At 61.8% G+C, this 57,671-nt stretch carries 50 protein-coding genes, 1 tRNA gene and 2 pseudogenes (2 of these 53 running past the window's edge); 39 read left to right on the top strand and 14 right to left on the bottom strand.

The window, feature by feature from the left end:
- Window positions 1-540: the 5' portion of an isocitrate lyase gene (gene aceA / locus MJ643_RS05205; RefSeq protein ID WP_013973380.1), read on the bottom strand. It extends 786 nt beyond the left edge of the window; 540 of the gene's 1,326 nt are visible here — the first part of the coding sequence; its start codon is at window positions 538-540; its stop codon lies beyond the left edge, outside the window.
- Window positions 541-1,029: 489 nt separating this feature from the next.
- Window positions 1,030-1,764, bottom strand: coding sequence for a secretin N-terminal domain-containing protein (locus MJ643_RS05200; protein WP_024087406.1), 735 nt, complete (start codon window positions 1,762-1,764; stop codon window positions 1,030-1,032).
- A 164-nt stretch (window positions 1,765-1,928) separates the two neighbouring features.
- Between MJ643_RS05200 and MJ643_RS05195 the strand changes: the two genes are divergently transcribed.
- Window positions 1,929-3,371, top strand: coding sequence for a SulP family inorganic anion transporter (locus tag MJ643_RS05195; RefSeq protein WP_023660663.1), 1,443 nt, complete (start codon window positions 1,929-1,931; stop codon window positions 3,369-3,371).
- 112 nt (window positions 3,372-3,483) lie between these two features.
- Here the strand turns inward: MJ643_RS05195 and fusA are convergent, their stop codons facing one another.
- On the bottom strand, window positions 3,484-5,595 hold the full coding sequence (gene fusA / locus MJ643_RS05190) for an elongation factor G (protein ID WP_013973378.1): 2,112 nt from the start codon (window positions 5,593-5,595) through the stop codon (window positions 3,484-3,486).
- 73 nt (window positions 5,596-5,668) lie between these two features.
- A complete protein-coding gene (locus tag MJ643_RS05185; RefSeq protein ID WP_208209409.1) occupies window positions 5,669-6,094 on the bottom strand; it encodes a hypothetical protein in 426 nt (141 codons plus the stop codon).
- 227 nt (window positions 6,095-6,321) lie between these two features.
- Between MJ643_RS05185 and MJ643_RS05180 the strand changes: the two genes are divergently transcribed.
- Entirely contained in the window at window positions 6,322-6,624 is a 303-nt protein-coding gene (locus MJ643_RS05180) for a hypothetical protein (RefSeq protein WP_013973376.1), read from the top strand.
- A gap of 13 nt (window positions 6,625-6,637) precedes the next feature.
- Here MJ643_RS05180 and MJ643_RS05175 read toward each other — a convergent pair whose 3' ends face one another.
- Window positions 6,638-7,891 carry an aspartate aminotransferase family protein gene (locus tag MJ643_RS05175; protein ID WP_013973375.1) on the bottom strand — a complete coding sequence of 418 codons (1,254 nt, stop codon included), beginning with the start codon at window positions 7,889-7,891 and terminating at the stop codon, window positions 6,638-6,640.
- Between the two features lie 235 nt (window positions 7,892-8,126).
- Complete coding sequence (gcvA, locus tag MJ643_RS05170; RefSeq protein ID WP_013973374.1) at window positions 8,127-9,023, bottom strand: transcriptional regulator GcvA; 897 nt, start codon at window positions 9,021-9,023, stop codon at window positions 8,127-8,129.
- 255 nt (window positions 9,024-9,278) lie between these two features.
- On the opposite strand from gcvA, the gene MJ643_RS05165 reads away from it, so the two are divergent.
- The 3 genes from MJ643_RS05165 (at window position 9,279) to MJ643_RS05155 (ending at window position 11,999) form a co-directional block, all read left to right on the top strand.
- Window positions 9,279-10,658 (top strand): amino acid permease, encoded by a 1,380-nt coding sequence (locus MJ643_RS05165; RefSeq protein ID WP_013973373.1) that lies wholly within the window; start codon window positions 9,279-9,281, stop codon window positions 10,656-10,658.
- Window positions 10,659-10,718: 60 nt separating this feature from the next.
- Window positions 10,719-11,216: a PaaI family thioesterase gene (locus MJ643_RS05160; protein ID WP_013973372.1), complete on the top strand. Its 498-nt coding sequence runs from the start codon at window positions 10,719-10,721 to the stop codon at window positions 11,214-11,216.
- Window positions 11,217-11,303: 87 nt separating this feature from the next.
- Window positions 11,304-11,999 carry a glutathione S-transferase N-terminal domain-containing protein gene (locus MJ643_RS05155; RefSeq protein ID WP_024087405.1) on the top strand — a complete coding sequence of 232 codons (696 nt, stop codon included), beginning with the start codon at window positions 11,304-11,306 and terminating at the stop codon, window positions 11,997-11,999.
- Between the two features lie 132 nt (window positions 12,000-12,131).
- Here MJ643_RS05155 and MJ643_RS05150 read toward each other — a convergent pair whose 3' ends face one another.
- On the bottom strand, window positions 12,132-13,748 hold the full coding sequence (locus tag MJ643_RS05150) for an inorganic phosphate transporter (RefSeq protein WP_013973370.1): 1,617 nt from the start codon (window positions 13,746-13,748) through the stop codon (window positions 12,132-12,134).
- Window positions 13,749-13,876: 128 nt separating this feature from the next.
- On the opposite strand from MJ643_RS05150, the gene MJ643_RS05145 reads away from it, so the two are divergent.
- The 8 genes from MJ643_RS05145 (at window position 13,877) to MJ643_RS05110 (ending at window position 20,589) form a co-directional block, all read left to right on the top strand.
- Entirely contained in the window at window positions 13,877-14,263 is a 387-nt protein-coding gene (locus MJ643_RS05145) for a DUF488 family protein (protein ID WP_013973369.1), read from the top strand.
- Between the two features lie 60 nt (window positions 14,264-14,323).
- The gene (locus tag MJ643_RS05140; protein WP_024087404.1) at window positions 14,324-14,758 is read left to right on the top strand and encodes a GNAT family N-acetyltransferase; all 435 of its coding nucleotides are present in this window, start codon (window positions 14,324-14,326) and stop codon (window positions 14,756-14,758) included.
- A gap of 114 nt (window positions 14,759-14,872) precedes the next feature.
- Entirely contained in the window at window positions 14,873-15,262 is a 390-nt protein-coding gene (locus MJ643_RS05135; protein WP_023661749.1) for a helix-turn-helix domain-containing protein, read from the top strand.
- A 63-nt stretch (window positions 15,263-15,325) separates the two neighbouring features.
- Entirely contained in the window at window positions 15,326-15,964 is a 639-nt protein-coding gene (uvrY, locus tag MJ643_RS05130; RefSeq protein WP_015271036.1) for a UvrY/SirA/GacA family response regulator transcription factor, read from the top strand.
- A gap of 6 nt (window positions 15,965-15,970) precedes the next feature.
- Window positions 15,971-17,794: an excinuclease ABC subunit UvrC gene (gene uvrC, locus MJ643_RS05125; protein WP_013973365.1), complete on the top strand. Its 1,824-nt coding sequence runs from the start codon at window positions 15,971-15,973 to the stop codon at window positions 17,792-17,794.
- A gap of 32 nt (window positions 17,795-17,826) precedes the next feature.
- Window positions 17,827-18,387 carry a CDP-diacylglycerol--glycerol-3-phosphate 3-phosphatidyltransferase gene (pgsA, locus tag MJ643_RS05120; protein ID WP_013973364.1) on the top strand — a complete coding sequence of 187 codons (561 nt, stop codon included), beginning with the start codon at window positions 17,827-17,829 and terminating at the stop codon, window positions 18,385-18,387.
- Window positions 18,388-18,451: 64 nt separating this feature from the next.
- A tRNA-Gly gene (locus MJ643_RS05115) sits at window positions 18,452-18,527 on the top strand.
- 226 nt (window positions 18,528-18,753) lie between these two features.
- A complete protein-coding gene (locus MJ643_RS05110) occupies window positions 18,754-20,589 on the top strand; it encodes an integrase arm-type DNA-binding domain-containing protein (protein ID WP_247726702.1) in 1,836 nt (611 codons plus the stop codon).
- Window positions 20,590-20,778: 189 nt separating this feature from the next.
- Here MJ643_RS05110 and MJ643_RS05105 read toward each other — a convergent pair whose 3' ends face one another.
- Window positions 20,779-21,015 (bottom strand): hypothetical protein, encoded by a 237-nt coding sequence (locus tag MJ643_RS05105; RefSeq protein ID WP_247726701.1) that lies wholly within the window; start codon window positions 21,013-21,015, stop codon window positions 20,779-20,781.
- A 509-nt stretch (window positions 21,016-21,524) separates the two neighbouring features.
- Here MJ643_RS05105 and fnr point away from each other — a divergent pair.
- From fnr to MJ643_RS05080, 5 genes are all read left to right on the top strand, one after another.
- Window positions 21,525-22,277 carry a fumarate/nitrate reduction transcriptional regulator Fnr gene (gene fnr / locus MJ643_RS05100; RefSeq protein ID WP_247726700.1) on the top strand — a complete coding sequence of 251 codons (753 nt, stop codon included), beginning with the start codon at window positions 21,525-21,527 and terminating at the stop codon, window positions 22,275-22,277.
- 401 nt (window positions 22,278-22,678) lie between these two features.
- A complete protein-coding gene (locus tag MJ643_RS05095; RefSeq protein WP_247726699.1) occupies window positions 22,679-23,143 on the top strand; it encodes a CBS domain-containing protein in 465 nt (154 codons plus the stop codon).
- 46 nt (window positions 23,144-23,189) lie between these two features.
- Entirely contained in the window at window positions 23,190-23,492 is a 303-nt protein-coding gene (locus MJ643_RS05090; RefSeq protein ID WP_247726698.1) for a helix-hairpin-helix domain-containing protein, read from the top strand.
- Window positions 23,493-24,096: 604 nt separating this feature from the next.
- On the top strand, window positions 24,097-24,465 hold the full coding sequence (locus MJ643_RS05085; protein WP_247726697.1) for a PHP domain-containing protein: 369 nt from the start codon (window positions 24,097-24,099) through the stop codon (window positions 24,463-24,465).
- 389 nt (window positions 24,466-24,854) lie between these two features.
- Complete coding sequence (locus tag MJ643_RS05080; protein ID WP_247726696.1) at window positions 24,855-25,049, top strand: hypothetical protein; 195 nt, start codon at window positions 24,855-24,857, stop codon at window positions 25,047-25,049.
- Between the two features lie 467 nt (window positions 25,050-25,516).
- Here MJ643_RS05080 and MJ643_RS05075 read toward each other — a convergent pair whose 3' ends face one another.
- The 4 genes and pseudogenes from MJ643_RS05075 to MJ643_RS05060 form a co-directional block, all read right to left on the bottom strand.
- Window positions 25,517-26,104 carry a hypothetical protein gene (locus MJ643_RS05075; RefSeq protein WP_247726695.1) on the bottom strand — a complete coding sequence of 196 codons (588 nt, stop codon included), beginning with the start codon at window positions 26,102-26,104 and terminating at the stop codon, window positions 25,517-25,519.
- 529 nt (window positions 26,105-26,633) lie between these two features.
- Window positions 26,634-28,793: a methyl-accepting chemotaxis protein gene (locus MJ643_RS05070; protein ID WP_247726694.1), complete on the bottom strand. Its 2,160-nt coding sequence runs from the start codon at window positions 28,791-28,793 to the stop codon at window positions 26,634-26,636.
- A gap of 566 nt (window positions 28,794-29,359) precedes the next feature.
- Window positions 29,360-29,855 (bottom strand): annotated as a pseudogene (locus tag MJ643_RS05065) (DDE-type integrase/transposase/recombinase); the annotation flags it as partial.
- Window positions 29,856-30,042: 187 nt separating this feature from the next.
- Complete coding sequence (locus MJ643_RS05060; RefSeq protein WP_247726693.1) at window positions 30,043-31,665, bottom strand: acyl-CoA synthetase; 1,623 nt, start codon at window positions 31,663-31,665, stop codon at window positions 30,043-30,045.
- A 216-nt stretch (window positions 31,666-31,881) separates the two neighbouring features.
- On the opposite strand from MJ643_RS05060, the gene MJ643_RS05055 reads away from it, so the two are divergent.
- Window positions 31,882-34,134, top strand: coding sequence for a PAS domain S-box protein (locus MJ643_RS05055; RefSeq protein ID WP_247726692.1), 2,253 nt, complete (start codon window positions 31,882-31,884; stop codon window positions 34,132-34,134).
- 24 nt (window positions 34,135-34,158) lie between these two features.
- Window positions 34,159-34,791, top strand: coding sequence for a response regulator (locus MJ643_RS05050; protein WP_247726691.1), 633 nt, complete (start codon window positions 34,159-34,161; stop codon window positions 34,789-34,791).
- On the opposite strand, the pseudogene MJ643_RS05045 reads toward MJ643_RS05050, so the two are convergent.
- A pseudogene (locus MJ643_RS05045) lies at window positions 34,788-35,797 on the bottom strand (IS630 family transposase). The gene MJ643_RS05050 and the pseudogene MJ643_RS05045 overlap by 4 nt on opposite strands.
- Before the next feature lie 124 nt (window positions 35,798-35,921).
- A complete protein-coding gene (locus tag MJ643_RS05040) occupies window positions 35,922-37,205 on the bottom strand; it encodes a TetR/AcrR family transcriptional regulator (protein WP_247726690.1) in 1,284 nt (427 codons plus the stop codon).
- Window positions 37,206-37,422: 217 nt separating this feature from the next.
- Here MJ643_RS05040 and MJ643_RS05035 point away from each other — a divergent pair, with 217 nt between their 5' ends.
- The 19 genes from MJ643_RS05035 to MJ643_RS04945 all read left to right on the top strand — a co-directional run.
- Window positions 37,423-38,361 (top strand): VOC family protein, encoded by a 939-nt coding sequence (locus MJ643_RS05035; protein WP_216857069.1) that lies wholly within the window; start codon window positions 37,423-37,425, stop codon window positions 38,359-38,361.
- Window positions 38,362-38,426: 65 nt separating this feature from the next.
- On the top strand, window positions 38,427-39,800 hold the full coding sequence (locus MJ643_RS05030) for an aromatic ring-hydroxylating dioxygenase subunit alpha (RefSeq protein WP_247726689.1): 1,374 nt from the start codon (window positions 38,427-38,429) through the stop codon (window positions 39,798-39,800).
- A complete protein-coding gene (locus MJ643_RS05025; protein ID WP_247726688.1) occupies window positions 39,797-40,396 on the top strand; it encodes an aromatic-ring-hydroxylating dioxygenase subunit beta in 600 nt (199 codons plus the stop codon). The genes MJ643_RS05030 and MJ643_RS05025 overlap by 4 nt, the downstream gene beginning before the upstream one ends.
- A 22-nt stretch (window positions 40,397-40,418) precedes the next feature.
- Window positions 40,419-40,781, top strand: coding sequence for a bifunctional 3-phenylpropionate/cinnamic acid dioxygenase ferredoxin subunit (locus MJ643_RS05020; protein WP_172441242.1), 363 nt, complete (start codon window positions 40,419-40,421; stop codon window positions 40,779-40,781).
- A gap of 5 nt (window positions 40,782-40,786) precedes the next feature.
- Window positions 40,787-41,614 carry a 3-(cis-5,6-dihydroxycyclohexa-1,3-dien-1-yl)propanoate dehydrogenase gene (gene hcaB, locus MJ643_RS05015; RefSeq protein ID WP_172441241.1) on the top strand — a complete coding sequence of 276 codons (828 nt, stop codon included), beginning with the start codon at window positions 40,787-40,789 and terminating at the stop codon, window positions 41,612-41,614.
- 11 nt (window positions 41,615-41,625) lie between these two features.
- A complete protein-coding gene (locus MJ643_RS05010) occupies window positions 41,626-42,873 on the top strand; it encodes an FAD-dependent oxidoreductase (protein ID WP_247726687.1) in 1,248 nt (415 codons plus the stop codon).
- A 37-nt stretch (window positions 42,874-42,910) separates the two neighbouring features.
- A complete protein-coding gene (locus tag MJ643_RS05005; RefSeq protein WP_172441240.1) occupies window positions 42,911-44,086 on the top strand; it encodes an acyl-CoA dehydrogenase in 1,176 nt (391 codons plus the stop codon).
- A 31-nt stretch (window positions 44,087-44,117) separates the two neighbouring features.
- A complete protein-coding gene (locus MJ643_RS05000; protein WP_172441239.1) occupies window positions 44,118-45,113 on the top strand; it encodes an alpha/beta hydrolase in 996 nt (331 codons plus the stop codon).
- Window positions 45,114-45,134: 21 nt separating this feature from the next.
- Window positions 45,135-45,659, top strand: a complete 525-nt coding sequence (locus MJ643_RS04995) for a flavin reductase (protein ID WP_247726686.1) — start codon at window positions 45,135-45,137, stop codon at window positions 45,657-45,659.
- 310 nt (window positions 45,660-45,969) lie between these two features.
- Complete coding sequence (locus MJ643_RS04990; protein ID WP_247726685.1) at window positions 45,970-47,580, top strand: DUF1302 domain-containing protein; 1,611 nt, start codon at window positions 45,970-45,972, stop codon at window positions 47,578-47,580.
- A gap of 25 nt (window positions 47,581-47,605) precedes the next feature.
- A complete protein-coding gene (locus tag MJ643_RS04985; RefSeq protein ID WP_172441237.1) occupies window positions 47,606-49,000 on the top strand; it encodes a DUF1329 domain-containing protein in 1,395 nt (464 codons plus the stop codon).
- A gap of 8 nt (window positions 49,001-49,008) precedes the next feature.
- Entirely contained in the window at window positions 49,009-50,106 is a 1,098-nt protein-coding gene (locus tag MJ643_RS04980; protein ID WP_247726684.1) for a YCF48-related protein, read from the top strand.
- Between the two features lie 26 nt (window positions 50,107-50,132).
- Window positions 50,133-52,604: an MMPL family transporter gene (locus MJ643_RS04975; RefSeq protein WP_247726683.1), complete on the top strand. Its 2,472-nt coding sequence runs from the start codon at window positions 50,133-50,135 to the stop codon at window positions 52,602-52,604.
- A gap of 13 nt (window positions 52,605-52,617) precedes the next feature.
- On the top strand, window positions 52,618-53,616 hold the full coding sequence (locus MJ643_RS04970) for a universal stress protein (protein ID WP_247726682.1): 999 nt from the start codon (window positions 52,618-52,620) through the stop codon (window positions 53,614-53,616).
- A 34-nt stretch (window positions 53,617-53,650) separates the two neighbouring features.
- On the top strand, window positions 53,651-54,442 hold the full coding sequence (locus MJ643_RS04965) for a fumarylacetoacetate hydrolase family protein (protein WP_247726681.1): 792 nt from the start codon (window positions 53,651-53,653) through the stop codon (window positions 54,440-54,442).
- A 12-nt stretch (window positions 54,443-54,454) separates the two neighbouring features.
- Window positions 54,455-55,387, top strand: a complete 933-nt coding sequence (locus MJ643_RS04960) for an acetaldehyde dehydrogenase (acetylating) (RefSeq protein ID WP_247726680.1) — start codon at window positions 54,455-54,457, stop codon at window positions 55,385-55,387.
- Entirely contained in the window at window positions 55,384-56,391 is a 1,008-nt protein-coding gene (gene mhpE, locus MJ643_RS04955) for a 4-hydroxy-2-oxovalerate aldolase (protein ID WP_247726679.1), read from the top strand. Before MJ643_RS04960 ends, mhpE begins: the two co-directional genes overlap by 4 nt.
- An 87-nt stretch (window positions 56,392-56,478) precedes the next feature.
- Window positions 56,479-57,090: a cysteine hydrolase gene (locus MJ643_RS04950; protein WP_247726678.1), complete on the top strand. Its 612-nt coding sequence runs from the start codon at window positions 56,479-56,481 to the stop codon at window positions 57,088-57,090.
- Window positions 57,091-57,126: 36 nt separating this feature from the next.
- A protein-coding gene (locus MJ643_RS04945) for a thiolase family protein (protein ID WP_247726677.1) crosses the window boundary here: on the top strand, window positions 57,127-57,671 show its 5' portion. 703 nt of this gene lie beyond the right edge of the window; 545 of the gene's 1,248 nt are visible here — the first part of the coding sequence; its start codon is at window positions 57,127-57,129; its stop codon lies off the right edge, out of view.

Below are 57,671 nucleotides of genomic sequence, written 5' to 3'. Positions count from 1 at the left end.
CATCAGCTCGTAGGCGTTCAGTACGCCACCGAAACCGGCTTCGGCGTCGGCCACGATCGGTGCGAAGTAGTCGATGTAGCCATCGTCGCCCGGGTTCTTGCCGGCTTTCCACTGGATCTGGTCGGCGCGGCGGAAGGCGTTGTTGATGCGCTTGACCACGGTCGGTACCGAGTCGACCGGGTACAGCGACTGGTCAGGGTACATGGACTCGGCCGAGTTGTTGTCGGCGGCAACCTGCCAGCCGGACAGGTAGATGGCCTGGATGCCGGCCTTGACCTGCTGCACTGCCTGGCCGCCGGTCAGGGCGCCCATGCAGTTGACGAAATCTTTTTCTGGGCGGAAGGACGGGTGGGCACCTTCGGTGACCAGCTTCCACAGTTTTTCTGCACCCAGGCGGGCCAGGGTGTGCTCCGGCTGCAGGGAGCCACGCAGGCGAACGACATCAGCGGCGGTGTAGGTACGGGTCACGCCTTTCCAGCGCGGGTTCTCGGCCCAGTCTTTCTCGAGGGCTGCAATTTGCTGTTCGCGTGTCAGTGCCATGGAAATAAACCTCGTCGCATCGATCTTGGGGTAATTGTGCTGATGCTCGGAGCAGATCAGGAGCTGGCGGCTGTCCTGTTCGCAGGAGTGCGGCGGCGAACGCGAAGGCTCGAAGGGGAAGGGTGTGCAGGCCAGGCGAAAGGGTGCTCCGGCAGGTCGGCTCGTGGTTGCCTTGCTGCGGTGCTACGCGATTGCCAGTACTGCGGTGATGCGCTTCCGTCCCTCGGGACAACTTCTTCGTTGCAGTCGCAATCCCGTCGAACCGCCTTGTGGGCCGTATAGACACGAGACGCCTCCAGGGGTGGGAGGAACGCGCCTCGAAGGCCCTTGCCAGGGCCCCTGATTAGCGGGAGCGAGGCCATCATGCCCTTGGGAAAAAGACCCTGTCAAATGTTTTGTAGTGGTTTTTTTCACTTACTACATCTTTGGTCTAATGCGACTTGGCAGTCAGTTTCAAGGCCTTTGGTCGAGGCCTTGAATTGCCTGGGATTAGTCGAGAAGGTCGACTTTGACGCGCAAAGTCATGTTTTCACCCCGTTGGGTGCTGTAACTGTGGCTTGAGGCGCTACGGTCGGCTTGGCTCTGCTGGTTGTAGCCGGCCAGGGTGATCCATTCTCCGAGCTTTCCGGTAATTGTCGTGTCGGTGCTTTGCACTTTCACTACATCAGCACGTTCCTGGCTGATACGGTCATTATTCGTGCTTATTTGCAGACGAACCGTATCGCCACTCAAGCTGGGGGTGACGTAGAAACCCTGGGTCACGTTGCGGTATTCGGTATTGCTCTGGATGCGCCCGTAGCCGTCGGTGCTGGTGCTGGTGATCGGGATGCTCTGGCCAATCTGGATCAGCGCCGGCTGGCCTTCGCTGGCCTGAATCTGCTGCATGCCGCCGTCACGGTTGCTGGTGCCATAGTGGATGACGCGCGCGTTGCCACGGTTGTCCTGGAAGTTGCTGTCGTTGTTGTCGACGCTGATCAGCAGGCGCTTGGGTGCGGTATCCAGTTGTTGCAGCAGGGTGCGCAGGTCGTCGATGCGTTCGGGGCTGGCGTTGACGATCAGCTTGTTCTCGAAGGCGCTGACCGTGCCGTCCTTGCCGATGAATGCCTGGGCGGCGGGCAGCAGTTCGGCGCTGCTGCGGTGTTGTAGCGGCAATACCTCGGTGGCGGCCTGGGCGGTGAGGCTGGCGGCCAGCAGCAAGGCGGCGAATAGGGGGCGTAGCGGCATGTCCATGATCTCCGCAGGGGGAATGTTCATGATGGCAAATTTGCCCAGCTTCTGCTGGTTTCACGTTACAGAACCCCTTGAGCGGTGGCCGCTGTCAGACAAATTCCGTAACATCGCGCCCCTTGTTTTTGTACCGTCCGCCCGGATTGCCTCACAGGATGCCCATGAAACCCGCCCGACTTCGCGCCGACGTGCTCGCCGGCCTGACCACCTCGTTCGCCTTGGTGCCCGAGTGCATCGCCTTTGCCCTGGTGGCTCACCTGAACCCGCTGATGGGCCTGTATGGCGCCTTCATCATCTGCACCCTGACGGCGCTTTTCGGTGGTCGACCGGGGATGATTTCCGGTGCCGCCGGCTCGATGGCGGTGGTGATCGTTGCGCTGGTGGTGCAGCACGGTGCGCAGTACCTGCTGGCCACGGTTTTGCTGGGCGGCGTAGTGATGATCCTGTTCGGCTTGCTGCGCCTGGGCAAGCTGGTGCGGTTGGTGCCTTACCCGGTGATGCTCGGCTTCGTCAACGGCCTGGCCATCGTTATCGCCTTGGCCCAACTGGAACACTTCAAGGAGGGCGGGCACTGGCTCAGCGGTACGCCGCTGTACCTGATGATTGGACTGGTGGCGCTGACCATGGCGGTGGTCTACGTGCTGCCGAAGTTGACCCGTACGGTGCCGCCAGCGCTGGTGGCGATCCTTGGCGTTGGTTTGCTGGTGTACCTGCTTGGCCTGCCCACACGCACCCTGGGCGATATGGCGCGCATCGCCGGTGGCCTGCCGCAGCTGGCCCTGCCGGACGTGCCGTGGAACCTCGAGACCCTCAAGATCATCGCCCCCTATGCGGTGCTGATGGCCATGGTCGGCCTGCTTGAGACCCTGCTTACGCTCAACCTGACCGATGAAATCACCGAGAGCCGTGGCTACCCGGACCGCGAGTGCGTGGCGCTGGGCGCGGCCAACATGGTTTCCGGCCTGTGCGGTGGCATGGGTGGTTGCGCGATGATCGGCCAGACCATGATCAACCTCAGCTCCAATGGCCGTGGTCGGCTATCGGGGGTGGTGGCCGGGGTTATGGTCTTGCTGTTCGTGTTGTTCCTGTCGCCGTTGATCGAGCGTATTCCGCTGGCGGCGCTGGTCGGGGTGATGTTCGTGGTGGCGCAGCAGACCTTTGCCTGGGCGTCTTTGCGGGTGCTGCACAAGGTGCCGCTGAGCGATGTGCTGGCGATCATCGCGGTGACCGTGGTCACCGTGTTCACCGATCTGGCCGTGGCGGTGCTGTTCGGCATCGTCATCGCGGCGGTGAACTTTGCCTGGCAGCATGCGCGGGAGCTGTATGCCGACAGCCATGAGGATGCAGAGGAGGGCAAGCATTACCAGGTGCATGGCACGCTGTTCTTTGCCTCGACTACGGTGTTCCTGAACCAGTTCGACCCGGCTAACGACCCGGACAAGGTGACCCTGGATTGCCAGCATTTGAGCTTTGTCGATTATTCGGCGATTGCGGCGTTGAAGACCTTGCGGGAGCGGTATGCGAGGGCGGGCAAGCAGTTGCGGGTGGTGCATTTGTCCGAGCGCTGCAAGAAGCTGCTGAAGCGGGCTGGGGAGCAGCACTGAGAAGGGTTGTTGCCTGTGCTGGCCTCTTCGCGGCTAAAGCCGCTCCCACAGGGAACGCATATCCCCTGTAGGAGCGGCTTTAGCCGCGAAGAGGCCAGCACAGGCGAACGAATCACTCCCCGCGGTTCTTCTTGACGATGGCATCGGCAATGCTCGCCGGTGCCTCGGCATAACGGGTGAACTCCATCGAGAAGCTGGCCCGGCCCTGGGTCATGGAGCGCATCGAGGTGGCGTAGCCGAACATCTCGCCCAGCGGCACCTCGGCACGGATCACCTTGCCGGCCGGCGTTTCGTCACCGTCCTGGATCATCCCGCGGCGCCGGCTCAGGTCGCCGAGGATGTCACCCTGGTACTCCTCCGGGGTCACCACTTCCACCTTCATCACCGGCTCCAGCAACACCGCCCCACCTTTCTGCGACAGCTGCTTGGTGGCCATCGAGGCGGCGATCTTGTAGGCCATTTCGTTCGAGTCGACATCGTGGTACGAGCCGTCGAACACCGCCGCCTTCAGGTTGATCAGCGGGTAGCCGGCCAGCACGCCGTTCTTCATCTGCTCCTCGATGCCTTTCTGGATAGCCGGGATGTATTCGCGTGGGACCACGCCGCCAACGATCTCGTTGATGAACTCCAGGCCTTCCTTGCCCTCGTCGCCGGGGGCGAAGCGGATCCAGCAGTGGCCGTACTGGCCCCGGCCGCCGGACTGGCGGACGAAGCGGCCCTCGATCTCGCAGGTGTTGCGGATTTTCTCTCGGTAGGCCACCTGTGGCTTGCCAATGTTGGCCTCGACGTTGAACTCGCGGCGCATGCGGTCGACGATGATGTCCAGGTGCAACTCGCCCATGCCCGAGATAATGGTCTGGCCGGTCTCCTCGTCGGTGCGCACGCGGAATGACGGGTCTTCCTGGGCCAGCTTGCCCAGGGCGATGCCCATTTTTTCCTGGTCGGCCTTGGTCTTCGGCTCCACCGCCACGGAAATTACCGGGTCGGGGAAGTCCATGCGTTCGAGGATGATCGGCTTGTCCATGTCGCACAGGGTGTCGCCGGTGGTCACGTCCTTCATGCCGATCAGCGCGGCGATGTCGCCGGCGCACACATCCTTGATTTCGGCGCGCTGGTTGGCATGCATCTGCACCATGCGGCCGATGCGTTCCTTCTTGCCCTTTACCGAGTTGAGCACCGCGTTGCCGGAGCTGAGCACGCCGGAGTACACCCGGGCGAAGGTCAGGGTGCCGACGAACGGGTCGGTGGCGATCTTGAATGCCAGGGCCGAGAACGGCTCGCTGTCGTCGGCGTGTCGCTCCAGGTGCTTTTCTTCGTCATCCGGGTCGGTGCCCTTGATGGCCGGAATCTCCGACGGGGCGGGCAGGTAGTCGATGACCGCATCGAGCATCAGTGGCACGCCCTTGTTCTTGAACGACGAGCCGAGGATGGTCGGCACGATTTCGTTGGCGATGGTGCGTTGGCGCAGTGCGGCCTTGATTTCGTCGACGCTCAGTTCCTGACCTTCGAGAAACTTCATGGTGAGCTCGTCATTGGCCTCGGCCGCTGCCTCGACCATGTGCGCGCGCCACTCGTCGGCCAGTGCCTGCAGCTCGGCAGGGATGTCTTCTTCGCGGTAGCTGGTGCCCTGGTCGGCATCGTTCCAGTAGATGGCCTTCATCTTCACCAGGTCGATCTGGCCGATGAAGTTCTCTTCACTGCCGATGGCCAGCTGGATCGGCACCGGGTGGTGGCCCAGGCGCTGGTCGATCTGCTTGACCACGCGCAGGAAGTCGGCGCCCTGGCGGTCCATCTTGTTGATGTAGGCCAGGCGGGGCACGTGGTACTTGTTGGCCTGGCGCCATACGGTCTCGGACTGCGGTTCGACCCCGTCCGCGCCGCTGAACACCACTACCGCGCCATCGAGCACGCGCAGCGAGCGCTCCACCTCGATGGTGAAGTCGACGTGGCCCGGGGTGTCAATGATGTTGAAGCGATACTTGTGGGCGAACTGCTTGGTCGAGCCCTGCCAGAAGGCAGTGGTCGCCGCCGAGGTGATGGTGATGCCGCGCTCCTGCTCCTGGGCCATCCAGTCCATGGTCGCGGCACCATCGTGCACTTCGCCCATCTTGTGGTTGACCCCGGTGTAGAACAGGATCCGCTCGGTGGTCGTGGTCTTGCCGGCGTCCACGTGGGCGACGATACCGATATTGCGATACAGCTCGATGGGCGTTGTACGGGCCATGGCGGACTACCTGCGGATGAGCGGATTCTCCCACGGTAGCAGAACGGGAGAATCCTGCTTTACCGCCGGGCCGTCAGTCGGCCAGGGCTTGCAGCAGCCACTGGCCATCCACTTCGCGGGCCAGGCCGCTGGCAGGCAGCAGGGCCAGCAGGCGCGTGTGCAGGGCCGCTTCGGTGAAGGTCTTGAGGGTGGCCAGGTCCAGTGCGCCGACCAGGTTGAGATCGGCCTTGGTGTACGACAGCCAGGCCTTTTTCAGGGCTTGGGCGACGTCGCTGCCGGAGGTGCTGGCAAAGCGGCGGTGCCATTGGCGGCCGTCGAAGGTGAAGGTGTGGGCGTGGCTGTAGGTGCCTTGTTCGCCCCCTTCGGTGCAGCGATGGCAACGGCACGGGCCTTCGCCGAAGGCGTTGCGCAGGTAGCTGTTGAAGTCCACCACGGGCTTGAGGGACAGGCGTTTGTCGACTTCGAACAGGTCGGCGATCAGGGGTTCTTCGGCGCTCACTCGGGATCCTCGTGTGGTGTGGCGTGCATCGGCGGGCACCCTAACAGATCGGGCCTCTCAGATCACCTTTCGCAGGCCCGGCCTCTTCGCGGATACTGCGCAGGCCTTGGGCAATGTGCGGTCACTGTAGGAGCGGGTTTACCCGCGAAGAGGCCAGTAGAGACAATAGAGATCACCTGCCGTACTCTACGCGCCCATACGCCTATACACCCACAGAGGTAACCCGCTTGAGCACCAAGTACCCGTACATCGCCACCATCACCGTCAGCGCCGAAGACCGTGGCGGCGACGCCGAGGCCTCGGAAAACCCCAATATGCGCGTTGGTCTGGAAGCGGTGACCGAAACGCTGAAGAAGGTGCATTTCGTCGGTACGCTCGCAGCCCCCGAAAAGAACGCCACGCACATCTGCGTGACCCTGGAGAACGGCCTGACCTACTACGGCCCGATCGTCAACGGGCACGCCGAACTCGAAGGCGGCTGGATTGCCTTCGAGTCCGACATGCTCACCCCGCAGGAACTGGGTCTTTAAGCCCCCGTTCCTCTCAGGAGCCCAGCTCCGCCAGGCACTGCTCGAGGATATCCAGGCCCTCCTCGAGCACTTCGGCCTCGATGGTCAGCGGTGCCAGCAGGCGGATGATCTGCCGCGCCTTGCCGCTGGGCATCAGCAACAGGCCCTTGGCCCGCGCCGCTTCCATCACCTTGGCCAGTTGCGCCGGTGCCGGGCTGCCGTCGGCATTGACGAACTCGATCCCGCGCATCGCGCCGACGCCGGTGAGGCGGCCGATGAACGGGCTCAGTCCCGAGGCCTTCCAACGCTCGAAGCGGCGCACGATTGCCTGCTCCTGGCGCTCACCCCAGGTAGCGACGTTCTCGTCGGTCATCTGCGCCAGACTGGCCAGGGCCGCTGCGCAGGCGATCGGGTTGCCTGAGTAGGTGCCACCCAGGCCGCCCTTGGGCAGCGCTGCCATCAACTCCTTGCGCCCGACCACCGCACCCAGCGGCATGCCGCCGGCAATGCTCTTGGCCAACAGCAGCAGGTCGGGCTCGATGCCCAGACGCGGGAAGGCGAAGCGCTGGCCGGTGCGGCCGAAGCCCGACTGGATCTCGTCGATGATGATCAGGATGCCGTGCTCGTCGCAGAAGCGGCGCAGGGCCTGGGCGAAGGCTGGGTCAAGGGCGAGGAAGCCGCCTTCGCCCTGCACCGGCTCGAAGATGAACGCCGCCACGTCCTCCACTGCCAGCTCGACGCTGAACAGGCGGTCCATGGCCTTGAGGGCCTGTTCGCAGGTAACCCCGGTGTCGGCGCTGGGGTAGGGCAGGTGGTACACCGGCCCCGGCAGTTCACCGACCCGCTGCTTGTATGGGGCGACCTTGCCGTTGAGGTTCAGGGTGGCCAGGGTGCGACCGTGGAAGCCGCCGTCGAAGGCGATGATGGCGCGTTTGCCGGTGGCACCACGGGCCACTTTCAGGGCGTTTTCCGCAGCTTCCGCGCCGCTGTTGGTGAGCATGCCGGCCAATGGGTAGCTGACCGGTACGAATTGGCTCAGTTGTTCCATCAGCGCCAGGTATGGGCCGTGGGGGGCTGCGTTGAAGGCGTAGTGGGTCAGGCGAGCGGCCTGGGCCTGGATCGCTTCGACCACGGCCGGGTTGCAGTGGCCCAGGTTGAGTACACCGATACCGCCGACGAAGTCGATGTAGCGTTTGCCGTCGGTGTCCCAGACTTCGGCATTACGGCCATGGGAAAGTGTGATCGGGTGAACGATGGCAATGGATTGGCTGATACTTTCCTGGTTCATGGGCACGCGGACCTTTGTTCGAATTTCTTATTATCCAAGCGTGTTGGCAGGTTATTCCGCAAACGAATTATTCGATTGCGGTCATTCCCTGGATTCTTGATCTTGGCTGATTTTGTATTACTAGCACTGGCCTCTTCGCGGGTAAACCCGCTCCCACAGGTACGGCGCCACGCTTGAAATGTGTGCGATCCCTGTGGGAGCGGGTTTACCCGCGAAGAGGCCCGCCCATGTGATATCAGTCCCCCTCGGCCACCCGCTCCCGAATCCACTGCACGAAGGCCCTGACCTTGGGCACTTCGGCCGCATGCTCGGCATGGGCGATGAAGTGCCGGCCATTGCTCGCCACCGGGTGGTCCCAGGCCACCACCAGCTTGCCCTCGCTCAACTCTTCGGCCACCAGGTAGCGCGGAATCAGGGCGATGCCGCAGCCGGCAATGGCCGCGCGGATGCACAGGTAGAACGTGTCGAAGCGGGGCCCGTGGTAGCTGTTCTGGCTATGCAGCCCCAGCCCCAGGAACCATTCGTGCCAGGCCTCCGGGCGCGACACGCACTGCAACAGGCGGTGTTCGGTCAGCGCCTGGGCGCTGTTGAACCGGTGGTTGGCCAGCAGCTGCGGGCTGCACACCGGCACCACTTCCTCGCTGAACAGCTCGATGCAGGTTGCCCCGGGCCAGGTGCCCTGGCCGAAGAAAAACGCAATGTCGGCCTTGGCCTGGACCAGGTCGAACGGCTCCAGCTCATTGCGGATATCCAGGTGAATGCGCGGGTAGCGGTCGCCAAAACCCTTCAGCCGAGGTACCAGCCAGCGCGCGCCGAAGGTGGGCTGGGTGGCGATGCGCAGCACTTCGGTCTCGTCGCCGTAGCTGAGGATGTAGCGGCTGGAAATGTCGATCTGGGTGAGGATCTTGTTCACTTCGGTGAGGTACAGCGCGCCAGCCGGGGTCAGGTGCAGGCGCCGGCGAATGCGCTGGAACAGCGAGTGCGACAGCATGTCCTCGAGCTGCGCCACCTGCTTGCTGACGGCGCTCTGGGTGAGGTGCAGTTCCTGGGCCGCGCGGGTGAAGCTGAGGTGGCGGGCGGCCGCTTCGAAGCACTGAAGGGCGGTGGTCGAAGGCATCAGGCGTTTGGACATGACGGGCAAATACCGAGCAAAAAAGGAAGGAGTTCATTCCATAACGGAATCATGTGTTTCGAAAAGGTCGTTTGTTGACCTCGGCCTATAGATTAATACTGACCTGGATCAACGATTACAACCGGTCGTGCGAAGAGGAGGTCAGTACCCGCTTCCGGCATCTGCAAAACAACAAAAACGAACATCAGAAATTTATAAGAATTCTGCTCCAGTCTTCAGCCGCCCCGCTGCGGCCGACCCATTCGAGGGTTCTTCATGGCTTCGCCAAACAACAAACAGCGCTCCCTGCAGCACGGCCTGACGTCCCGTCAGGTATCCATGATCTCCATCGCCGGCATCATCGGCGCCGGCCTGTTCATCGGTTCTTCCAACGCCATCGCCACCGCCGGCCCGGCCATCCTCATCTCCTACGCCATGACTGGCCTGCTGGTCTTGCTGGTGATGCGCATGCTGGGTGAAATGGCCATCGCCAACCCCAACAGCGGCTCGTTTTCCACCTATGCCTCCGAAGCCATCGGCCCTTGGGCGGGCTTTACCATCGGCTGGCTGTACTGGTGGTTCTGGGTACTGATCATTCCGGTCGAGGCCATTGCCGGCGCCGACATCCTGCATGCCTACTTCCCTGGCGTGCCGTCGTGGCTGTTCGCCTTCCTGATCATGCTGGTGCTGTCGGGTACCAACCTGATCAGCGTGAAGAACTTCGGTGCCTTCGAGTACTGGTTCGCGCTGGTCAAGGTGGTGGCGATCATCGCCTTCATCGTGGTCAGCAGCCTGGCGGTGTTCGGCGTCTGGCCGCTGGCCGAGGTGTCCGGGGTCAGCCGGTTGTGGGACAACGGCGGCTTCATGCCCAACGGTTTCGGCACCGTGCTCGGCGGCGTACTGATCACCATCTTCTCGTTCTTCGGCGCCGAAATCGTCACCATCGCCGCTGACGAAACCGCCAACCCGAAAGACAAGATCCGCCGCGCTACCAACCTTGTTGTGTACCGCATCGCCATCTTCTACCTGGCGTCGATCTTCCTTGTGGTGTCGCTTGTGGCGTGGAACGACCCGGGTCTCAAAGCGGTAGGTTCGTTCCAGCGCGTGCTGGAAGTGCTGAACGTGCCGGGCGCCAAGCTGCTGGTGGATATCGTGGTGCTGGTTGCCGTGACCAGTTGCATGAACTCGGGCCTGTACACTGCGTCGCGCATGCTCTATTCGCTGGGCGCCCGTGGCCAGGCGCTGAGCGTTACCAAGCGTATCTCCGGCTCGGGCGTACCGACCGTGGCGGTCATCTTCTCAACCCTGGCCGGCTTTGCCGGGTGCTTCGTCAACTATGTGTTCCCGGGCAAGGTATTCGGATTCCTGCTGTCCACCACCGGCGCCATCGCCTTGCTGGTGTACCTGGTGATTGCCGTTTCGCAGCTGCGCATGCGGGCCCGTGCCGAGCGCGAAGGGCGGCCGCTGGAGCTGAAGATGTGGCTGTTCCCATGGCTGACCTGGCTGGTGATCGGCACCATCGTCATGGTGCTGGGCTACATGCTGTTCAGCGATGCCTACCGCTACGAGACGCTGATGACCGCCGGGGTGACCGCGTTCATCCTGCTGGTTTCGCTGACCCAGCGGCGCGCCAGGGTGGTTGCCCAGACGGCCTGATGTTTCTGCTTTAATGTGGGGGCGTTGCGCGCCCCCCATATCAATAAGCACAGGAAGCGTATGAACGACCACCCCCTTTCCCTCCAGGCCCTCGCCGCACCCGACGGCACTTGCTACGGCTGCGGTTGCTCCCACCCCAGCGGCCTGCACCTGCAAAGCCGCTGGGACGACGACGGCATCCACCTCGTGTGCCGGCACGCGCCCGACAGCACCTTCATCGGCTGGCCCGGCCTGGTCTACGGCGGGCTGCTGGCGATGCTGGTCGACTGCCACTCCAACTGGACGGCAATGGCTTACCACTACCGCAACGAAGGTCGCGAAGCGGGCAGCTTGCCGCGCATCGACTGTGTCACTGGCAGCCTTGGCCTGAACTACCTCAAGCCCACACCCATGGGCGTCGAATTGTTGCTCAAGGCGCGTGTGGAAGGTGAGGTGGGGCGCAAGACCCGGGTGCTCTGCGAAGTCTGGGCCGACGATGTGCTGACAGTGACTGCCGACTCGGTGTTCGTTCGCGTCGATACCGAAAAGCTCAAGCTCAAGGCCCACGGCCAGGCCTGAGCCGCCGGTGCTGATGAGTGGTCGGTGATGGTCAGCGGCCGGGGATGTCTCTAGAGTGAGAGGTTCATTCCCCAGGCCAGGTTGATCATGACCGATCTCAGTGCTTTCCCCATTACCCGCAAGTGGCCCGCCAGACACCCCGAGCGCCTGCAGCTGTATTCGCTGCCGACGCCCAACGGCGTCAAGGTGTCGATCATGCTCGAAGAGATCGGCCTGGCCTATGAGCCGCACAAGGTCAGCTTCGACAACGATGACCAGCTGAGCCCCGAGTTCATCTCGCTCAGCGCCAACAACAAGATCCCCGCCATCCTCGACCCCAATGGCCCGGGCGGCCAGCCGCTGCCGCTGTTCGAGTCGGGGGCGATCCTGCAGTACCTGGCAGAGAAGAGCGGCCAGTTGCTCAGCCAGGACCCGGCCCAGCGTTACCAGACCTTGCAGTGGCTGATGTTCCAGATGGGTGGCATCGGGCCGATGTTCGGCCAGGTCGGATTCTTCCATTTCTTTGCTGGCAAGGAATACGAGGACAAGCGCCCGCGGGACCGTTATGTCAATGAGTCCAAGCGCCTGCTTGGTGTTCTGGAGCGGCATCTGAAGGGCCGGGAATGGATGGTCGACGAGTACAGCATTGCCGATATCGCGATCTTCCCGTGGGTGCGTAACCTGGTTGAGCGTTACAACGCCCGAGACCTGGTTGGCTTCGATCAGTTCAAGGAAGTGCAGCGAGTGCTGGCGGCGTTCCTCGAGCGGCCGGCCGTGCAACGCGGGCTGAAAATTCCAGGGTGAGGTTGGCTGTAAGGGCCCTATCGCCGGCAAGCCGGCTCCTACAGATAATGCACAGGGCTTGAGCTCTGTGGTGTTCCTTTGGGAGCTGGCTTGCCGGCGATAGGGCCAGTGAAGGCGAAACTGTTTCCAGCCTCAGAAGATGTGGTGCAGAAGCCAGTACAGGCTGCCGGCCAACAGCATCGCTGCCGGCAAGGTCAGCACCCAGGCCATCAGCAGGTTGACCAGCGTGCGCTTCTGAATCCCCGACCCGTTGGCCACCATGGTCCCGGCCACCCCGGAACTCAGCACATGGGTAGTCGACACCGGCAACCCGAACATGTCCGCCGCACCAATGGTGCACATTGCCACCACTTCGGCCGAAGCCCCCTGGGCATAGCTGAGGTGGGTCTTGCCGATCTTCTCGCCTACCGTCACCACGATGCGCCGCCAGCCGACCATGGTGCCCAGCCCCAGTGCGATGGCCACGGCCACTTTCACCCACAGCGGGATGTAGCGGGTGGCATCATCCAGCTGGGTCTTGAACAGCAGCACCTGGCTGCGTGTACCTGCATCGAATACCACCAGCTGGTTCTTCTCGATCAGGCGGATGGCTTCGCTGGTCAGGTACATGTCGTTGCGTACGTTGGCCATGGCTTCGGCCGGTACCCGCTTGAGCGAGCCATAACCTTTGACCTCTTCGCCGATCATGCCGGTCAGTGCCGCCAGCGCCGGTATCAGTTGCGGGTTGGCCCTGGGCTCGGCAATGAACGTGGTCAGCACCTGGCGTGGGTCGGCCGGTGCTGCTTGCGGGGCGCCGCGCACCAGTGCCTGGCGGGTAACCTCGGCGACCGCGGAAAATTGCAGGGCCTGTTCATTGGGCATGGTCTTGTTCAATGCGTAAGCCATCGGCAGGGTGCCAACCAGAATCAGCATGATCAGGCCCATGCCTTTCTGGCCGTCGTTAGAGCCGTGGGCAAAGGACACCCCGGTGCAGGTCAGGATCAGTACACCGCGAATCCACAACGGTGGTGGTGTCTGGCCTTCCGGCGCCTGGTACAGCGCCTTGCGCTTGACCAGCGCGCGCAGGGCCAGCAGCAACAGGGCGGCACAGGCAAAGCCGATCAGTGGCGAGAACAGCAGGGCATAACCGACCTTGCTGGCCTGGGCCCAGTCCACGCCACTGGTGCCGTCGCGCCCGTGCATCAGGGCATTGGCCACGCCCACGCCGATGATCGAACCGATCAGGGTGTGCGAGGATGAGGCCGGCAGGCCCAGCCACCAGGTGCCGAGGTTCCAGATGATCGCTGCCAGCAGCAGGGCGAAGACCATGGCGAAACCGGCCGAGGAGCCGACCTGCAGAATCAGCTCCACCGGCAGCAGGGCGATGATGCCGAACGCCACCGCGCCACTGGAAAGCAGCACGCCGAGGAAGTTGCACAGCCCGGACCAGACCACGGCGACGGGGGCAGGCAACGAGTGGGTGTAGATGACGGTGGCCACTGCGTTGGCGGTGTCATGGAAGCCATTGACGAACTCGAAGCCCAGTGCAATCAGCAATGCCAGGCCCAGCAGCAGGAATGGCGTGACCGTGGTGATTACCGTGCCGCTGGCCGTCACATCCTGCTTCAGGCTCCAGGCGGTGTAGGCGATACCGGCCAGCAGCAGGCCGAAGAACAACACCAGGGTGGCTCGCCCGGGCTTGTGGGCAAGTTGCGGGCGGGCATCGCGTTGGGCCAGTTGCGGCAGGCTGGCCAGTGAAGGGGTTGCCATGGTGGCTCCGGTCGGGGTGGGGCAAGGGTGCCGAAGGCCTTGAGCATAGAAACAATTCGTAACCCGGCCGTGACCTCGATCAATGATTTATCTAGGCTCAAGACGGACGGTAGTGGCAGGAGAAACCCATGATTCGCTGCAAGCGTGTCTACGATGCGGTTGAGCAAGACGACGGTCAGCGCGTGCTGGTCGATCGCCTTTGGCCGCGCAACAAGCGCAAGGAAGACCTGCACGGGCAGTGGTTGCGCGAAGTTGCACCCTCGGATGAGTTGCGCAAGGCGTTTCACCAGGGTGAAGTGGATTTCGCCGGCTTCATCCAGCGTTACCAGCAAGAGCTGGCGGCCCACCCCGAGCACTGGTACCCGCTGCTGGATCTGGCCGGAAAGGGCACGCTGACATTGCTTTATGCGGGCAAGGATACCGAGCACAACAATGCCCGGGTGCTGGCTGAATGGCTGGAGGACGAACTGGACCGGCGTGGGCCCGGCAGTTCGCCCGTGTGCTACGCCCCATGATTGATATTCGTTGTGCTGGCGATAGGGCCGGACCTGGCAAACCGAAGAGTATGAAATGTGATGTCCCTGAAACTGACCCCCGCCAACGACACCCACCGCACCTTCGCCCGAGACCTCACGCGCCGCGCGATGCTGCCGTACTACCGCGAATACGACCTGCTGTGGCTAGAGGAAGCCTTCGACGAAGCCTGGGACTGGCGCGAGCAGTGGCTGGTGACCGATGGCGACGCGGTACTCGGCTTCTGCAGCCTCAGCCAGGACCGCCAGGCGCTGTTCATTCGCGAGTTGCACCTGCTACCCGAACACCGTGGGTGCGGGGTCGGCAGCTGGGTGCTGGAGCAGTTGGCACTGTGGGCCCGCCAGCGGCACCTGCCGCTGCTGCGGCTGATGGTGTTTCGCAGCAACCCGGCGCGCGTGCTCTACCAGCGCCACGGCTTCGTTGAAATGGGTGAGGACGAATGCTTCGTGCGCATGCAACGCACGATCGACCAATAGCTCAATGATGGCTTGTCGCCACTGGAGAGCATCGGCATAGTGAACCCAAGCGTTCACGGCTACCTGCAGCGGGTAGGCCGTACATGAGTATGATCAGGGATAAGGAGAACCCCCATGAATGGAATCGGTCCGCGGCTGCGGGAAGAGCGTGAGCGTCTGGGGATGACCCAGCGCGTGTTTGGCGATATCGGCGGCGTCGAACCCAATGCCCAGGGCAAATACGAGAGTGGTGAACGCTCGCCGCGGCTCGATTACCTGGCGGCATTGGCAACCCGAGGCGTGGATGCACTATATGTGCTCAGCGGTATCCGCACCCCGGCACCGCTCGAGGGGCTGAGCGCCGATGAGTCCGGTTTGCTGGGGGCTTTCCGGCAGTTGTCGTGCGACGATCAGGCCGCACTCTGGCACTTGTTGCGGCGTTTGACCAACAACGACAAATCCCGGCAGACAGTGAGGCCGCTCACGGTTGAACGTCAGGCGTTTCTTACGGAAGGAATGCGTTAGGTCCGCCGTGAAAAATTTTGTTAAGGTGGCGGGATCCAATCGCCCTGCTGACGAGGTGTGTGCTTGATTAGGGTCTTAGTGGTCGACGATCACGATCTGGTACGAACCGGTATTACACGCATGCTGGCCGACATCGATGGCCTGCAGGTGGTGGGTGAGGGCGATTCGGGCGAGTCGGCGCTCAGGCTGGCCCGTGAACTGAAGCCGGATGTGGTGCTGATGGACGTGAAAATGCCCGGCATCGGCGGCCTTGAGGCCACCCGCAAGCTGCTGCGCAGCCACCCGGACATCAAGGTGGTTGCCGTGACCGTGTGCGAGGAAGACCCGTTCCCCACGCGCCTGCTGCAGGCCGGCGCTGCTGGCTACCTGACCAAGGGCGCCGGCCTCGACGAAATGGTCCAGGCCATCCGCCTGGCCTTCGCCGGCCAGCGCTACATCAGCCCCCAGATTGCCCAGCAGATGGCGCTGAAGCCATTCCAGCCACAGGGCTCACCGTTCGATGCCTTGTCGGAACGGGAAATCCAGATTGCCCTGATGATCGTCGGCTGCCAGAAAGTGCAGATCATCTCCGACAAGTTGTGCCTCTCGCCCAAGACCGTCAATACTTACCGTTATCGGATCTTTGAAAAACTCTCGGTCACCAGCGACGTCGAACTGACCTTGCTGGCCGTTCGCCACGGCATGGTCGACGCAAGCCTGTAAAACCTCATGTCCCAAGTTTTCGATGCCAGCGCATTCCTGGCTACCTGCAGTGGTCGCCCGGGCGTCTACCGGATGTTCGACGGCGAAGCCCGGCTGCTTTACGTGGGCAAGGCCAAGAACCTCAAAAAGCGCCTGGCCAGCTATTTCCGCAAGACCGGCCTGGCGCCCAAGACCGCCGCGCTGGTGGCCCGCATCGCCCAGGTCGAAACCACCATCACCGCCAACGAAACCGAGGCGCTGCTGCTGGAGCAGAACCTGATCAAGGAGTGGCGGCCGCCCTACAACATCCTGCTGCGCGATGACAAATCCTACCCCTACGTGTTCCTTTCCGACGGCGAGTTTCCGCGGCTGGGCATTCACCGTGGGGCGAAGAAGGCCAAGGGCCGCTACTTTGGCCCGTACCCCAGCGCCGGCGCCATTCGCGAAAGCCTCAGCCTGCTGCAAAAGGCCTTTTCGGTGCGCCAGTGCGAAGACAGCTACTACGCCAACCGCACCCGGCCATGCCTGCAGTACCAGATCAAACGCTGCAAAGGGCCCTGCACGGGCCTGGTGACCGCCGAGGAATATGCCGAGGACGTGCGCCACTCGGTGATGTTCCTCGAAGGGCGTAGCCAGCAACTGGGCAACGAGCTCAATGCCGAGATGGAGAAGGCCGCCATGGCCCTCAATTTCGAGAAGGCCGCCGAGTTGCGCGACCAGATCGCCTTGCTGCGCCGCGTCCAGGACCAGCAGTACATCGAAGGCGGCAGCGGCGATGTCGACGTTATCGCCGCCTTCGTCAACCCCGGTGGCGCCTGCGTGCACCTGATCAGCGTGCGCGGCGGGCGGGTGCTGGGCAGCAAGAATTTCTTCCCGCAGGTAGGCATCGAGGAGGAGGTAGCCGAAGTGATGGCCGCGTTCCTTTCCCAGTACTACCTGGGCAATGCCGAGCGCGAATTGCCGGGTGAACTGATCGTCAACGTGGTGCACGAAGACTTCGCCGCCATCAGCGAAGCCCTGCAGACCCTGCGTGGCCGCGAGCTGACCATCAGCCACCGGGTACGCGGTACCCGCGCCCGCTGGCAGCAGCTGGCGGTGACCAACGCCGAGCAGGCGCTCAATGCGCGCCTGGCCAACCGCCAGCACATGGCCGCACGTTTCGAGGCCCTGGCCGAGGTGCTGGGCCTGGACGAGGTGCCGCAGCGCCTGGAGTGCTACGACATCAGCCATTCCAGCGGCGAAGCCACCGTGGCCAGCTGCGTGGTGTTCGGCCCCGAAGGCCCGCTCAAGTCCGACTACCGCCGCTTCAACATCGAAGGCGTCACCGCTGGTGACGACTACGCCGCCATGCACCAGGCCCTGACCCGCCGCTACGGGCGCATCAAGGATGGCGAGGGCAAGCTGCCCGACGTGCTACTGGTGGACGGCGGCAAAGGCCAGTTGAACATGGCCCGTGACGTGATGCAGGAGCTGGGCTTCAGCGACCTGACCCTGCTTGGCGTGGCCAAGGGCGTGACGCGCAAGGCCGGTTTCGAAACCCTGTACCTGAACGACGTGCACCATGAGTTCACCCTCAAGGGCGACTCACCAGCCTTGCACCTGATCCAGCAGATCCGCGACGAGGCCCACCGTTTCGCCATCACCGGCCACCGCGCCCGCCGCGGCAAGGCCCGCCGGGTGTCCAGCCTGGAGGATGTGGCCGGGGTAGGGCCCAAGCGCCGGCGCGACCTGCTGAAACATTTCGGCGGCCTGCAGGAGCTCAACCGCGCCAGTGTCGATGAAATTGCCAAAGCACCCGGCATCAGTAAAAAGCTTGCCGAGTCGATTTATGCCAGCCTGCATAGCGAGTAGAATGCGGGCTCAACTTGCGGCCAGTCGTACCGATGAATATTCCAAACCTGCTCACCGTTCTACGCGTCCTGCTCATCCCGATCTTCATCCTGCTGTTCTATGTGCCCTATCACTGGAGCTACATGGCCGCCAGCAGCGTGTTCGCCGTTGCCGCCGCCACCGACTGGCTGGATGGCTACCTGGCGCGCCGCCTGCAGCAGAGCACGCCGTTCGGTGCCTTCCTCGACCCTGTGGCCGACAAGCTGATGGTGGCGGTGGCCCTGGTGCTGCTGGTGCAGACCCACGCCAACTTCTGGCTGACCCTGCCGGCCGCGGTGATCATCGGCCGCGAGATCGTGGTTTCGGCGCTGCGCGAGTGGATGGCCGAGCTGGGCGCGCGGGCGCATGTGGCGGTGTCCAACCTCGGCAAGTGGAAAACCGCGGCGCAGATGCTGGCGCTGGTGATCCTGTTGGCCAACCCGCCGGCGGTGACCTTCTGGGTAATTCTCGGTTACGCGCTGCTGCTGGTGGCGGCGGGGCTGACCCTGTGGTCGATGGTGCACTACCTGCTGGCCGCCTGGCCGCACCTGCGCGAAGGCTCGGAGCAGAAATAAAAGTTTTTTTGAATCAAGGGGTTGACGCTGTTTTAGAAATCGCTAGAATGGCACCCATCACGACGCGGGAATAGCTCAGTTGGTAGAGCACGACCTTGCCAAGGTCGGGGTCGCGAGTTCGAGTCTCGTTTCCCGCTCCAGATTATGATCTATAGACATCCACTGGAGTCTGTAAGTCATTGAAAAAAGGGCCGCAAGGCCCTTTTTTCGTTCCAGCGAAAGCCACTGGAAACCATCCCAAGCCGCGAAAATTGAGTCCTTTTTTAAGTACATCAATGCGGGCAGTTTGGTTTCCGGATTGTCGCTGGGAGGAGTGGGGCCGACGGGAAAAGTATCTACTCCTGACTCATGTTCAGGATCACGATCATGGCTCTCACCGACTTCTCCATCAGGCACGCCCGGCCTACGGGCAAAGACTATACCCTCCGTGATAGCGATGGCCTTTCGCTAGCCGTCTCCGCTAAAGGCGGCAGGTCTTGGCATTTCAGGTACTACTGGGCTACCCGACAACAACGGATGTCCCTGGGTACCTACCCGGAGATCAGTCTCCGGGAAGCGCGTGAATTGCGCGACGAGGCCCGAGCCCTGTTGGCCAAGGGCATCAACCCGAAGATCGACCGGAAGCAGAAGTTCCGAGCTGCGTGCCTGGCAGCGGAGCATAGCTTCAAGTCGGTTTATCTGCAGTGGCTGGCGCATCGCAAGCTCGAACTCAAGGAAGGGCGGCAGAGCACGCTCTCCCAGATCCAGCGCATCTTCGACAAGAACGTGTTGCCCACGCTGGGCTCCATGTCGATCTACAACGTCCGCCGCGCTGATTTGCTGGAGGTGATTGCCCGGGTCGAGCGGCGCAAGGCGTTCACGACTGCGGAGAAGGTGCGCACCTGGTTCAGGCAGTTGTTCCGCTATGCCCTGGTGAAGGTCGAAGGGTTGGAGGGCAACCCGGCATCAGACCTGGATGCGGTGGCTGTGCCCGTGCCCCCTGTTGTCAACAACCCGTTCCTGCGACTGGAAGAGTTGCCCGACCTGCTGCGCAAGCTGCGTCGTTATGACGGAAAGGTCACCACGCAGTTGGGTATCCGGCTGCTGTTGCTGACTGGCGTGCGCACCGGGGAATTGCGTCAAGCGACGCCAGATCAGTTCGATCTTGAGCGTGGCCTGTGGATCATTCCGGCCGAGGTAGTCAAGCAACTACAGGACATCGCGCGCAAGCGCGGGAAGCGGCTGCAGGACATTCCACCCTACATCGTGCCTCTATCTGTTCAGGCGATCGAGATTGCTCGCTACTTGCTGGCGCAGGTCAAACCTGCACAGCGCTATCTGCTGCCTCACCGCAGCGATCTGAAAAAGCGCATCAGCGAAAACACGCTGAATGCAGCGCTTAAGCGTATGGGCTACGAGGGGTTGCTCACTGGCCACGGTATTCGTGCCACGATTTCCACCGCCCTCAACGAAATCGGTTACCTCAAGACTTGGGTGGATGCGCAGCTTTCGCACGCGGACCCCAACAAGGTCAGTGCCACTTACAATCACGCCCTGTACGTGGAGCCCCGTCGGAAGATGGTTCAGGACTGGGCTGATCGGCTCGATCTGCTGGAGCAGGGTGACGTAGGTGCCGCGAGCGCGCATCTATCCATCCGCATTGATGGTATGCCGGTTCTGGCTGAAGGTAACGGGGCGGCTGTGGATTTGATGGCGCCTGATACGTTGCCTGTCGTGGTGTCATCGGTGATCAATACGTCGGCCAAACGCCTGTCGGCTGTGCCGGCCGTTCCTGAACCAGTGGCGCCTGCAGAGGTTGCAGTTTCGGACTTTCAGCGCGAGCGAATGGAAATGCTCGAAATCTATGAGGCACCCCACAACCTGCCGGTGGTGCAGTTCGCCAGGCTAGCCGGCAAATCACGCGACCAGATCAACCGCGAGATCAAGGCCGGCAAGCTGCTGACGCTGAACGTAGGCAACCGCGGCCAACGGATTCCTGACTGGCAGCTTGATCCGCTCAAGCTGGAGTTGGTGCGTGCCGTGCTGCAACAGATAGAGAATGTCGATTCGTGGCAGCTTTATCGGCTGCTGTTGCAGCCCCACGAGACGCTGGGAGGTCGTTCCGTCATCGAAGCGGTCATTTCCGGCAAGCTCGATGAAATGATCCAGTTGGTCAGTCTCGACCTAGCGGCCGCCAGCTCTCTCTCCGAAGAGGTTGCATAGGTCATCGGGCTCGTAGCGGAAAGGCGTTGTATGGTCGCGGACCATGACCAAACGAAAGATGCCACCGAAAGCACAGATGCTGGATAGGTTCGCAGCAAGGTGATGTGACGGGAGCCCACACCTCGCTCATCACCTTGTCACGTGCAACCGCAGGGTGCTCTGTTGGAGCGCCCTGCGCTGTATCCGAGGTTACTGTTTGTTTCCCGGATGGGCACTTCGCGCCTTGGTGGCTTCGAGGTGTACGTTCAGTGCATTGCGCATGTACTGGACAGGATCAGGCATGGGGTGGTTTTTGCCCGGCTTGGTTTTCCGCTCATGCTTGGCATGCTCCCGCTGAACTTTCTCCCAGTCCTTCGGATACAGAGCCTGGAAGGCGGCCAAGAACTGCTCGAAGCTGAACCCTGCTGCAAGGGTTTCTACCGTCATGCGAACTTTCTCGGCCTTCTTTGTTATTACGCTCATGCTTTCCCTAGGCGGCGTCGCGCATTCCTTTGCCAAGTTGGATATCTCCAACCATCACTCACTGCTTGCAAGCGCCTCTCTGGTTGCAGCCCCAAACAAGGCGTAGAGCGGATACTTAGGGAACCTGCCCCGTGTGGCCAGACGAAGCCATTGATGGTCGGCGCGCCCCAGTCGGCCGAGTCCCGGGGTATCGTGTGACCAGTCGGACTGCACGGAGCGCTCGATGATCCGCCATTCGCGGCCGCACTTCTCCAGGCGGTCGAGGTAACGACCGCCACCGAACAGGTCTCTGGGCTTGCCGTTCTCACCAGGGAGCCGGCAATAGGCGAAGTAGTAGGACTCTATCCGGCAAAAGTCCTCCCGGAGAAGCTGGCCAAGTGATGTAGGGGGTGCCGCCCCCTTCGTCAGCGGTCACAGCGAGGCACAGCGAAATGGCTATAGTGGAAAAATTGCCTTCCGCCAGGGCCGTCGCCATGTCCGACACTCATCGTTCAACACCATGCCCGCAGGTCAGTTGCCAGGCGTGTTCGTTGAACCGGCTGTGCTTGCCCGCTAGCCTTTCCGACGATGAAGTGGATCAGCTAGACCGCATCGTCCGGCGCAATCGCCCGTTGAACAAGGGCGAATACCTATTCCGCGCTGGCGAGTCGATGCAACAGGTCTTCGTATTGCGCTCCGGCGCGCTGAAAAGCTACCTGCTTGACGACAACGGAGTCGAACGGGTGACGGGCTTCGTGTTGCCTGGCGAGATGCTTGGTCTGGACGCCATAGGCGCGGCACGTTTCCATAGCTTTGCAATGGCGTTGAGGATCTCATTAGTCTGCACCATCGATCTGGAGCAGTTGGAAAACCTCTCCGGTCGAATTCCCGGCCTGCGCCGCCAACTGCTACATATCCTCAGCCAAGGCATCCAGGGCGAGCGCGAGCACCACAGCTGCAGTCGCGAGCGCGCCGATCGGCGACTGGCTAGCTTCCTCCTCGGCCTATCAGCCCGCTACCGCCGGTGCGGCCTCTCGCAAGACCAGCTCACCCTGTCGATGACCCGCTGTGAGATTGGGAACTATCTGGACCTTACGATGGAAACTATCAGCCGCCTGTTTACCCGATTTGTCCAGGCCGGCCTGATCGAATACCACGGCCGTGAGGTTCGTTTGCTCGACCGCCTGGGGTTATACCGGCTGTGCGGCTTGGAGGAACTTCGGGGCATCCCGTCGAGCCGCTTCTGAGTCTCAGCTAAGGCGGTATGCGGCATGGGACGAATACCCGAGGTGTCGCCTACACGCAACCACGAGGCCGCTAGCTTCCGGCGTGTGTCCTGGCCCTGTGCACCCTCCTAGGGAAGTACGCCTTTCTATCCAAGGTGGCGTAGCGATAGCTCTTCTGCAGCGAGGCAATGCCTCCTGAAGTGCATCGTGCCTATGGCGGGCAGCCGCCAGTGCGACATAGGCTAGGTACTGCAGTTGGCGGTGGTGCGGGGCGACTCCCTCCCTTGCCTGATCCGTTCGTCCGCTTTCCGTGACATGGGCTCCGAACGCGGGGGCGGACTGATAAAAATCAAAGTTGCCCCATATCGTCGCGCCCATCGTGCAAGGCGAGCGAACCCGCTTTCCCGCACAGGAGACGAATCATGGCCATCGGCGAATACTGCAACCGCGATGTCGTCATTGCGGCGCCCACCGAATCCATCGTGACCGCCGCCCGGCTGATGAGCAAATACCACGTCGGCGACCTAGTGCTCGTCGAACAGCTCGAGCAAGAGCTTTACCGGCCGGTGGGCATTGTCACCGACCGCGACATTGTCCTGGAGATAGTCGCCAACAACGAAACCGAACCGGAGAGCATCCAGGTCGGCGACATCCAGTTACGCGACCTGATCACCGCGAGGGAGAGCGAGGACGTGTTCGACGTCATCGGCAAGATGCTCCAGTTCAGCATACGGCGCATGCCGATCGTCGATGACCGGGGGCTGCTGGTAGGCGTCATCTCCGCCGATGACCTGCTTGGTGTACTGGCCGACAATCTGCGCGGCCTCTCGCAACTGGTGGGCTACCAGAACCTGCGTGAAGAGAACGAACGCGCGGAAGAAATGTAGGTCCGCTGCCATGCCCGGCTCCCCACGAGCAAGCCACGAGCCCCGGGTGGATGCGGTGCCGGACAACGAGCACATCGCCCGCGTGTTCGAGGAAATCGCCGACCTGCTCGAACTGGAGGAGGCCAATCCATTCCGCATCCGCGCCTACCGCAACGCCGCACGCAGCGTGCGCGGTGCGGAAACTCCGCTCGCCATGCAGGTACGGGCCGGCGAGCCGTTTTCGAAGCTGCCCGACGTCGGCGAGGATCTGGCGGAAAAGATCCGGATCATCAGCCTTACCGACAGCTGTCCTCTGCTCGATCGCCTGCACGGCGAGGTGCCGGCCGGCCCGGCCGAGCTACTGCAGTAGCCTTTCATCGGGCCGAAACGGGTCCGCCTGCTGCACCAGGAACTGGGCATCGATTCGATGGCGGACCTGCAGGCGGCCATGGGCGATGGTCGTCTGGCCCGCCTGCACGGCTTTGGACCGCGCCTGCTGGCGCAGCTCGGCAAGGCATTGAAGGCCAGGAGTCCCGGCGAACGCCGGTCTCTGCAAGCGGACGCCCGGGCCCAGGCCGCCCACCCCTGCTGGAATTCATACGTCGTCTTGAGGGCGTGGACGCGGCGCAGGTCGCCGGAAGCCTGCGCCGGGATACCGTCGGCGATCTGGACATCGTCGTTTGTGCAAGGGGCAGCGCTGCGCAGGTCATGGCCGCGCTGCGGGACTACCCGCTGTTCGCCAAGGTGATGGCATCCGGGCCGACCCGCAGCAGTCTGCGCCTGGACAGCGGGATGCAGGTGGATGTGCGCATCGTCGGCCGGGAAAGCTTCGGTTCGGCGCTGCAGTACTTTACCGGCAGCAAGGCCCACGCTATCGCGCTGCGCCGCCGAGCCCGCACCCTGGGTTACAAACTCAACGAGTACGGCGTGTTCCGTGGCACCGAGCGGCTCGCTAGGGAGACCGAGAACGGGGTTTGCCCTGGATCGCCCCAGAGCTGCGCGAGGATAGCGGCGAGATCGCCGCTGCCGAGCGGAATACGCTGCCGGAGCTGATCGAACCAGGCGACCTGCACTGCCATACCCGTGCCAGCGATGGCAGCAACAGCCTGCGCGAGATGGCCCTGGCGGCGCAGCGCCTGGGCTGGGAATACTTGGTCATCACCGACCATTCGCAGCACCTGAGTATCGCCCACGGCCTGGGCGCCGAACGGCTGGCTCGGCAGCTGCTGATCTGTAATCCCTCCATGTGCTTCCCGGTGGCCATTGCTTGCATCCGGGCCCGATCCGCTCTGCCCCTGAAGGTCGCCCATCGGGCTGGGCGCTTTGGCATGGTGCAACCATGAGCCAAGCCAACTCACTGATCGCCTAGGGGCTCGGCCTCTAGGTCGATACCTAAACATGCAGCAGATGATGAACCACATTATGTGGCAGCAGCAGTACCGCAACGGCGTGCCGCCGCAGACTCCCTAGTAGACCCGGGTCGGTTCAGCCGGACCGACGAGGGGCGCTTGATACCGGTCAAGGCTCCTTTATCAACGTGTAGTGCTGATCTGTCTTGAGCGACAGTCTGCCAGGGAAAGAACACCAAGGGGTGAATAGCTTCTCGTAGATCCCTGTCACCTCTTTGGTCAGGACGCGCCGTCTCTCATCATCCATCACTTGTTCCTGAATATGTTTCAGCAGTGGAGGAAGTGAAGGTAAACTTCCAACACCTTTTTCTCTTGGCCCTTTTATGACGCTTAGCGATGCCACGCTCGCACTGTTGTTGGCTGCGCGGATACACGGAACCGATGCTGCGGTGAGAGCGACGGCGAAGCGTTGTGTGAAGTTGTTACCGCGTAGCAAGCGCGATCTGCTCTACAAAGTGGTTGACAGTCGGAGCCCGCTCGAGTTGGTGGCTTTCCTGGCACGAGAGCTGGAGTTCTGACGGCTCTTGGTTGCGGTTCCAACGATGCTTCGGTGCCACTGGCCTGGCCTCAGTTCTGAATCTTGGTCGCTGGGATGATCGCCGCCAATACTGACTAGAAATCGAGGCAGTTAGGTGGCGTAGCGCATTCTTTTGCCAAGTGGACATCAGGCCGCTCAGTAGCAAGAAATACAACTCGTGGGTGGTGCGATGCGCTAACCAAGTGATGAAGGATTTCCTCGACGACATTGTGGTACCTGGTCTACGTCCGGGCCTGCTGATGGCAGCGAACTGGACGGGTACCAAGCGGCTGCCCAAGTCACCTTGCGTGACTCAGGCAGACGTCCATTGATGGGATTGCATGCCCAGGGGTATGCCGAGATTGCTCTCTCGATCCTCTATGCCATAGCTCGCGGTCCGGAGTCGTAAGCACTGCTGTGCACTTGCTGCCGGTCGATTGCTAGCGACCGGCAGTACAAGCAAGCAGGCTAGAAGAGCGCGTAGCTAAAATCTGTGCCGGCGATCCTGCGGACCGTGGTTCTAGACTTGAAGTATTTGAGGTCGCTGTCCGTCAGCTTCTCTTCGATCATCTCGAAAACATCCAGGTCGTTATCGGTGTAGAAGACACCGAGAGCCCAGAGCGAGCGCACATTGAGCTCGGAGCGTCTCATCTTCGCGACCTTTGTCAGGTCGGAAGTCATGTTCGTAATGCAGTTTCCCGGCTGCTGATGTTGCTTGATCTCTAGCGCAACGTAGCGATCGAGGGCCCAGTACTTCTTGCGAATGATGAAGTCCGGCCGAAAGAAATATCGCTCCTTCTCCCTTCGGTAATCGAACTCGAGCTGCGCCTCGCGCTCCCAGTAAGGCTCTGTGACGTGCTCTGCTAGGAACCTTGCGAACTCCACCTGGGCCCAGACCTCCCAGCCAGTAATCCCGTGATTTGATACGGCCTGGAGGGTGGCTCGCACGTTGCGTTGATGGAAGAACTCTTCAATCAGTGCACCGATGTACTCGAAATCCGCCTGAGGCTTTTTTCCAGAGGTCCGTCGTCCCTGGCTAGCGAGCAATTCGCTCATGTCCGATCCTTGTGATAGCAACGCGGGAAGAGTGCCGCGATCTCAAATAGGGTGCCTCTGTCTCGCATCGACGCCAAGCCTTTGGGGGGGAACCCGTGCGAGTCAGAGGCGAGTTGTAGGGATAAAGTGATGTTCACTCAGCGCGAGTGCAAGGTGGCTGGACTACAGCGATCAATGCGCCGCGCTTGATGATCGACGTCAGTGTTTTGATAGCAACGACGCGGCCTTCTTCGCTATGTTCGCAATTTGCGAAAGCCTTTTGCATTGCTGGTAAGTCGGCTCGGGATTCTCGGCGAGGTGGTAGCGAAGCGGCAGCTCTTCAACCACTCTGTGAAGCCACTGCAGTTTTACAGGATCCAGCTCTTGTGCGATCCGAGACTCAAAGTGCGCTCGCTTTCGAGCGAGCTCGGCTCTCCAGCGCGGCCGTTGAAGCATCAGAATCCACGGGATGATCGCGTATCCCCTGCGCACCGACCGGGGTGAAACCTGCAGGACTTTCTTCGGTGCGCACGGCACCCCCTACTGAGGTTCACGCCGCTACTTCTGCCGAACTGACCTTGAACTGCCCGACAAGCCGCTGCAGTTTGCTCGCCGTATGGCGCACGGTCTCCGCGCTGGAGTGCAGCACGCCGACGGTCTCGCCCATCTCCCCGGAGGCCTGATCGACGCTGCGGATGCTCTGCCCGTAGTGCAGGCTACGGTCGTTGAGCTGCTGGATAATCTCGAACATGCGCTCCACGGTCTGGTGCAGGTGCAGGTTCTCCGACGACGCCTCCTCGGTCATGCGCAGGCTGCTGTCGACGTTCTGCACGCCTTCCTGCATGAAGGCCACCGCCTGCTGGGTCTCGCTCTGCAGGCCCTCGACCATGCTGCGGATGTCCGCTGCCGCGCTGGCGGTACGCGAGGCCAGGGTGCGCACTTCGCCAGCCACCACGGCGAAGCCGCGGCCGTGCTCGCCGGCGCGCGCCGCCTCGATGGCGGCGTTGAGCGCCAGCAGGTTGGTCTGGTTGGTGATGTCGCTGATCAGGCCGACGATGTTGCCGATCTCGCCCATGCGGCTGTCCAGCGACTGCACGTTGCGCGCCGAACGCGCCACCACGTCGCGGATCGACTGGGTGCCGGCGCGCACCACCGCGAAGCGCTCGCGGGAGCGCTCCACCACATCGTCCATGGCCTGCTTCATCTCCTCAGCGGTCATCGACGCCTGCTGGATCTCGCCCAGTTGCTCCTCGACCAGCAACAGCATGCGGTGCACCGCCTCGGTCACTTCGCGGGTGGTCTTGCCTGCCTCGCTGCTGTGATCGAGCATCGCCTCGTTGGTCTGCCGGACGCTCAGGGAAGCCTGAGTCACCTGGCCGACGATGCCGTCGAGGTTGTCGATGAAGCTGTTGATCCAGCGCCCCATGTCGCCGGTTTCATCGGACACCAGACGATTGCTGTCGAGACGCTGGCGCAGGTTGCCCTCGCCCTCGGCGATGGTGCGGATCACCTCTGTCATGCCCGTCATCCGCGCGGCCAGGCGCTTCGGTCCGAAGGTGGCGAAGCACCAGGCGCCGAGCAGCAGCATGCCGCCGTCGATCACGTCCAGCGCCCACAGCGGCAGGCCGCTGAAATGCTGGAGCAGGCTGCGGATGACGAACAGCACGCCGACCGTCGCAAGGTAGGTCTTCATCAGGCCGATGCTCAGCGAGCGGCGGCGGTAGACCTCCTCCAAGTCAGCTTCGCACATCATCCCCCAGCGATCCGGCGAGCCGGGAAGCTGGAAGGTCACTCCTTTGCCGATCACAGGGATGTGGCGGTAGTCGGAGTAGCCAGGATAGGTGACGAACAGGTTGGAGCCGTTGCGGATGGTCTCGCGCACGCCAGGGTGCAACTGGCCGGTCGCCGGGTCGGTGAAACGCAGCTCCAGTTCGGTGTGCTCGCGCACGCGCACCACGCCCCAGTCGGTGTGCACGCCGCTCTTCAGGTTCTCGCCGTGGCTGAAGGTGTTGTCTTCGAAGCGCGAGCGCGACAGCGCGGTGCCCTGGGCGATGCTCCGGTCGAAACGCGACTCGACCATGAACAGGTAGTTGTCGCCGGACTCCGGGTAGATGTGCCCGGCCTCGCGCTGGATCAGGTCGCCGAGCACGTCGTTGGGCACCCGCCCGCACAGGCAGCCCTGCATCACGCCGTCCACCTCGATCGGCTGGTAGAACATCAGCGTCACCGCGTCGTGGAAGCGCGAAGTCGAAGGGCCGATGGCCAGGGTCAGCGGATCGACGTAAGGGCCATGCAGGAACGGCTGCCTGTGCCCCTCTGCCAGCGCCGCCGGCAGCAGGTCGCTGGCGCCAACGTGGGCGGCGTGGGTGGAGGCCAGCACGCGACCGTCGCGGCCGACCACGAAGAGTTCGGAGAAGTCCGCCGCCTGCCGGCGCTTTTCCCGCAGCAGCGCGCCGTCGCAGGCGGGGAAATCGCTCCCCAGCACCGTCGCCAGCTCGGCCATGTGCTCCCAGTTGGCCCGCGCCCAGTTCTGCAGGATGCGCACGCGGGTCTGGGCGATGCCCTCGAAGTTCTTCTCGATCTGCGGGTAGATGGCGCGGTTCAGCCAGCAGGAACGGGCCATGGCCAGCTTGCCGGTCTTGCCGAACCAGGGCAGCCAGCCGCGCTCGGCGGCGGACAGGTGCATGGAGGTGCTGTGCAGGGTGGACATGCGAGGGGGTTCCTTACTGCATGACATCAAGGAGCCAGGAGCCAGCAATTACCAGGCCAGCGGGTGTCTGGGACGCGGCTCGCGACGCAGGCAGCGGATCGTGCGGTAGTGAAAAGTCCTGGAAAGCGGAGCGTTTCCGGAAAGGCACCAAAACAGCGCGCAGATATCGGAGTTTTCAATTGGGGGCGCCAGATTGGTGCAATTCGTCAACGCCTAGATGCTAGGTTGAATCGACATTCACTTTCTTCCAGCCCCACCACCTTGTTTGGTAGGAGCGTAGGGTTTGCTCAGTTCTTGCGCGCGAGCACCAGTCACGCAAAAGCTTTGCGAGCGTGTTCCCTCCCACGTAGTTATAGGGGACAAGCCCCCTGAGGAGCCGCGTGAGGCAGAGGAGTGTCGCTATGTATTATGCTGCTTATCGTTCTTACCGAACGGCTTTTCTTTCACGCTCATAGCCATGGTTTGCTGTGGCCGGGCCTTGCCCCGGCGCTTGTGACGCGTACGTTACACGATCCTTCTGATCGTCCTGTGGACTTGCCCCTATCAAACCGGACACCGGCACCCCGTTAAGTTGATGCTTCAGCCAAGCGCCTGAATTCCCGAGGCGAGCGGTATTTCAGGGCGCTGTGCGGGTGCCTCGTTGTAATGCTCGAAGGCGATGGCCAGGTTGCGCAGGGCCGTCGTTCGATCAGGTTTGGGCATGTGGCGGATATAGTCGCGCTTCATGGTCTTCACGAAGCTCTCTGCCATCCCATTGCTCTGCGGGCTGTATACCGGTGTTGTCAGGGGTAGCAGACCGATCTGTCGGGCAAAGGCTCGGGTCCGTTCGGCGGTATAGGTCGAGCCGTTATCGCTCAACCATTGCACCGGCGATTCCGGTAGCGCGTCACCGAAGCGTTGCTCGACGGCTTCCAGCATCACGTCGCGGACATCGTCGCCGCTATAGCCGTTTGGGCTGGCCACCCAGCTGATGGCTTCGCGGTCGCAACAGTCCAGAGCGAAGGTCACGCGCAGTTTGTCGCCATCCTCGCAGCGGAACTCGAAGCCATCCGAACACCAACGGGTGTTGCCCGTACTCATGACGGGCTCCGCTTGTTGTTGTTGTTGTTGTTGTTGTTGTTGTTGTTGTTGTCGATGCCTGTTGCCGGCCGCCGCCGCTTTTTCGGGCATGCGACGACCCTTGGTGGCAACCGCTGGCTGCCACCCTGTTCTTGAAGCGCTGCTGTGTCCGGCCGCTGCCGGAGGCGGGTTAGAGGTTCTTGGCCATATCCCGCAGGACGTACTTCTGGATCTTGCCGGTGGAGGTCTTCGGCAACTGGGTGAAGATCACCGTCCTCGGCACCTTGAAGCCGGCCAGGTGTTCGCGGCAGAAGGCGATGATGTCCGCCTCGCGGGTGTCCTGGTGGTCGGCCTTGAGGGTGATGAAGGCGCAGGGGGTTTCACCCCATTTCTCGTCCGGGCGCGCCACCACCGCGGCTTCCAGCACCGCCGGGTGGTGGTAGAGCACGCCTTCCAGTTCGATGGTGGAGATGTTCTCGCCGCCGGAGATGATGATGTCCTTCAGCCGGTCGCGGATCTCCACGTAGCCATCCGGGTGCCAGACCGCCAGGTCGCCGGTATGGAACCAGCCGCCCTCGAAGGCTTCGTTGGTGGCGCTGGGATTCTTCAGGTAACCCTTCATCACGGTGTTGCCGCGCATGAGGATCTCGCCGATGGTCTGGCCGTCCAGGGGGACGGGTTCGAGGGTCTTGGGGGCGGCGACCATGACTCCCTCCAGGGTGGGGTAGCGCACACCCTGGCGGGACTTGATGCGCGCACGCTCTTCGAGCGGCAGCGCGTCCCATTCGGCATGCCAGGCACACACGGTCACCGGTCCGTAGACCTCGGTGAGGCCATAGACGTGGGTGACGCGGATGCCCATCTCTTCCACTGCGCCGATCACCTTGGCCGGCGGCGCGGCGCCGGCGACCATGGCGTTCACCGGGTGGTCGATGGCGGCCTTGGCCGATTCCGGCATGTTCACCAGGGCGTTGAGCACGATGGGCGCACCGCACAGGTGGCTGACCTGGTGCTCGCGGATCAGGGTGAGGATCTTCTGCGGGTCCGCCCGGCGCAGGAACACATGCACACCGGCCAGGGCGGTCACCGTCCAGGGGTAGCACCAGCCATTGCAGTGGAACATCGGCAGGGTCCAGAGGTAGACCGGGTGGTTGCCCATGTTCCAGGTCATCTGGTTGCCCAGGGCGTTCAGGTAGGCGCCGCGATGGTGGTAGACCACGCCCTTGGGATTGCCGGTGGTGCCGGAGGTGTAGTTCAGGGAGATGGCCTGCCACTCATCGGCCGGCCACTGCCAGGCATAGTCCGGATCGCCTTCGGCCAGCAGCGCTTCGTAGTCCAGCTCGCTCACCACCTGGCCTTCGCCGTACTCGGGGTCGTCCACATCGATCACCAGCGGCGGCTGGTCGAGCATGCCGATGGCGGCGTGGATCACCTCATGGAACTCGCGGTCGGTGATCAGCACCTTGGCTTCGCCGTGCTGCAACATGAAGGCGATGGCCTCGGCATCCAGGCGCACGTTCAGGGTGTTGAGCACCGCGCCGATCATCGGCACGCCGAAGTGCGCCTCCAGCATCTGCGGGATATTCGGCAGCATCACCGCCACCGTGTCGCCCTTGCCGATACCACGCCCAGCCAGGGCCGACGCCAGGCGCCGGCAGCGGCTGTAGGTATCGGCCCAGTTGCGGCGGATGGAGCCGTGGATGACAGCCGGGTAGTGCGGATAGACGGCGGCAGTACGCTCGATGAAGCTGAGGGGGGAGAGGGCGATATGGTTGACGGCGGCTGGGGCGAGGCCCTGATCGTAGATCGACATGCTGGATACCCGGTGGCTGATTATTTGCTCTTGTTCACCGGCGCTTCTGCAGAGGCCGGCATTTCTTTGGGATGACTTATATACCAGCATCGTTGCTATACGGAAATACAACTAGTTTCGTATAGTGATAACACTATATGTATTTCTGTTCTTAGAGGGGGCTTCAGCCCGCCGGCAGTCGGTATATTCTTGACGACCCCAGCCGCTGGACTCGCCATGACCCAGACCCCGGTTCGTCTCCACACCTGGCTGCGCCTGCAACGCGAGGACGTGCCCCTGGCGGCCCGCGCCGATGCCCTGTGCCGGGCGCTGCGCGGATGCCCCGAGGTGCGCCATGCCTATTACCTGGCCTGGCAGTCTGGCGCGTGTATTTACAGCCATGAGGGCAGTGGGCAGCGGTTGCCGCCGGGGCAGGGCGATCCACTGGAGGTCAGCGACGAGCGCCTCGCCGCGCGCCTGGCCGAAAAGGGGAGCCTGACGCTGCAGCAGCTGTGCCAGCTCGACTGCTGGCTGGCCGGCCGCTTGCGCCGGGCAGCCATCAGCCATGGCCAGGCCTTCGACCTGGCGTTGGAAGCCGGTCAGCGTGGGCTGCTGCTGGTGGAAGTGCGCGAAGGCGTGGCGCTGGATTGGCTCGGCTGGCTGCACGAACTGCTAACCTCCCTGCTGGGCAGTGTCAACGGGTTGCTGCGCGCCTCTCCGCTGCTCGGCCACGACCCGCAACCGAGCCTGCTGGTGGATGCCAAGGCGCGGCCGCTGGAGTTGAACGCCGCGTTGCTGGCCCTGCTGGGCGAATTGCCCCTGGCCAAGGTGCTGCGCTTCCTGCCGGTCAATCACGCTGCCCTGGTGCGGGCCTGCCTGACCCAGGAGAGGGCCATCGAAGGGGTCGAGGCCCACTGCGGCGAGCGCATGCTGATCTGGACCTACATCCCCGATTCGCAGGAGTCCCGGGTGCTGGCGCGCTGCCGCGAGGCCACTGCGCAGATCCTCACCGAACGGGAGGCGGCGCGGGCGCGGCGGCTGTACCGGCTGATCACCGAGAACACCACCGACCTGATTTCCCGCCATACCCCGGACGGCCGCTTCCTCGATGCCTCGCCAGCCTCCTGGACCCTGCTCGGCTACTGGCCGGAGGAGCTGCGCGGGCAGCTTGCCCAGTGCCTCTTCCATCCCCAGGAGCTGGGCCAGCTGGTGCAGCGCGCCCGCGATGCGCTGGAGCAGGACGGCTACCACACCATGACCTACCGCATCCGCCATCGCGCTGGACATTACCTCTGGTTCGAGACCGCCAGTCGCGCCATCCGCGAGACCTATACCGGGGCGGTGGTGGAGGTGGTGAGCGTCTCCCGCAATATCACCGCGCGGGTGCGGGCCGAGGAGAACAAGCGGCGCCTTGCCGAAGTGGTGGAGGCCAATACCGACCCGGTGCTCTTCGTCGACCCCGCCGGGCATATCACCTACCTCAACCCGGCGGCGCGGCGCGCCCTGGGCCTGGGTGCCGAGCAAGCGATGCCGGGGCTGGCCGAGGTCATCGTCGCGGAGGACCTGGCGCGCCTGCAGCGCGAAGGCTGGAACTGCGCCGAACGCAAGGGCGTGTGGAGCATCGACTCGCGCCTGCTGCCGCCCGGCGGCGGTGCCTCGGTGCCGGTGTCCATGGTGCTGCTGGCCCACAGCGCGGCGGGCGGCGAGCGCTACTACTCGCTGGTGGCCCGTGACATGACCGAGCGCGAGTTGCGCGAGGCCCAGCAGCGCAAGCACCAGGACGAGCTGGCCCATACCGCGCGCCTGGTCACCCTGGGCGAGCTGGCGTCCGGCATCGCCCACGAGATCAATCAACCGCTGGCGGCGGTGGTCAACTATGCCAGCGCCAGCCAGCGCTACCTGCAGTCGCTCGCCAGTAATCCCAAGGCCGCCGAGCGCGTGGCCCAGGGGCTGGAGCGCATTACCGAACACGCCAACCACGCCTCGGAAGTGATCAAGCGGCTGCGTGCTTTCCTGCGCAAGGGCCAGCGCAAGATGCAGGCGCTGAACCTGGCCGAAGTCGCCCGCGAGGCGGTGCGCCTCTGTGCCTGGGAAGCCGGTGCCAGCCAGGTGGCGATCGAGGAGCAATTCCCGGACAATCTGCCGCCGGTCTACGCCGACCCCGTGCTGCTGGAGCAGGTACTGCTCAACCTGCTACGCAACGCCATCGATGCCAACCGCGAGGCGCATCCCAGGCAGAGCTCGCTGATCCGCCTGACGGCGCAGGCCGGCGACGGCTACCTGGCCATCGAGGTTCGTGACCAGGGGCCGGGCCTTGGCGAAGAAGAACTGGCGCGCATCTTCACCCCCTTCTACACCAGCAAGCCGGATGGCCTGGGTCTGGGGTTGTCGATGAGCCGTAGCATCATCGAAGGTTTTGGCGGCTCCCTCGACGGGATGCTGGGCGAGGAGGGCGGCTTGCTGATGCGCTGCCGCCTGCCACTGCCGTAACAGGAACGGAAAAGGAGGGGAACGATGTCCAACGGCGAACAGGTGGTCTATGTGGTGGACGACGATCAGGGCATGCTCGACTCCACCGTCTGGCTACTGGAGTCGGTGGGCCTCAAGGCGCTGCCCTTCACCAGCGGCCGCGCTTTCCTCGACGCCTGTGATGCCTACCTCCACGCTTGTGTCCTGCTGGACGTACGCATGCCCAGCATGGGCGGCCTCAATGTGCAGGAAGAAATGCGCAACCGCGGCCTCGACCTGCCGGTGATCTTCGTCAGCGGCCACGCCGACGTGCCGATCGTGGTCCGCGCCTTCAAGGCCGGCGCCCGCGATTTCATCGAGAAACCCTACAACGAACAGTTGCTGCTGGATAGCGTGCAGCAAGCATTGTCCGGCGTTGACCATAAGCGTATGGCCTCGAGCGGTCAGGGCCAGGTCCAGGAGCGGCTCAATAGTCTGACCCCGCGCGAGCGCGATGTACTGCTCCCGCTGGTGCAGGGCTATACCAACCGCGAAATCGCTGAGCAGTTGGACATCAGCGTGAAGACAATCGACCTCTATCGGGCTCGCGTGATGAAACGCATGCAGGCCGAACGCCTGTCGGACTTGGTGGGCATGGCCATTACGGCGGGACTGGTGGACCCGCTGAAACTCCGCTAGTGTGCTGTCTCTGAAATAACATTTTCGTTGTACTGAGCCGCCAGTGCCGCCCGCGCGTGCTGGATCTTGCGCAGAATATCTTCGCCTTTGGCGTGCCAGACGTAGCGGGTGGGCTGGGCATTGCGCAGGGCCGGGAAGGTGGTGATGGCGCTGGCCAACTCGCGGGTCGAACTGAAGCTGCCCTCGCGCAGGTAGAGGGTGATGTCGCGAAAGAAGCGCTCCACCAGATTCAGCCAGGAGCTGGAGGTTGGGGTGAAGTGCAGGTGAAAGCGCTTGTGCCGCGCGAGCCACGCCCTCACGGTTGGATGCTTGTGCGTGGCGTAGTTGTCCACGATCAAGTGCAGTTGCAGATCCTTGGGCGTTTCACGGTGAATCTTCTTCAGGAACGCCAGCCATTCCTGATGCCGGTGCTGCGTTTCCAGGCTACTGATCAACCGGCCTTGCGCGTAGTCCAGCGCGGCGAACAAGGTGAGGGTGCCATGCCGGACATAGTCATGGGTTTGCGTACGGATATGGCCGATTCCCAACGGCAAGCCGGGTTGCGTGCGTTCCAGGGCCTGCACCTGGCTCTTCTCATCGCAGCACAGCACAGCACAGCACTAGGGCCTTGTCCGGTGGCGCCAGGTACAGCCCGATGACATCCCAGAATTTCGCCTCGAAATGCTGATCAGTGGACAGCTTGAAGGTGCGGGTCAGGTGCGGCTTGATGGCGTTGGCCGCCCAGATCCGCTGCACACTGGCGGGGGAGATGCCGGCGACCCGCGCCATGCTCCGACAGCTCCAGCGAGCTTGCCCAATCGGCGGCTTGGAAGCGCTGGCACCAGCGGGTGACCGATACCAGGGAGAGGCCCGTCAATTGCGCGATCGCTTTGCGGGAGTGTCCCTGGGCGGCCAGCAGGATTACCCGCGCCCGCCGCCCGTCACGCTGACTGATCGTCGCCGAGCGCGTCCGACGACTCAGCTCAACCCGCTCTTCCTCGCTCAACTCAATGTCCAGAGAACTCATTGCCGCTCCCCCTGCAGTGGCTGACCTCAGCAGGTATAGCAGTTGATTTGGGGAAGGCTATTTCAGAGACAGCACACTAAAGGTTGGGTCGCGTCACATAGTCAATCGGTTGTGAATCATCCAATCAGTCGGCGGCAGGTTCTGTAAGAGCCTCAACGAGACGCCCGATGAGTTGCACATGCAGGGGGGGGATGCCGGTCTCTTGGTTGACGAAGTGCAGGGAAAAGGTCTCATCCAGGAGCGCGGAGATGAAGAGGGCGAGTTCTGCCGCAGTGATACAGGATTCGTCGAAACCGGTTGCGACATCTTTCAGCCAGGCAGCCATCCTGCTGCGGGCTGTCGCACGGATTCGCGTCATGTGATGCAAGGCTTCGGGTGGGCCGTCGGGATAATTCTCGAGGATGAGTTGCAGTCCTGCCAGCAGGAATTGCGGCGACCTGAGGTTGCTCGCGAGATAATGGTCAATTTGGTCGATGAAGCGGGTGACCCATCCGCTTGCATCAACGATGGGTAGGAAGGGCGGTACCGTGGAGTACCAATCGTCAGCTGCCCAGTCGATGGCGTGCTGCAACAACTCTTCCTTGTTCGGGCAAATCCAGTAAATCGAGCTGGAGCTTACTCCTGCCTCCTTGGTGATACGAGCGATGGTGGTGTTCCGGTAACCCTCATGCGCCAGCAGTGACAGCGTGCTGGAGAGAATCAGGTCGCGCTTGTGCTCTTTGGTGGGCGCAGTGGGGGCAACAGCAGAGATGAGGTGTTTCCTGCAACGGGAGTCGGCGGCGTAGATGGTGTTAGGGCTGGTCACCAGACGCATTGCGACGGAGGAGAGCGCGCTACCCAGGCGCGCGGTGATACGGGGAATCTCGTCGATGAAGTGCGCGTCAGCTCGCCCGGCCAACTGAATTGCACCGACTGACGAGAGCAAGAGCAGGGCGAGTGCTTTAGCCTGCTGTTTGCTGGCCTGCAGGCCGACCCTATCCAGCGCTGATCTCCACCAGCCTGCAACCTCGCCGAAGGTCTGCGTGCGCAGATCGCTCACGCGTAATGCCCCAGTTCCAGGATTGCTCAGCGCGAACAAAAGACCGATCCGCCAGAAGTCATTACTGGTGAGTAAGTCTTGCGTGATCGTGCGTATCGCGGCTACCACCGAGACGGCGAGATCCGCGGAGGGGGCGGGCAGGGGGTGTACGTTCCCGAGCCAGAGTCGAGTGCCATATTCGATCGCCTCAACGACGATGGATTCCTTATCGTCAAAGGACAGGTACAGCGTGCTGATGGCCACGTCGGCGGCCTCGGCGATGGCCTTGGCCGTGACGGCTGCACTGCCCTCTCGGGCCAACAGATCGAAAGCCGCCTTGAGTATCCGTCCCCTCGCATCGAGAGGCACTACGTCGGGTGAGGCTGGCATGGGGTTTTGATCCTTCTCTGTGTGTGGTTGCTGGGGCTCGTCGACCATCCGATTGTAGCGGCGAACCTTGGTCGTGCCTCCTGAATATCAATACAGTGAAACGAATATTCCAGTTAATCGTACACGGTACGTGCCTTATGGTTTCTGTTGACTAATTTTGTGACATGGATATTCTTTGCGTCACCACTCAAAAAAACAACATGTGGGAGACGCGGCAATGAGCTCAATGCAGGTCAACGGCAACCTGGTTCAGGCCCTTGGGTACTTGGGTATCACCAGTCCGGCTGCCGAGAGGTGGCGGACCTATGGCTCCGACTATCTTGGGGCCCAGATTGCTGCGGACGGCCCCAACGGCGCAGTCCGCTTGAAATTCGATAAGGAAAAGTGGCGCATTCAGATCACGCCCGGTGAAGTCGACAAGGTCGATTTCTTCGGCTGGCTGGTGAACACCGAGGAAGATTTGCAGGTCGCGGTCGAGCGTCTTGGTAAGACCGGTGTAGAGGTCACGTGGGGTTCGGCCGAGCTAGCTGCCGAGCGCAGCGTGAACAAGCTGATCCAGTTCACTGACCCTTGGGGTATGCCTCACGAGATTGCCTGGGGACAGTTGACCGATCCGGAGGCCTTCCGTCCCGGGCGTGGTATGTGCGGCGGCTTCGTGACCGGCAGCCAGGGGCTCGGCCATGTCGTGTTGGCAATCCCGGACCTTGAGGCTGGTCACGCGTTCTTCAGTGGCGTACTGGGCTTCCAGCTCTCGGACAAAATCATCACCCCGGATGGGTGGATCAACGCACGCTTCTATCACGTGAACGCACGCCACCATACGCTCGCGCTGGGACAGGGGCCGGCAGGGGTTGTCGTGTTCGACCACTTGATGCTGCAGGTCAACTCGATCGACGACGTCGGCTGGGCCTACGACAACATGGAAGCCTTCGGTCTAAAGGAGACTCTCACACTGGGTCGTCACACCAACGACCAGATGGTGAGCTTCTATCACCAGACTCCATCGCTGTTCAACATCGAATACGGCTACGCCGGCCGTGAGATCACTCCGGAATGGGTTCCTCGAACCTATACCGACCACAGCATCTGGGGCCACAAGCTCAATCCCGATGTGCTCAAGCATCCACCGGGCATCGTGCACAAGATCGCAGGGTGATCCACACGGCCACCATCAGAACATAACCCTTCGTAGCTTGCGGCACGTAGCAAAGAGACACTGATATGCACAAAAACAAAAAGAACGACGGAACAAATTTTGATGTTTCAGGGTTGGTCGACCCGGATGGAGGATTGGTCAGCCCTACGATCTATACCGATCAAGAGATCTACGAGCGAGAACTCGAGATGGTTTTCGGGCGGAGTTGGCTCTTCCTCGCGCACGAGTCGCAGATTCCTGATCGCGGCAACTTCGTCCAGACCTATATGGGTGAAGATCCGGTTCTGGTAGTTCGACAGCGCGACGGATCTGTCAAAGCGTTCCTCAACCAGTGTCGCCACCGTGGTATGCGCATTTGCCGAAGCGACGGGGGCACTGCCAAGACCTTCACGTGTACCTATCACGGTTGGGCCTATGACCTTGAGGGCAATCTGATCAACGTTCCGAGCGAAGATCGCGCTTACCACTGCGAAATCGACAAGAGCCAGTGGGGGGCTTCCAAGGTCCCTAGGATTGCGAACTATAAGGGATTCATTTTCGGTACATGGTCGGAGGAGGTGCCTGAGTTTGAGGACTACCTCGGTGAAATGGCGTACCACTTCGACTCCGTCGTGGCTCGTTGGGACAACGGATTCGAGTTCGTCCCCGGCGCCACCAAGTGGGTGATCGACTGCAATTGGAAAATCCCGGCTGAGCAGTCCGCCAGCGACATGTACCACGCGCCGACCTCCCATATGTCGGCCATGCTGGCGCTCGCTGAGCCGGGGGGAGGCTGGGACCTTACAGCCTTCCTGGATGCTCCAGGCCACCAGTCCTCGGGGAACGGTCACGGGTCGGGATTCCTGTTCAAGCCCTCGTTCGACTTCCCAGATCCGGCCTACGGTCCGAAATATGTCGAATGGATGGTTTCCCGCTCCGAGGAGCAGTTGAGGAACCTCGGCCCTGAACGGGCACTGCGCCTGGCAAACCACCAGACCCTGTTCCCAAATTTCTCTTTCCTCGGCGACAACTTGACGATGAGGGTATGGCACCCGCGTGGCCCCGGACAGATTGAGGTCTGGGCATGGATCTACATGCCGAAGGACGCTCCACAAGAGGTCAAGGATCTCATCCGTCTCGGTACCCAGCGCACCTTCAGCGCTGCCGGTGCTTTCGAAACGGATGACGGCGAAAACTGGACGGAGATACAGCAGGTGCTGCGTGGCTGGAGGTCTCGCAGTAACCAGTTCAACGTTCAGATGGGGCTGGGCCATGCATCGCTCGACAAGGACATTCCGGGTGTCGGCACTGGCCGTCGTCCCTTCAGTGAAGAAGCGGCACGAGGTTTCTACCGTCGATGGGGTGATCTGATGTCCGGCCTGTCATGGGCAGACATCTTTGAGCTGGACAAGACTCGCCGAAGCGAACTTCCCCTTGCAGAGGAGGTACAGCAAGCATGACCAGCACAGCAGCTGTGAACAAGACCTTGGAGCAGGGGGCGCCCAAGAGCAGCGTCGCAGGTTCGGCGTTCCGTACGGTCGATGTCGCTACTCAGCACGCTGTCGAACAGTTCCTCTACGCCGAGGCGCAGTTGCTCGATGACCATCGGTACGTCGAGTGGATCGAACTCTTCACCGAGGACGTCCGCTATTGGCTCCCTACCCGGATGACCAAGACCAACCGTGAGCGTCATTTAGAGATTGCGAACGAACAGCAGGCGGCATTCATCGATGACTCGTACTTCTACCTGAAGGGGAGGGTGCGCCGCTTGACCTCTGGCATCTCTTGGTCTGAGGAACCACCGTCGCGAACCCGCCGGTTGATCACCAACATCCGTGTCACGCCTATCGACAATGGGGAGTTGGCAGTGAGCTCTAACTTCTACGTCTATCGGAGCCGCCTGGAGCGGCACCAGGACTGGTTTGTCGGTGAGCGTTACGACGTGCTACGGCCTGCTGACCTGGAGGCAACGGGTTATCCGTTCCAGATCGCCAAACGCAAGATCGTGCTTGAACAGACCACGCTGCTCTCGCCCAGCTTGAGTGTCCTGTTGTAAGTGACCCGATGAAGGACAAGTGATGGAAACCATAAAAACAATAACTGAGATCGAAGGTCGTACCTGGTGCAGGGCATGTTCAACCGACGACGTCCCCGATGACGAGGGGTATTTACTGAGCACGCTCCCGCCGGTGGCCGTGTTCACTTGGGAGGGTGAGTACTTCTGCCTCGATGACACTTGTTCCCATGGGAACTATCCCCTTTCCAAGGGATGGGTCGAGAACTGCTCCGTCGAGTGCTCTCTTCACTTTGCCAAGTTCGATCTCCGTACCGGGAAGCCACTGGGGCCACCGGCCTCGTGCCCGGTGGCTACCCACCCGGTTGAGGTCATTAACGGTGATGTCTTCGTGGCACTGCCAAACAATTATCAGGCCAAGGGGTGACGACGATGGGTTGGTTGGAGGGGTACTCGGTGGTCGTCACCGGAGCAGGTTCCGGGCTGGGTTTGGCCATCGTGGAGCGATTCATCACAGAAGGTGCTCGCGTGGTCGCGTTCGATCGCTCGGAAGAAAAGTTGAAGACGCTCAAGGTGCGCTTGGGAAGTGCTGTCGAGATAGTGGTAGGTGACGTACGCAGCAGTCGCGACAACGCAGAAGCAGTGAGGGTGGCGGTAACCACCTTCGGCAAGCTCGACACCTTCATAGGCAACGCTGGTTTGTGGGATTTTGGCGGTTCGCTCCCGGACACCGATGCTGAGAAACTGGACTCGGGGTTCGACGAACTCTTCGGCGTCAACGTGAAGGGCTACCTCTTGGGCGCGAAAGCTGCGCATCCTGCCCTGCGAGCATCAGGTGGTTCAATCATCTTCACCTTGTCCAATGCTGCGCTCTACCCGGGTGGTGGCGGGCCGCTCTACGTCGCGTCGAAACACGCGGGGGTGGGCCTGGTCAAGCAGCTCGCCTATGAGTTAGCGCCTGATGTGCGTGTGAACGCTGTGGCGCCTGGCGGCATGAATACCGATCTCCGCGGGCCTGCGTCCTTGGGGTTGGCAGACACGCCCATCGGGGAGGCCGTACCCATCGACGACTTCATGGAGCAGTCCCTGTGCCTGCACTACGCAGCTAAAGCCGAGGACTATACCGGCTCCTTCGTGCTGCTGGCTGCCAAGGACCAGTCTCGAACCGTGACCGGTGCCGTCTTCGATGTCAGCAGCTTGGGCGTTCCTGCCCGTCCAACCGAGAGTTTCGGCATTCCTTCCGCCCTTGCCAAGGATTGAGGAGAGCCCACGTGAATAAGCAACATCACGTCATCATCGGCGGCAGTGCGGCAGGAGTGTCGGCAGCTCTGGCAATGCGCAATAACGGGTTCGACGGTCGGATAACTCTGATTGATGCGGGCTCTGAGGTGCCCTATGAGCGCCCACCATTGTCGAAGTCGACAGACCTCAACACAGTGCATCCGATCGCCCCTGATTCTATGTATGTCGAAAACGACATTGAGCTCTTGCTCGGTCATTCGGTCATCGCAGTGGAATCGGACCAGACGGTCATCCTCGATTCGGGTGAGCGACTGCACGCGGATGCCCTTCTCCTCGCCACGGGGGGAACTCCTCGAAAACTGGGCGTCCCCGGTGAGGATCTCGACAACGTGCTTATGCTGCGGGACATCGATGATGCCCGGGCTTTCGCGCCTCGTCTCAAGACGGAAGGGCCTTTCGTGATCATCGGCGGGGGGTTCATCGGGCTCGAGGCCGCTGCTGTCGCACAAGAAAAGGATATGGACGTCACCGTGGTTGAGGCCATGCCCATCCCCCTGGCAGGCGTCCTCGGTACGAAACTCGCCACCGTGGTGCGAGACATACATGCGAACGCGGGCGTCCGGATCCTCACCGGGCGCGTTGCAACAGAGTTCAAGGGTTCAGGTGCGGTGGAGCAGGTCGTGCTGGATGACGGCACCACCATCGCTGCTGCCACTGTCCTGGTCGGGGTGGGGGTAATCCCGAACGATGCTCTGGCCAGAGGAGTGGGAGTGCATTGTGACAACGGAATCGTGGTCGATGACTACGGGCAGACCAACGTGCCATGGATTTGGGCCGCTGGTGATGTCGCGAATTTCTTCAGTCCGTTCACCGGCCGTCGCCAGCGCATCGAGCACTGGGACGTTGCCCAGCGTCACGGAGCCGCTGTCGGCGCATCCATGGCTGGAGTGTTCACGGCGAACACTGCAGCTCCCTATTTCTGGTCGGAACAGTACGGTCTACGCCTCCAGATGTACGGACGAGCCAAGCCCGGAGACGAACTGGTGCTGCGTCTAGGGGAGAGCACGAATCAGATGATCGCCTTCTGGGTCAACGACGGTGTGCTATCAGCGGCCGCAGCACTGGACTCACCTGGTGAACTGCGCGCGGCGAAGGTCTTAATCGAGGAAAGAATCTCTGTGGACGTTGCAGAACTGACCGACCCTGGTGTCTCGCTCAAATCTTTGGCTCGTCAGCGCAGCCGGAACGCGGGCTGGGCACCGTCAATCACCACATGACCATTTGTGCCTCGCGGCACGTTCCAAGGGAACAATAATGACACACGAAACCACTGCCTACATCGAGAAGCACAAAGAAGAGCTGCGTGCCGAGCACGCCAAATGCGAGGAACTGGGTCACTTGACTGACCGCACCGTCGAGATCCTCAAGGCTTCCGGCGGATTCAAGATCCTCCTGTCCAAGGACTTGGGCGGATATGCGGCGCACCCCACAGTGTTCGGGGAATGGGTGCGCGCCGTCGCCCGCTACAACCCGTCCGCAGGCTGGGTTGCAGGCGTGGGTGGTGTGCACCCGTGGGAGTTCTCCATTGCCGATGAGCGCGTGCGAAAGGAAGTCTACGGCTCGGATCCGAACACCATCACAGCTTCTCCGTATGCCCCGGTCGGAAAGATCAGCCGGGTGGATGGTGGATTCCGCTTCACGACCGATGCCCTGTACTCCACCGGCAGCGACGTTTCCGAATGGTTCATCCTCGCCGGGCTGGTGGTGGACGATAGCGGAAAGCCTACCTCCAACCCGCCCGAGGCGTTGCACTTGATCCTGCCAAGGGACGATGTCGAGATCGTTCCGGATTCCTGGAACGTCATGGGACTTCGCGGTACCGGCAGCAACCGCATCCGGGTGCATGACAAGTTCGTCCCGGATTACCGCATGGTGGACGTGAAGCGGGTTTTCGCCGGCGATTATGGCGACGCGCAGCCCGGCGAGCCGCTGTTCCGTTGGCCGTTCAATTCGCTGTTCGGTCCCTCCATCGCCCATGCTCTGCACGGCATCGCCCAGGGTTTCATCGATCACTTCGTCGCCTACATGGCGAGCCGGAAACCGACCTTCGGTGCTGAGGCCAAGCATGATCCCCAGCAGCAGCGCGTGTTGGCGAACGCCATCGTTGATCTCGAATCGAGCATAGCCCTGCTCGATAGTGCGTTGGTCCGACTGCACAACAAGGCAGTTGCTAACGAGCCGTTCACCGTTGCCGACCGGGTCGTCATGTCCTCGTACCAGAAGCTGGGCTGTGCGCGTGTGCTCAGGTCGATGAACGAACTCTGGCTGCATGCAGGTTCCGCATCGCGGTGGACGAACCAGCCGATGGAGCAGTACTTCCGAGACCTCCAGGTCGGCGGAAGCCACTACGGCTGTGACCCGACGACGATCTACGGCCCCTTCGTTGCCATCACCCTCGACCCGGCTGCCGAACCTGTCGGCATGTTCTAACCATCATCCAGAGAAGAAAGGTACAGCAGTCATGGCTTTGACAGACGAACACATCGTTAATGTGCCGGGCCTCGCCAGCAGGTGGGTGCAACTCTCTACCGGGGCGCGTGCCCACTACTCGACGGCCGGCGACCATGGCCCCAACGTGATTCTGCTTCACGGCGGAATTCTGGGGGGATCGGGTGCTGCAGGTTGGCGTCTGCTCGCGCCGTATCTGGCTGCCAACGGGTTCCGGGTCTTCTGCCCTGACCTTCCCGGCTTCGGACTGACCCGCGACCCCTTCGATCGCTACACCTACGGCTGGGGGGGCTTCGTGGACTTCATCCACGACTTCGCCAATGCGCTCTGCCTCGACAAGTTCCACATCGGTGGCAACTCGATGGGCTGCAACAACACGGCGAACTACCTCATCTCGCACCCGGAGCGAGTGAAGAGCTTCTTCCTGATCGCCGGACGCATCGGTGACATTGTCCCCGGCGCGATCACCAAGGCGACGGACAACCGTGCCGCCGAACTCTGGTCCGACCCGAACGCAGGTTTCGACGGCACCGAGGAATCAATGCGGAAGATGATGAGCAGAATTATCGCCGATCCGACCAAGATCGATCCGGACGTGGTGGCGATGCGCACCTACTCGGCGAACCTCCAGGCAGAGACCTACGCCAAGGTCGCTCCTTGGATTTGGCAGTCACTCAACGGCGACATCGAGGACCCGAACCAGGCGGTCCAGATGACCACCAAGGGCCGACTCGACAAGCTCGACATTCCAGGCATCTACCTTTTTGGTGCTGCTGATCCCAACGAATCCGTCGAAGTCGCGCACCTGCAGGAGGATGTACTGCCCAACGTGCAGTTCTTCTACGTGCCCGGTGCTGGTCATCAGGTCCAGACGGACAAGCCGGAGATCGTGAATCGTGTCGTCCTTGAGTTCTTCCGCGACGGCGTCGTCTCGGCCGAGGCGGCAAAAATCGCGGGGGTGTCCAATCGGCGAGCGGTTTTGCCGGTCGCAGTCCCCAGAAGCGCATGATTTGCGAGGAGTGGCGCAGCCATGACACCTGAAGTGACCATCACCCAATTCCGTGAAGCCATGTCTCTACTCGGTGCTGCGGTCAATGTCATCACCAGCGACGGTCCCGCAGGACGAGTCGGCTTCACGGCCTCTGCGGTGTGCAGCGTGACCGACCAGCCGCCGACCATGCTGGTCTGCGTGAACCGCTCGTCTTTTTCGCATTCTTGCCTGGTGAAGAACGGCACGCTTTGCATCAACGTGCTGATGGCACAACAGGAAGAAACGTCTGCGCTGTTCGCCAACCGCGAACTGAGCTCCGACGAACGCTTTGCGCGGACACCTTGGCGCGTGCTCAGTACGGGGGCGCCGGCGCTGGACGGGGCCTTGGTGAATCTGGACGGAATTATCGCCGACATGTACGACGTGGGCACGCACAGCATTTTTATCGTGAAAATCAAGCAGATTTGCATTTCCAGCGAGCCGCAACAAGGTGGATTGGTTTATTTCAACCGCAGCTACCAGGCCTTGCCGAGACAAAGAGATGAAATGGCCTACCACCAATGAATAACTCAGTTTATTTGTTTGGCGTTTGTCTTCCTTGCGGCAGCCGCTCTGGCTTACCGAAAAAAACCAGCTCGAATGTTTTCGAGCACATCGCGCGAACGCTTTCCGGCATCGATATTATTCATGCCTGAATATTAACTTGGTTGCAGGGTTAGTCCTGTTGCGTGCTGCAGTAATAAAAGAGCGTAATTGAAATAAAGGCGGAGTTTCAGCAGCGTGGGTCCAGGCCTGCGGTGGGTAAGATCACGTTCTAAATAAGCAATAAGAATAACTACGTAAGCAATAAGAATAAGAGAGAGGAGAAGATAAGATGAGAAAAACCCCGCACCTCCGAGTTCCTGCGTCAGCATTATTGGTCATCGGATCATTTACGGCTGTACAGGCATTTGCATTTGATTTTGATACTGGTAATACCGATCTAAAAATTCGGTGGGATAACAACCTCAAGTACAGCTCGATGTGGCGTCTGAAGGATGCATCGAGCGAACTGGTTGCCGAGCTCAACCAAGATGACGGCGACCGCAATTTCTCCCGCGGCCTGGTCTCGAACCGCGTCGACCTGCTGTCCGAGATGGACGTGGTCTACAAGGACTTCGGCTTCCGCGTAAGCGGCGCCGCCTGGTACGACGACATCTATAACCGCAGCAACGACAACGACAGCCCGCTGACCAACAATTCCGTGAGCGTTGACCATCGTCATTTCACTGACGATACGGAGAAGTTGCATGGCCGTAAGGCGGAGCTGCTCGACGCCTTCGTCTTCGGCCGCTTCGACGCTGGCGGTATGCCGCTCACCCTGCGCGCGGGTAAGCACACCCTGGTATATGGCGAGACACTTTTCTTTGGCTCCAATGGCATTGCAGCCGCGCAAGGCCCGGTGGATGCGGTAAAGGCGCTGTCGGTGCCAAATACCCAGTTCAAGGAATTGCTGATGCCGGTGTCCCAGATTTCAGGCCTGTTGCAACTCAATTCGCAATTCAGTATTGGCGCTTATTATCAATTCGAGTGGGAGAAAACCCGACTCCCGGGGGTTGGCAGCTATTTCAGTACTGTGGATGTCGCCGGTGAAGGTGCGGAATCCCTATTCGTCGCGCCGGGCGTTCGATTTGCGCACCAGGGGGATATAAAGGCTAAGGATCAAGGTCAGGGGGGCGTGCAGTTGCGTTGGCGCCCTCAAGATGGTGACACTGAATACGGGTTCTATGCAGTTCGCTATCACGACAAGACACCCCAGATTTATGCGTTGCCCACAATAGGAACCTACCGTTTTGTCTATCCGGAAAATATTAAATCGTACGGTGCTAGTTTCAGTACCGTTCTGGGTGACGTGAACGTAGCGGGTGAAGCTTCTTATCGCGACAATATGCCGTTGGTATCGACAGCCCAGTCTGACTTATTCGGTACCGCCGACAACGATAACAAAGCGCTGTATGCCGTTGGGCACACCGCACATGCCAACCTTTCTGCAATTTATGCGTTGGGCGGAACGTCATTGTTCGACAGCGCCAACATCATGGGTGAAGTTGGTTGGAACCGGTTGTTGTCCGTGACCAAGAACAGGGCCGCCCTCGATCCTGGTGTTACCAGAAATGCCTGGGGCTTTCGCGCAATCTTTGAGCCGTCGTATTACCAGGTTCTTCCGGGTTGGGATGTTTCTGTCCCCATCGGTCTTGGCTACAACCCGCAAGGCCGTTCTGCAGTTGTCGGCGGATTCAATGGCGGGGTCGACGACGGCGGTGATCTGAGCATCGGGGTCAAGGGCGAGTATTTGAAGAATCTGCGGATATCGCTCAATTACACGAACTTCTTCGGTGCGCAGAAGACCGCTTTGAGGTCGACTAACATCGGATATGTTCAAAACTTTGGCCAAGCACTTGCGGATCGGGACTTCGTATCTTTTTCCGCGCAGTACAGCTTCTAAGAAAGATAACAATTGGAGGCGGGAAATGAGTAAATCTACACATAAAGCACTGATCATATCTATGGCGCTTGGCGCGGTCTTTTTTTCCGGCGCATCTGTCGCGGCGGTTACTGAGACAGAAGCGGCAAATCTCGGGAAGGAGCTAACTCCTTTTGGCGCTGAGCGCGCTGGCAATAAGGATGGGTCCATCCCGGAATGGAAGGGGTGTCCCAACCTTAACGCGCCGATGGATCAGCTTAAGGCTGGTGATCGTCGTTGGGATCCGTATGCGGACGAAAAGCCGCTCTATACGGTGACGGCGGAAAACATGTCGCAATATGCGGACAAGCTTTCTGACGGTGTTCGCGCATTATTACAGAAGTATCCGGATACGATGAAGTTGCCGGTATATGCAACGCATCGCAACCATTGTGCGCCGGAATGGGTTTACCAAGCCACTGCAAAGAATGCCGTCGAAGCAAATCTGGTTGTCGATGGCGATAAGGAAGGTGTGCAAGGTGCTGTCAATGGCGTGCCGTTCCCTATTCCGAAGAATGGCGCCGAAGTACGCTGGAACCATGCATCCAGTTGGCGGGGGGAGTCGTATGAATCGAAATTGCGCCTGTATTCCATGACCTCTGCTGGTGATCGTGTGCTTGGCGGACAAGCCATGCAGTACGACCAATTTGAAGCCTATCGCAAGGGCATTTCGGCGCAGGAATATGCCGACAAGGGCTATCTCGGAAAGATGACCATGCAGTCCGCGGAGGCGCCATCATTCCGTGCTGGTGAGGGCGTAGTGGTACGCGACACGACCAACTATACGAAATATGACCGGCAGTCATGGCAGTACCTGGTCGGGCAGCGCCGTGTGAGGCGTGCGCCCAATCTTGGATGGGATACACCGGACTTTCTAAATTCCGGCGCCAATTTCTTTGATGAGGTTTTTGGAAGTTTCCTCCTCGGCCAGGAACGACATGAGTTTAAACTCGTAGGCAAGAAAGAAGTTCTGATTCCTTACAATAACAATAAGTTGTTCAGTCTTAAGGAAGATGAAATCTTCCTCAAAAATCATCACAACCCGGATGCCATACGCTGGGAATTGCATCGAGTTTGGGTTTTGGAAGCGACCCTCAAACCTGGAAAGCGTCATGCTGTAAGCAAACGCGTGTTCTACGTGGACGAGGATACCTGGTCCACCTCGTTGATGGATGGCTGGGATCCATCAGGCAAGTTGTGGCGTGTCAGCCTGTTTCTGAATTACTACTTGCCTGACATGCCTGGAATGATGAGTTCGTTTACCGACATTTTGTATGTCTTGGACGGCGTTTGGTCTTCGCGCCACATACTTTACGAACCTGGCTATCAGCTCAAGGCCGTTCCCATGAAACCGGATTCGGTATTTACGCCGGATGCTTTGACTGGGCGCGGCATACGCTAGGAGTCCCCATGAGTATCTGGTCTAGCGTCGGGAAAGCGATCGCAATTCCATCCTTTGTCCTGCTGGCATCATCGGCCATGTTTGCTGTGGATGTCGCAGGCTCGCAACAATCTCCGGCGCGCGCCAGCAACCCTCTGGACATGCCATCGCGCATGTCCAGGCTTGCGGCCCATGGTGCGTTGTTGGATATCGCGCAAACCAACGGACGGTTGATCGCTGTTGGCGAACGCGGACACGTGCTGCTCTCTGACGATGACGGCGCCAATTGGACGCAGGCAGCGATGCCGGTCTCGGTTACGCTCACCGCGGTTCATTTCGCCGACCGCCAGACCGGCTGGGCGGTCGGCCACGGCGGCGTAGTGCTGCGCACGGAGGACGGTGGCAGCCATTGGACCCGGCAGACCGACGGCCGCGCGCTCGCCGCCGCCCTGGTGGACGCGCTCCACGCGGCGCAGGCGGCGGGCAAGGCTGCACTCGCCGACAAGCTACAGCGCTTCATCGACGAGGGGCCGGACAAGCCGTTGCTCGACGTACTGTTCCTCGACACGCGGCGAGGCTTCGCGGTCGGCGCCTACGGCCTGATGCTCGCCACCGACGACGGCGGCGAACATTGGCGGGTGGCCTGCGAGCTGCTCGATGATGAGGAAGATCGCCACATCTACGTCATCCGCAAGCTGGGCGACACGCTCCTGCTGGCGGGCGAGCAGGGTTTGCTGTACCGCTCGACTGACGGTGGCAACAGCTTTGCGCGGCTAGAAAGCCCGGCCGAAGGGAGCTGGTTCGGCCTGGTTGGCAAGAGCGACGAATTGCTACTGCTCGGCCTGCGCGGCGCGCTGCACCGCTCGACCGACGGCGGCGGGCACTGGCATCGCCTGCCGGTCGATACCAAGTACTCCTTCGTCGCCGGCCTCGCGCTCGGCGTCGGCAAGGGCTATCTGCTCGCCGACGACGGAGGCGGCATCTGGCATCTCGCTGGCGGCACTATCGCGCCGCGCCGGCTCGATAGCTCGGTCCGCTTTCCGCTGGCCAGCCTCGCGCGTGCGTCGGATGGCGCTGTGGTCGCTAGCGGTCTGTTGGGAGCGCTGCGCATTGCCCCCGGACTCTGAACGCATCACCACAAGCAGGTAGAAATATGGCCTTCCCCACTCAGGAATTCGAATCGATTGCCAGCTTGGAGCATTTCGACCCCCGCTCCGGCAACGTGGTCGAGCGTCTGCTGTTCAACCATCGCGGGGTGATCGTGCTGCTGTGCGCACTCGTCACTGCCGCGCTGGCGTTCTCTGCGCTGCGCGTGCAGCTCAACGCCAGCTTTCTCAAGACAATCCCCAACCAGCACCCCTATGTCCTCAACTTCCTCAAGTACGAGAACGAGGTCAAGGGGCTGGGCAACGCGGTGCGCATCGTGGTCGAGGCCGCGCCGGGCGGCGATATCTTCACACCGGACTATGTCGGCATCCTCAAGGAAGTTAATGACGAGGTCTATCTGCTGCCCGGTGTCGACCGCCCCTTCATGAAATCGCTGTGGATGCCCGCGGTGCGCTGGACTGGCGTCACCGACGAGGGCTATGAAGGTGGTCCGGTGATGCCGGACGGCTACGATGGCTCGGCTGCCAGCCTAGCCGCCTTCCGCGACAACGTGCTGCGCTCGGGCGAGGTCGGGCAACTGGTGGCGCCGGATTTCCGTTCGTCCATCATCTACGTCCCGCTGGTGGAACAGGCCGGCCAGCGGCTGGACTACGGCGCGCTGTCCGACCAGTTGGAAGACATCCGCACGCGCTACGAGGCGCGCGGTGTCCACATCCACATCACCGGCTTCGCCAAGGTGATGGGCGACCTCATCGCCGGCCTCTACGCCATCCTCGCCTTCTTCGCCTTCGCGCTGGCGGTGACCGCGCTGGTTCTGTACGCCTTCACCCGATGCCTGCGCAGCACGCTGCTGGTGATCGCGACGACGATGATCGGCATCGTCTGGCTGATCGGCTTCCTGCCGCTGCTAGGCTTCGAACTGAACCCGTATTCAATCCTCGTGCCCTTCCTGATCTTCGCCATCGGCGTCAGCCACGGTGCGCAGAAGATGAACGGCATCATGCAGGACATTGGCCGCGGCACGCACCGGCTGATCGCCGCACGCTACACCTTCCGCCGCCTGTTCGTGGCCGGTGCCACGGCGCTGCTGGCCGACGTCGTCGGTTTCGCCGTGCTGACGATGATCGACATCCCGGTGATTCGCGAACTGGCGCTGATCGCCAGCCTGGGCGTCGGCATTCTGATCTTCACCAACCTTGCCTTGCTGCCCATCCTGCTGTCCTACACTGGGGTGTCGCCGCAGGCGGCCGAACGCAGTCTACGCGAAGAGCGTCTTAGCGCCGCGGCGGCCGGCAGGCACGGCCTGTGGCGTTTCCTCGACCTCTTCACCCGGCGCGGTCCAGCGGCGTGGGCGATCGGCGTGGCGCTGGCCTTGGGCGTGGGTGGCTTCCTTGTGAGCAAGCAGGTGAAAATCGGCGACCTCGACGCCGGTGCGCCGGAGCTGCGGGCGGACTCGCGCTACAACATCGACAACGACTTCCTGGTGCGCAACTACCAGGCCGGCAGCGACGTATTCGTGGTGTTCGGCCGCACCAAACAGGGCCGCTGCGCCGACTACGAAAATCTTCTGCAAGTCGATGCATTGGAATGGTCGTTGCGCCAGTCAAGCGTCGTGGAAGGAACCAACTCTTTCGCCGGACTTGCGCGACGCGCCTCAGCCGGGATGAATGAGGGCAACCTGAAGTGGTATGACCTGGTGGCCAACCAGCATCTCATCAATGGCGGCGCAACCCGTGCGCCGCGTGAGCTGTTCAATGCAACCTGCGATCTGCTGTCAATCTATGTGTATCTGAAAGATCACAAGGCGGATTCGATCAATGAAGTAGTGCGCATTGTTGATGAATTCGTCGCGGAAAATAAATCAGACGGGATCCAGTTCGAGCTTGCGGCCGGGAATGCGGGGATTGAGGCCGCCACAAATCAAGTGGTTCGGTCGGCGAACAATCAGATGCTGCTTGGCGTGTACTTTGCGGTGACGCTTTTGTGTGTGATTGCGTTCCGCTCGTGGCGGGCGGTGCTGTGTGCGATGTTGCCATTGGTGCTGACATCCATTCTGGTTGAAGCGCTGATGGTGAAGCTGGGCATCGGCATCAAGGTGTCGACGCTGCCGGTGATCGCGCTCGGCGTCGGCATCGGCGTCGATTACGCGCTCTACGTGCTCAGCGTCACCCAGACCTGGCTGCGCAACGGCGCGACGCTGTCGGAAGCCTACTATCGTGCGCTGGTGTTCACCGGGCGGGTGGTGATCTTCACCGGCTGCACGCTGGCGATCGGCGTCGGCGCCTGGGCCTTCTCGCCGATCAAGTTCCAAGCAGACATGGGCATCCTGCTTACCTTCATGTTCCTGTGGAACATGCTCGGCGCGTTGATCCTGATTCCAGCGCTTGCGACCTTCTTGTTGCCGGCTCGGCGTGAGGGGGGGGCGGGCGCGGTGCCGGCCGGCGCCGTGGCGCTGCCGCCTGCATCGGTGGCAGAAATACCTCGGCCATCGTTGATCGCTGCCGCGATCCGGTCTTGAGGAGGGGGGGCGCATGTACAAGCATCTCCTGATTCCCATTGACGAGAGCGCGCTGTCGATGCGTGTGATCGAGCGCGGCGTGGAACTGGCGCGGGCTTTCGGCGCACGTGCGAGCTTCCTCTACCTGCAGCCGGACGCCCAGGACATCATCGATGGCGACGCCGGCCTGCTGCACGCGATGGCGCCAGCGTTGTTTGCGCGCAAGTACCTGTGGGCTGATGGTTACGTCGAGGCCAAGGCGCGTGCGTGGGCGCAGATGAACGGCGTCGAGGCCGATTTCATAGGCGGCGTCAGCAGGGGCAAGGTGCACGAGGAGATCATGGCGACCGCCGCGGCGCGCGCGGCCGACCTCGTCGTCATCGGTTCGCACGGGCGCACTACGATACTGCAGAAGTTGCTCGACTCCGTCACCGTGAAGCTGATCCTGAATTCGCCGCTGCCGGTCTTCGTCGCCGAGACCGGCGTTGCGCCGTCGACAGTCAAGGATCGGCTGATTGCCCGCTTCCGCGAGGAACATGCGGCCTGGGTGGCACTGACAGAGCGCCTGGTCGACGCGCTCACCGTCGATGAGCCGCACATCGATACCGCCTTGGTGGACGATGCCCTCGACTTCCTCGCCCGCTTCAGCAGAGAGGCGCACGGTCCCAAGGAAGCCCGGTTGTTGGCCGCGCTGGAAGCCGTCGGCGGGGCTGCGGCCGGGCTCGCAACCATTGAGGCGCAGCTCGAAGAAGAGCTGCAGTGCTTTGCCGAGCTGCAGGCAGCCTGGTGCCGGCGTGGAGAAGCCGGCATCGCCCCGGCGAGGGCCGCGGTGATGGCTTGGAGGGACTTCATCGTCGCCCACGTCCGCGACGAAAACAGGCTGTTGCTGTTGCGCGCCGACGACATGCTGTCCGAGGCCGGCTGGGCTCGGCTCAATCAGAAGATCGATGGCCCCGGCCGGCAGGCCCAGCGCGACGCGTACAACGACGAATTCTGCCGGCTGTTCGCGCGCTTCAAGGCAGGCAAAAGCTGAAATGGTCGTATTCCCCTATCACGAGAGGACTTCAATGAACGAAACCGAAATTCTCAGCGCGGCCGATGCCTTGTACGGCGCCTGGTGTGGACGCGGCATGATCGAACCGCTCAGTGATCGCTATCCCGACATCACTATCGATGATGCCTACCGCATCCAGCAGGCCTTCATCGGCCGTCGGATGGCCAAGGGGGCGCGCATCGTCGGCGCCAAGATCGGACTCACCTCGTTGGCCGTACAGAAGCAGTTGGGCGTCGATACGCCCGATTACGGTGTGCTGTTCGACGATATGGGCTTTGGCGAAGGCCTGCCTATCCCGCTGGCCGGCCTGCACCAGCCGAAGATTGAGGCCGAAGTTGCCTTCGTGCTTGGCCGCGATCTCGACCTGCCGAACCCGACCCTCGTCGATGTGATCGTCGCTATCGACTACGCATTGCCGGCGATGGAGATCGTCGGTTCACGTATCGCCAACTGGAACATCAAGCTGGTCGACACGGTCGCCGACAACGCTTCGTCTTCGGCCTTCGTCATCGGCGGTTCGCCGAAGAAGCTCGGCGAGCTCGACCTGCGCGGCTGCAAGATGACGATGAGCCGCGACGACGAACAGAACGTTTCTACAGGCACCGGCGCAGCCTGCCTCGGCCATCCGCTCAACGCAGTGGTGTGGCTGGCGCGCACCATGGCTCGCGTCGGCGCACCACTGAAGGCAGGCCACCTGGTGCTGTCCGGCGCGCTTGGCCCGATGGTCGCGGTGGAAGCCGGCAAGAGCTACACCGCCTATATCGACGGCCTCGGCAGCGTGGTCGCCTCCTTCGACTCCAATTGACGGGACTTCGTCATGACTACCAAGATTAAGGCCGCGATCATCGGCTCCGGCAATATTGGCACCGACTTGATGATCAAGATCCTGCGCAATGCGCAGCACCTGGAAATGGCCGCCATGGTCGGTATCGACCCGGCCTCCGACGGTCTGGCTCGCGCATCACGAATGGGCGTCGCCACCACCCACGAAGGCGTTGAGGGCCTGACCCGCCTGCCGATCTTCAACGAGATCGACTTCGTCTTCGATGCAACATCTGCCAGCGCTCACGTGAAGAACGACGCGTTCCTGCGGGGCCACAAGCCCGGTCTTCGTGTGATCGACCTGACCCCGGCCGCAATAGGCCCCTATTGCGTGCCGGTGGTCAACCTGGAGCAGCACCTGCAAGCATTGAACGTGAACATGGTGACCTGCGGTGGGCAGGCGACCATTCCGATAGTGGCGGCGGTGTCTAGCGTGGCGAAGGTTCACTACGCGGAAATCATCGCCTCCATCGCCAGCATGTCCGCCGGCCCCGGCACCCGCGCCAATATCGACGAGTTCACCGAGACCACCAGCAAGGCAATCGAAGTCATCGGCGGCGCGGCCAAGGGCAAGGCGATCATCATCATGAACCCGGCCGAGCCGCCGCTGATCATGCGCGACACCGTCTATGTGCTGTCCGAAGCGGTGGATCAGGCCAAGGTCGAGGCGAGCATCGAGGAAATGGCCGCCGCCGTGCAGGCCTACGTCCCCGGCTACCGCCTGAAGCAGAAGGTGCAGTTCGACGAGGTCACCGACCTCAACATCCCCGGCCACGGCCGCTTCAGCGGCCTGAAGACCTCGGTGTTCCTCGAAGTCGAAGGCGCTGCCCACTACCTGCCGGCCTATGCCGGCAACCTCGACATCATGACCTCCGCCGCGCTGACCACCGCCGAGCGCATGGCGCAAGCAATGGGGGCCTCGGCATGAGCCAGAAACTCTATATCTCCGACGTGACCCTGCGCGACGGCATGCATGCCATCCGCCACCAGTATTCGCTGGAAGACGTGAGTGCGATTGCCACCGCACTCGACCTCGCAAAAGTGGACTCCATCGAAGTCGCGCACGGCGATGGCCTGCAAGGTTCGTCCTTCAACTACGGCTTCGGCGCGCACACCGACCTGGAATGGATCGAAGCGGCGGCTGACGTGGTCAAGCACGCCAAGATCGCCACGCTGTTGCTACCCGGCATCGGCACCATCCATGACCTGAAGAGCGCCTACACCGCCGGCGCCCGCGTCGTCCGTGTCGCCACGCATTGCACCGAAGCGGATGTGTCCAAGCAGCACATCGAATACGCCCGCGAGTTGGGCATGGACACCGTCGGCTTCCTGATGATGAGCCATATGCAGACGCCGGAAGGCCTCGCGCAGCAGGCCAAGCTGATGGAGAGCTATGGCGCCACCTGTATCTACGTGGTCGATTCCGGTGGGGCCATGAACATGGACGACATTCGCGCGCGCTTCCGCGCGGTGAAGGCCGTGCTCAAGCCCGAGACCGAAACCGGCATCCACGCCCACCACAACCTCAGCCTCGGCGTGGCTAACTCCATCGCTGCGGTGGAGGAGGGCTGCAACCGCATCGACGCCAGCCTGGCCGGCATGGGCGCCGGTGCAGGCAACGCGCCCCTGGAAGTCTTCATCGCCGCCGCCGACAAGCTCGGCTGGCACCACGGCACCGACCTCTACGCTCTGATGGACGCGGCCGACGACCTGGTGCGCCCGCTGCAGGACCGCCCTGTGCGCGTGGATCGCGAAACCCTGGCCCTGGGCTATGCGGGCGTCTATTCGAGCTTCCTGCGCCATTCGGAAGTGGCCGCGCAGAAGTACGGCATCAAGGCGGTGGACATCCTCGTCGAGCTGGGCAAGCGGCGGATGGTCGGTGGCCAGGAAGACATGATCGTCGACGTCGCCCTGGACCTGCTCAAGAAGTAAGCACATGAGGAAATTGCAGAGTGATTTTTTGCACAACTCACCCAGGTCAACATTGAGTTCCGGGTATCCAAGAAAAGGAAATGTCCCATGGTTGACTTAGATCTGTGCCGCACCGCGGTCATCAATATCCATTGGCAGCACGACATCGTCTCTGGCACCGGTGCATTTGGCGAGACGTTTGCCACGATGGCCAAGGAGCGCGGTAGCGCGGCCAAGGCGAAGGCGCTGAGCGAGGCGGCTCGTGTGGCCGGCGTATTCGTCGTCTCGGTACGGACCGCATTCCAAGCGAACCACTCTGATCTGCTCGGCACCGCGCCACTTTTCGGGATGGTCCTTGAACTCGGTGCTCTCATCGAAGGCACCAACGGCGTCGAGTACATCCCCGAGATGGCACCTGCCCCGTCCGACTTCATCGTCTCCTCGGCCAGTGCCACTGGATTCCACAGCACAGACCTGAACCGCGTGCTGCGCAGCCGCGGCATCGACACGGTGCTCCTCACCGGTGTTGCCACAAACTTCGCCGTTGAGGGCACTGGCCGTGAGGCGTTCGCCCTCGGCTACAAGACGGTCATCGTTTCGGATGCGACGGCTGCCAAAACGGCCGAAGCGCACGAGGCGACGCTCGAGAATTTCCGGCTCCTCGGCTGGGTTGTTACCAGCGACGAGTTGATCGCAGCGTTCAAGTCCGCAACGACCTGAGCAGGTCGAATCCATCATTACCCTAGGAGCCTCGACATGAGCTACCCACCCCTTCATATCGCCGGTGTCGGCATCACCCCTTTCGGCAAGCAGCCCGACAGGAGCGTCAAGGACCTGGTGCGCGAAGCCGTGACCGCTGCACTGCAGGACGCGGGCTGCGAAGCGCGCGACGTGCAGGCAGTCTACTTCGCCACGGCCGGACAGGGGGCCATCGAAGGCCAGCACATGGTGGCCGGCGAAATCGCGCTCAAGGCCATGGGCATCACAGGCATTCCCGTGACCAACGTGGAAAACGCCTGCGCGAGCTCCAGCACCGCGCTCAATGCAGCCCAGTGGTACGTGGCTGCGGGCGGCGGCGACATCTGCCTGGTGGTGGGCGTAGATAAGCTGTTCTCGCCCGACAAGGAAAAGAGCTTTGCCGTGTTCGATGGTGCCTGGGACGTGCACACCGCGCACGCACAGGCCGAGGTGCTGCGCGCGCTCGCGCCGCGCGTGCAGCCTCCGGCTGATTATGTGGAGCCCGGTCGGCGCAGCGTGTTTATGGACATCTATGCCAGCTTGGCGCGCCTGCACATGCAGAG

This window comes from Pseudomonas sp. PNPG3, from assembly GCF_023093815.1.
Taxonomy (GTDB): domain Bacteria; phylum Pseudomonadota; class Gammaproteobacteria; order Pseudomonadales; family Pseudomonadaceae; genus Aquipseudomonas; species Aquipseudomonas asiatica.
The sequence above is the reverse complement of the archived record's forward strand: the minus strand, read 5'-3'. Positions and strand labels throughout refer to the sequence as shown.

What these genes read in the sequence shown, in the direction of transcription:
- MJ643_RS05040 (WP_247726690.1), bottom strand. Translation starts at nt 37,205, where the DNA reads ATGCCAGCCTCACCCGACGTAGTGCCTCTCGATGCGAGGGGACGGATA.
- MJ643_RS05095 (WP_247726699.1), top strand. Translation starts at nt 22,679, where the DNA reads ATGGCCATCGGCGAATACTGCAACCGCGATGTCGTCATTGCGGCGCCC.
- gcvA (WP_013973374.1), bottom strand. Translation starts at nt 9,023, where the DNA reads ATGTCCAAACGCCTGATGCCTTCGACCACCGCCCTTCAGTGCTTCGAA.
- MJ643_RS05150 (WP_013973370.1), bottom strand. Translation starts at nt 13,748, where the DNA reads ATGGCAACCCCTTCACTGGCCAGCCTGCCGCAACTGGCCCAACGCGAT.
- MJ643_RS04965 (WP_247726681.1), top strand. Translation starts at nt 53,651, where the DNA reads ATGAACGAAACCGAAATTCTCAGCGCGGCCGATGCCTTGTACGGCGCC.
- MJ643_RS04970 (WP_247726682.1), top strand. Translation starts at nt 52,618, where the DNA reads ATGTACAAGCATCTCCTGATTCCCATTGACGAGAGCGCGCTGTCGATG.
- MJ643_RS04980 (WP_247726684.1), top strand. Translation starts at nt 49,009, where the DNA reads ATGAGTATCTGGTCTAGCGTCGGGAAAGCGATCGCAATTCCATCCTTT.
- pgsA (WP_013973364.1), top strand. Translation starts at nt 17,827, where the DNA reads ATGAATATTCCAAACCTGCTCACCGTTCTACGCGTCCTGCTCATCCCG.
- MJ643_RS04995 (WP_247726686.1), top strand. Translation starts at nt 45,135, where the DNA reads ATGACACCTGAAGTGACCATCACCCAATTCCGTGAAGCCATGTCTCTA.
- MJ643_RS05070 (WP_247726694.1), bottom strand. Translation starts at nt 28,793, where the DNA reads ATGTCCACCCTGCACAGCACCTCCATGCACCTGTCCGCCGCCGAGCGC.
- fnr (WP_247726700.1), top strand. Translation starts at nt 21,525, where the DNA reads ATGTCCGACACTCATCGTTCAACACCATGCCCGCAGGTCAGTTGCCAG.
- MJ643_RS05030 (WP_247726689.1), top strand. Translation starts at nt 38,427, where the DNA reads ATGCACAAAAACAAAAAGAACGACGGAACAAATTTTGATGTTTCAGGG.
- MJ643_RS05195 (WP_023660663.1), top strand. Translation starts at nt 1,929, where the DNA reads ATGAAACCCGCCCGACTTCGCGCCGACGTGCTCGCCGGCCTGACCACC.
- hcaB (WP_172441241.1), top strand. Translation starts at nt 40,787, where the DNA reads ATGGGTTGGTTGGAGGGGTACTCGGTGGTCGTCACCGGAGCAGGTTCC.
- MJ643_RS05050 (WP_247726691.1), top strand. Translation starts at nt 34,159, where the DNA reads ATGTCCAACGGCGAACAGGTGGTCTATGTGGTGGACGACGATCAGGGC.
- MJ643_RS05000 (WP_172441239.1), top strand. Translation starts at nt 44,118, where the DNA reads ATGGCTTTGACAGACGAACACATCGTTAATGTGCCGGGCCTCGCCAGC.
- MJ643_RS04985 (WP_172441237.1), top strand. Translation starts at nt 47,606, where the DNA reads ATGAGTAAATCTACACATAAAGCACTGATCATATCTATGGCGCTTGGC.
- MJ643_RS05200 (WP_024087406.1), bottom strand. Translation starts at nt 1,764, where the DNA reads ATGCCGCTACGCCCCCTATTCGCCGCCTTGCTGCTGGCCGCCAGCCTC.
- MJ643_RS05110 (WP_247726702.1), top strand. Translation starts at nt 18,754, where the DNA reads ATGGCTCTCACCGACTTCTCCATCAGGCACGCCCGGCCTACGGGCAAA.
- MJ643_RS04990 (WP_247726685.1), top strand. Translation starts at nt 45,970, where the DNA reads ATGAGAAAAACCCCGCACCTCCGAGTTCCTGCGTCAGCATTATTGGTC.
- MJ643_RS05055 (WP_247726692.1), top strand. Translation starts at nt 31,882, where the DNA reads ATGACCCAGACCCCGGTTCGTCTCCACACCTGGCTGCGCCTGCAACGC.
- MJ643_RS05105 (WP_247726701.1), bottom strand. Translation starts at nt 21,015, where the DNA reads ATGACGGTAGAAACCCTTGCAGCAGGGTTCAGCTTCGAGCAGTTCTTG.
- MJ643_RS05155 (WP_024087405.1), top strand. Translation starts at nt 11,304, where the DNA reads ATGACCGATCTCAGTGCTTTCCCCATTACCCGCAAGTGGCCCGCCAGA.
- MJ643_RS05075 (WP_247726695.1), bottom strand. Translation starts at nt 26,104, where the DNA reads ATGAGCGAATTGCTCGCTAGCCAGGGACGACGGACCTCTGGAAAAAAG.
- MJ643_RS05060 (WP_247726693.1), bottom strand. Translation starts at nt 31,665, where the DNA reads ATGTCGATCTACGATCAGGGCCTCGCCCCAGCCGCCGTCAACCATATC.
- MJ643_RS05135 (WP_023661749.1), top strand. Translation starts at nt 14,873, where the DNA reads ATGAATGGAATCGGTCCGCGGCTGCGGGAAGAGCGTGAGCGTCTGGGG.
- MJ643_RS05080 (WP_247726696.1), top strand. Translation starts at nt 24,855, where the DNA reads ATGACGCTTAGCGATGCCACGCTCGCACTGTTGTTGGCTGCGCGGATA.
- MJ643_RS05175 (WP_013973375.1), bottom strand. Translation starts at nt 7,891, where the DNA reads ATGAACCAGGAAAGTATCAGCCAATCCATTGCCATCGTTCACCCGATC.
- MJ643_RS05145 (WP_013973369.1), top strand. Translation starts at nt 13,877, where the DNA reads ATGATTCGCTGCAAGCGTGTCTACGATGCGGTTGAGCAAGACGACGGT.
- MJ643_RS04950 (WP_247726678.1), top strand. Translation starts at nt 56,479, where the DNA reads ATGGTTGACTTAGATCTGTGCCGCACCGCGGTCATCAATATCCATTGG.
- MJ643_RS05025 (WP_247726688.1), top strand. Translation starts at nt 39,797, where the DNA reads ATGACCAGCACAGCAGCTGTGAACAAGACCTTGGAGCAGGGGGCGCCC.
- MJ643_RS05140 (WP_024087404.1), top strand. Translation starts at nt 14,324, where the DNA reads ATGTCCCTGAAACTGACCCCCGCCAACGACACCCACCGCACCTTCGCC.
- MJ643_RS05020 (WP_172441242.1), top strand. Translation starts at nt 40,419, where the DNA reads ATGGAAACCATAAAAACAATAACTGAGATCGAAGGTCGTACCTGGTGC.
- MJ643_RS05160 (WP_013973372.1), top strand. Translation starts at nt 10,719, where the DNA reads ATGAACGACCACCCCCTTTCCCTCCAGGCCCTCGCCGCACCCGACGGC.
- mhpE (WP_247726679.1), top strand. Translation starts at nt 55,384, where the DNA reads ATGAGCCAGAAACTCTATATCTCCGACGTGACCCTGCGCGACGGCATG.
- MJ643_RS05165 (WP_013973373.1), top strand. Translation starts at nt 9,279, where the DNA reads ATGGCTTCGCCAAACAACAAACAGCGCTCCCTGCAGCACGGCCTGACG.
- MJ643_RS05035 (WP_216857069.1), top strand. Translation starts at nt 37,423, where the DNA reads ATGAGCTCAATGCAGGTCAACGGCAACCTGGTTCAGGCCCTTGGGTAC.
- MJ643_RS04975 (WP_247726683.1), top strand. Translation starts at nt 50,133, where the DNA reads ATGGCCTTCCCCACTCAGGAATTCGAATCGATTGCCAGCTTGGAGCAT.
- MJ643_RS04960 (WP_247726680.1), top strand. Translation starts at nt 54,455, where the DNA reads ATGACTACCAAGATTAAGGCCGCGATCATCGGCTCCGGCAATATTGGC.
- fusA (WP_013973378.1), bottom strand. Translation starts at nt 5,595, where the DNA reads ATGGCCCGTACAACGCCCATCGAGCTGTATCGCAATATCGGTATCGTC.
- MJ643_RS05005 (WP_172441240.1), top strand. Translation starts at nt 42,911, where the DNA reads ATGACACACGAAACCACTGCCTACATCGAGAAGCACAAAGAAGAGCTG.
- uvrC (WP_013973365.1), top strand. Translation starts at nt 15,971, where the DNA reads ATGTCCCAAGTTTTCGATGCCAGCGCATTCCTGGCTACCTGCAGTGGT.